This window comes from Pseudomonas sp. PDM24, assembly GCF_019218905.1.
In the GTDB taxonomy this organism is placed as follows: domain Bacteria; phylum Pseudomonadota; class Gammaproteobacteria; order Pseudomonadales; family Pseudomonadaceae; genus Aquipseudomonas.
In genome coordinates, this window is record NZ_JAHUWR010000011.1 from 113,318 (window position 1) to 169,917 (window position 56,600).

A 56,600-nucleotide genomic window follows, 5' to 3' on the forward strand; every position below is an offset into this window, starting at 1 on the left:
ACAATACTCTACGGAATCGCCTCGCTTTTCACGGTATACGGATGCGCGTCCATCGAGAAAACCTGTAACGTTACTGTACCGAAATTACTTGTTTTTCTTGGGGCCGCCTCTTATTCCATCTATCTGTTTCACCCGCTGCTATCGCCCGCGGCGCCGGAAATCCTGAAGCGTATTGGCCTAATCATTCCCTCGATCTCAGTAATCTTCAGCACTCTGATCGCCATTGTGGCCGGCAGCATTTTCTATGTTTTGATAGAGACGCCCGCGACCTCGCGGCTAAACGCCCTGATTAAAAGACGCCTCGCAAAACTTACAGCCGACACTGCGCCCGCCATAAAAACACCCGCCTAAATTCCTCCCCGCACGGCTTGCGATCCAAGCCGTGCGGGCGCTTCATGCTATGACCCTCAGGCATACACACCGATACCACCCAGCGCAATAATGGTGAATATGAATGCCCCAGTGGTCGCAACCACGGGAGTTACCGTTAGGTAATCGTTGGCAATGCTAAAGGTGAAAGATGGATGGTTAGTTGCTCTCCCGGCAGGTGAAAAATTAAAGTTATAATGAGAGTGTTGGTAGGGAGTGTTCTTGCCCTTGGTTGCTCTTTCTTGGCGGCTGCACCGTTGTCGCAACTAGATGCTGTTACGCAATGTGATATTGAAAATGTTAAGGCTTGCCGGGTATTGTTTGTCAGTGACAGTATTATTTTGCATGGCTTCAATGAAACTACAAAGAAAAATTTAGGATGGAGTCATACAAGTGGTATGGCTGCATCCTCTAGGCAATATGATTATGTAAGTATTTTAAGCCGAGAAATTAGTGACGCCCGCGAGCAGCCGACGGTGGTTTGTTTTCACACTGCAGGAGGAAGTGGCACAGTTGACCAGCGACTCCGAGCATTGGACTCTGTAATTAATACGCGCCCAAATCTTGTGGTTATTCAGCTAGGTGAGCACGAAGATATTAGAAGCGGAATTGGTAATTTAGAAGAAAATTACAGAAAGTTAATTACTGCTCTCCGTCGACTCGATAGTCGTCCGAGTATCATTGCCGTGGGCCCATGGTCCTTGTCTCGTCAGAATGGCCTTGGGCGTTACAGTGGCTGGTCCGGGGAGGTCGATAGAGTTATGGCGTCGGTCTCCTCTGAAGAGCATGTGCCTTACTCTTCAGTAGCCGATATCGCGGCTCTTCCACTAGCCCATGGTGCCGGTTCATCTGATGGGGTGCGCTGGCATCCGAATGATTACGGGCATGGCTTATATGTTAAACGTTTATTTTTGTTGTATCAGCAGGCAGCACTCCTCAGTGCGTGATTAATTTGGCGTTTGAGGATGTTGATAGTCGCGTCATTGTCAATCTGGTTTGTGTGACGAAGGGGGGGCGATATGCTTCTCGCGAAAAGTCGTGACATGTGCGCCACGTAGTCACGCTTGATCGTCTTCGTCTTCTTACCCAGCATCCGTTGCAGTTCACGGATCTGCTTGAGCGCATCGTACCGCCCGGAAGCCACCACCGCTCACTGACACGACAAGCTGCCGTCCTGATACAGCTTGCACCCCAGGAACAGCTGGTTGGCATTGGTGTCATTGCGCCGAGCCACCACCGAAACACTTTGCTCTGGTTCAAGACTCTCGCGAACCAGGGCAATTTTTTTGCTTCGAGTTCCAGCGGCGTTGCCGCTCCCGGCCTAAAAGCTCCCCACTAGTCATAAACATAACCGTTTGCCTATCCCTTATCGTAAGGGAAGCGGTGTTCTGTCTTTCATGGAGCTCGTTCAGATACTTTCAGATGGTCATACAGTCGAACCTGTAGTTCTGAATTGGATGTTGATACTGGAGCTCTAAAAGTTATCGCGTTTTAATAGAAGATCCTACAGACACCGTGAACGACACGAACCCCGTAGGAGCCGGCTTGCCGGCGAAGGCGTTTTCACGGTAGGCGCGCCATAAACCCGGAGCAACAATCATGGAATACGACGATAAACTGATTGAAGAAGCCGTGCTTGCCCTGTTGGCAGCCTTCAGTTTCGATAACGGCAATACTTGGAAAGGGTTCGACTTCGAGACGATGAACCGATTGCATGAACAGGGTTTCATCAGCGATCCGGTGAACAAGAACAAATCGATTTGGTTGACAGCTGAAGGGCTGGAGCGAGGTCGGCAGATCGCCGACCGGTTGTTTGGGATAAGAACTCAAGTGGAGCATATATCCGACTCGGATGCCTGACTTCATACCCCGGCCATACGGTAGGTGGGGTTTATGGATCGCTTAAACACTGGGTAGCGCTGAAAAATCTCCTGTATCACTGGCCTCAAAATTCACGACTGCTTCGTCCGAACGCAGCCTTTGGCAGCGGCAAAAAAAAGAAATGAAATGAGATGGAGGGGGCTCTGGGCAGTCAGAGGTCTGACTGCCCAGGCTGCAGCGTTGTTAGCCGCAAGGTGAAGATAATAGGCGGGGGGGAGTCGCGGGGATTAATAGATGTCCTTGGAAAACAGCGTAAAAGGGGTCTTGATCAGGATCTTGATATCGAGCCACAACGACCAGTTGTTGATGTAGTTGAGGTCGATCTCCACACGCTTTTGCATCTTGTCGAGGGTCTCGGTTTCGCCACGGCAGCCGCTGATCTGGGCGAGCCCGGTGATGCCCGGTTTGATTCGATGGCGGGCCATGTAAGCCTGAATCTTGCCGGTGTAGTAGTCGTTATGCGCGATCGCATGGGGCCGCGGCCCGACCAGCGCCATATGGCCTTGCAGCACGTTGAAGAACTGCGGCAGTTCATCGATGGAGGTGCGTCGAATGAAGCGGCCGACCGCAGTAATGCGCGGGTCTTCACGGCCGGCCTGGCGGACCTGGTGGTCGTCGTGCAGGCGCATGGAGCGGAACTTCCAGACTTTGATGATCTTGCCGTTCCAGCCGTGCCGTTCCTGTTTGAAGATGATCGGGCCCGGGGAAGAAATCTTCACGGCGGCGGCGATCACCAAAAGCAGCGGGCTGAAGCCGATCAGCGCGAGGGCGGCGAGGCTTCTGTCCAGCAAGGTCTTGCTCAGCGCGGCTGTCGGGTAACTGGTCAGCGGGCTTTCATTGAGGTGGATGGCAGGCAGGCCGTCCAGTTCGCTGATGGAGTGATTGAGCAGCGTCATGCTGCCCAGGTCGGGAACCCAGACCACATCGACATTGGCGTCGAGCAGGTCGATGTACAGCGCCTCGACCTGTTTGGCTTCGCTCAAGGGCAGCGCGATGTACAGCCGCCGGACGTCGTGCACCTGGATCAGCTCACGCAGTTCCTGCAATGGGCCCAAAACCCGGTGGGCATTGACCTGGGTAGACAGCTCGTTTGGATTTGAGCTGATCAGGCCTACCAGCGGTGGGTACTCGGTTTTGGTCAGTTTGTCTGCCAGATTCACCGCCAGTTGATCGGTGCCGATAATCAGGGTGTTGTACTGGCTGTGCAATTGCCGCTGGTAGTGCTTGGAAAAACTGTGCAATGGCAGGTACAGCAAGGCCTGAATGCAATAACCGGCCGCGGCCCAGACCACGATGATTTCCCGGGAGAACAATTCGCTGGTCTTGCTGAAAAAACCAATACTGGTCAGTCCGGCCAGCAGCAGCAGCCATCCCAGTAGCAGGCGCGCCAAGCCGCTGAGGTAACTATGCTGCTTGTGATAGACCAGCAGCAGGGAGTAGGAAGGGACCGAACCGAGGAACGTGAGTACTGCAAGCACACGATAATGGGCGTCGATTTCTCCTGTCTGGTACAACGCCAGACCAAATAACAATGTATTGACCGAAGTGATGGCAATTATCCATTGCCCCCAGAAGGTCAGTCCTTTGGTTATGTTATTTCGATTAATACGATTATGTACCATCGCGGTGTCCCTCGGGCCTGCGCCACGTTGTGTATCAGTCGACGGTTAATAAATGGCAGCCACGCACAAAGGCTGAGCGAGCGCGTCAGTCAGGAAATGTTTTTATTATTAGAAGGGAATAACGGGGCTTATGGCTGGCCATCCAGGCTTTGTTTTAAAGTCAGCTGATACGGTTGTCTCAGTGTCAGGTTTTTATACTAGTACCTAAATCTTCGTGGGTGTCTGACGAATTATAACGGCCACACTTTTAGAGGCCTTGTTATAAAAGGTCGTGCTGTTTTGTTAGGAGGATATCGCTCAATCATCTATATAATTGCGGCATTCGAAAAACGTTTGCCGGCTAGGCGAGGGGAAAGCGGAGCGTGCGCCATAGGAGAGTTTATGGCGATAGTCAGGATATGCGGTGCGAAGAGGCAGGTGGTGGGTGTGGGAGGTGTATCAAGTGGGGCGGAGAATCGCGTTTATTGTTATTGTTTTTTGCGATCTTTCGCTCAGTAGGCGACTCTTATCCTCTGTGCCAGGCAGTAACCACGGTTTCTAACCGAGCGGATCAGCCGTTCTCCATTGGCTGCCGTCTTGAACTTTTTCTGCAATCGGCTCAGGCACATTTCAAGGCCGCTATATTGTTCCGGGTCTTTGTCGATGCGTAGAATAAGATCGTTTTTGCTGAGTACACGTCGATCGCTGAGTACCAGTTGGGTGAGCATTAACGATTCGGTACCGGTCAATGGAATAGTGATGTCTTCTTTGGCCAGTGTTCGATCGTCAGCGTTAAACCACCAGATATCAGGATTGCCCTGGGACTCTTTAACCCGACTGACTGCCGAGATGAACTCTTCGTCAGCCACCGGCTTCTTGAGAAAGCCATCAACACCGAAGTGCGAAAAGTGATGGAGTTCTGAAGATTCAGAGTTGGGTGTTATGAGGATGATTTCCGCATCTTTTTGATTTTTACGGATGAAACTGACATCGCTTAGCGATATGTCCGCCTGGTCGAGCAGGATGTGCGTGAATCGACTCTTTCGGATGCGTTCGCTGCTGAGTTTACCTGACTCGATTTCAAAAGATAAATACAGGCGTTGCGCGAGAAGCGATTCGATTGCTTGTCGGGCCAGTTGATCCCGGGTGAAAATCAGAAAGCTGTTATTCGGCGTGTTCACAATAAGGTTCCTTCCTAGTCTGGTGAAGTTTTCAAAACTTAAATGAGCTCAGTCGGCGAGTAGTACCTCCCCTGAAAAAAGTCGAAGGGCATGCTGCGAGCCAGTGTGTGTAGCGCTTTGTGCTCCACCCTGTCCGCCACGAATTTGATCTTGCTGTCATGGATCATGCCGCTCAGACAGTCATAAGACCGGTTGAAAAAATCCTGGCTGTTTTCGACCATGATGTCGAAATTGGATTTGGTCAGGTCCACTTTTATGTAATCGAAGAGGGCCAGGCTGATCAGTTTTTCGGTGCTGTCGTCGCTTAAATCATAGCCATCGAAAGCGATCTCGATACCATTGTCTTTCAATAAGTGAATATGATTGATAATAGTTCTTTTTTCTTTCAGGTTGAACGACAGGAACGAACTGCTGTTAATGCTGGGGATTAGCTGTTGCTCATGTTTTTTGAGTATCGCTTGAGCATCGTTCATTTCCTTGATCAGCGCTTTATCCAATAAAGCAGATTGATTCATGGTCACGAACAGTTTGTTTGGCGCCGGTACGGAATGGGAAGGTGTCGCCTCAATCTGTGAGAGGGCATTCAATTGGATCCGTGTCAGGACTTCGTAATAAGTCGCCAGTGGATGATCGGAATGCAGTTGTTGATACCCCTTGTTCAGAGGTGTCTCCTGTTTGGTCGCCTTGGCATAGATTTCGCTGCCGAACAGTTCATCGTTTCGTTTCAGAATCGATTGCCTGAAGAATACCAATGCGAAGTTTTCGTGCGCTATAGCTTGCCTGCCGGGCTCCATTTCCTAGTCCTTTAAGAGTGAAAATTTGTTTGATTGACTGAGACGACCCCTCGAAGCAGTCGATAACCATAACCACGTACACTGTGAATGATGTTAATGCCAAAGTGTTTTTTGATTTTATTTCGAAGCCGGCTTATGGATTTCTCCAGGACGCGTGAGTCGTAGAGTTTTATATTCAAACCCATGGATTCGGCCATGCAATCATGGTGCAGGATATTGCCTTCTGCATTGATAAGCGCATCCAGGGCTTTCATTTCCTGATAGGCTAGATCCAGTTTGTATTCATCGTTGTATAAGTGCAGGCATGTTTGGTCCAGAGTCAACTTTATACTCGGCTGCCATTCAGGGGTTTCGAGCAGTTCTGAGAGTAACCTGGCTTTTTCATCCTGATCGTTAGGTACATTGATGCAGTGATTGGCTCCGGCCAAGTAACATTCAATTTTAGCGTGCGGAGAGCGATAGTTGATTGCAACGATAATGGCCAGTTCTGTCGGATTCGTACGTAACTTCTTGATCAGTGCCAGGCTATCATTAAATATGGAGGGGGTTTCAATATCGATCAGTACGGTATCGAGTGTTTGCGTTTCGATATCCATGCTTGCCGGGTTTGGATAATCTAATGTATAAACATGTGTGAGATTAGGTACAAATAGTTGGCGAAGTTTCTCTGTCGAGCGCCAAGTGCGCCCAATAGCGAGAATACCTCTCTGGCTATTTTCGATTTTGCTCTCAGTACTCATCGTGCAAATTACTCATATGTGCTGGCGTTGCAATCTTAATACACAAAATACTGACGTTATCTGACTTTTTATAACATTTCCCGTCTGGAACACACGTACTCCATGCCCTGTAGTTTTAGCTGATTCAATGACATAGGCAAATGCCGAGGCTTAAGCCCATTGGTGTTTGTGATCGGACTTAGTTGGTGGCCCCTTTCAGTCGGACCAGGCTTTTTAGGTTGACTTTTCTATGAGCAGCAATACAGATGCGATGGCTAATTGCCCACCTGGCTGCAGAACGAAGCACAACTGCGGAGTCTTGCGTATGAACGGTGCGGATGTCCGCATTTTTGAAAATTGGAGTTGATTTATAAGGATATTCCACGGTGTTCTAGGGTCATGTAGGTGCACGTTGGGATGGCGATTAGTACAGCGATCGCCTCTTTTTAGGGCGAATGACCATATTAATTGAGGCTTTTCGCATTATATTAGTAATATTTATGTCCGAAAGGATAATTGTCAGCGGGTAGTTATTCTGTTTGGCTATTGAAAAAATCCAAAAGCTGATATTAAAGCGCCATTAAATTTTAGTACTAACCGTCCTTTTTGCAATTAACCATCCACGCAACGCCAAACCGATCGACCAGCATTGCGAAACGGACCGCCCAGAACGTCGCCTCCCGCGGCAGCAAAAAACCGTTCTGCCTCCACCACACTGTCGACATTTCGTAAAAGCGGCCTCGCAGTCGCCGTTGAAGATCAGGCGGTTATTGAGAGGGGGACGTTCAGGTTCGTGCTCGAATGCCGGTGGGCATTGACTCCAGATAGCAAAGCGCTAAAACCTGGCGAGCGGTGGTATTTTTCAGGTGTTTTTCTATGGGCCAAGCGAGGCTTATCGCCTTGTGATGGCTTGTTTCACGTACTGTAGAACCGCCGCGCTTCTCTGACATCTGCCAGCGAGTCCCTCGTCCTATGCCCGTCCTGAACCGCTTCGCCTCTTTGCTCGATCAGGCGAGACGTGCCTTGTTGCTGGTCTGGGGAACGTCCCGCGGGCTGTTTCTGGGATTGGTGCTGGCAACTCTGGTTGCCGGTGTGCTGCCGGCGCTGGCGGCCTGGTTGGGGCAGCGGATTGTTGATGCCGTAGTCACCGCCATGCAATTGCACGCCCAACAGGGCAGTGCGCCATTATGGCCGGTTGTGCGGTATGTGCTGTTTGAAGCAGGCGTGCTTGCGTTGCTGTCCGGGACACAGCGTGCATTGTCGGTTCAGCAATCGCTGTTGCGGGTGCAGCTGGGGCAGAAGGTTAACACGATGATTCTGGAGAAGGCCCAGACCTTATCACTGGTCCAGTTCGAGAATTCCGAGTTCTACGACAAGCTGGTACGGGTGCGACGCGAGGCATCGACCCGGCCGCTGGCGCTGGTAATGAAGTCGCTGGGGCTGATCCAGAACCTGATCGTGTTGATCAGTTTCGGTGTGTTACTGGTGCATTTTTCGCCGTGGGCGCTGGTGCTGCTGGTGGTTGGGGCGTTGCCGGTGTTCTTTGCCGAAGCGCATTTCTCCGGGGATGCCTTTCGCCTGTTCACGCGCCGGGCGCCGGAGAGCCGGCAGCAGAATTACATCGAGACGCTGCTCTCCCATGAGGGTTACATCAAAGAGGTGAAACTGTTCGGTTTCGCGCCGCTGCTGTTGCAGCGTTATCGGGACACGTTTGCGCGTCTCTACGCCGAAGACCGGCGCCTGACATTGCGTCGTGATGGCTGGGGTTTTGTGCTGGGGCTGCTCGGCACCGCTGCGTTTTATCTGGCCTACGCCTGGGTCGTGGTCGATACCGTTCACGGCAATATCACCCTTGGGCAAATGACCATGTACCTGGTGCTGTTCAAGCAGGGGCAGGCCGCCGTGAGCAGCAGTTTGAGCGCGATCAGTGGTCTTTACGAGGATGGCCTTTACCTGTCGAGCCTCTACGAGTATTTGGCCGAACCGGTTATTGCCGATAGCGGAAGCCTTACCGTGGGCGCGGTGCCCGGCGACGGTTTGCGTTTCGAGAACGTCGGTTTCCGTTATCCGGGAGCGAGCCGCGCCGCTTTGCAGGGTATCGATCTACACCTGATGCCTGGCCACAGCGTCGCCCTGGTGGGGGAAAACGGCTCGGGCAAAACCACACTGATCAAGTTGCTGACTCGGCTGTATCGCCCCGATCAGGGTCGTATTTTGCTGGATGGCAGCGATTTGCAGTCCTGGGACGAAGAAGCGCTGAGACGACGCATCGGCGTGATCTTCCAGGACTACATTCGCTACCAGTTCTCCGTGGGCGAGAATATCGGCGTGGGCGATACCTTGGCGTTCAACGATGAAACGCGCTGGCAGCAAGCGGCCACCGAGGGCATGGCCGCGCCCTTCATCGAGCGTCTGGATCGCGGTTATGCCACGCAATTGGGGCGGTGGTTTGCCGGTGGGCAGGAGTTGTCCGGTGGACAATGGCAAAAAATCGCTTTGTCTCGCGCCTACATGCGCCGCGACGCCGATATCCTGATTCTGGATGAGCCAACCTCGGCCCTGGACCCGGCGGCGGAAGCGGCGGTGTTCGAGCATTTCAGTCAACACACCGAAGGCCGCATGACGTTGCTGATTTCTCATCGGTTCTCCAGCGTGCGCAATGCCGATCACATCATCGTGCTGGACCAGGGCTCGATCCTTGAGCGAGGCGATCACGACAGCCTGGTCGAGGCGGGCGGGCGGTATGCGCAGTTGTTCAGCGTGCAGGCTCGCGGTTACCGGTAGCGCCTTAATCCCCTGTGGGAGCGGGCTTGCTCGCGAAGGCGGTGTGTCATTCAACATTGATGCTGGCTGACCCGACGCCTTGGCGAGCAAGCCCGCTCCCACAGGGATTGCGTTTAACTGACCAGCATTAGCCCGCAGGCTTTTTTGCGCATTGAAACACCGGCTTCACGGCATTTGCGGCATCTCCTGCGGCCGCAAATCAAACACCAACACCTCGGCATCCACGCCGTTGCTCAAGCTCAGCACCTGTTCTTCCCGAACCCGCACACCATCGCCTTCCTGCAACGGCATGCCGTTCAACTCGACACTGCCGCGCGCCACATGCACATAGGCGTAACGATCGGCGGCCAGTTCCAGGGTGGCGCTTTCCTTGCCGTCGATCAGGCCGGCATATACCCGCGCATCCTGGCGAACTTTCAGCGAACCGTTGGCGCCATCCGGGGAGATGATCAGTTGCAAGCGCCCGCGTTTTTTCTGCGTGCTGAAGTGCTCTTGCTGGTAACGCGGTTTGGCGCCGCTAACCTCTGGCACGATCCAGATTTGCAGGAAGTGCACCGGTTTGCTCGTCGAATGGTTGAACTCGCTGTGAGCCACGCCGCTGCCAGCGCTCATCAATTGCACATCACCGGGACGGATCACCGAACCGGTGCCTAAGGTGTCCTTGTGTTCCAGGGCACCTTCGAGCACATAGGAAAAAATCTCCATGTCGCGGTGAGGGTGCTGGCCAAAGCCTTTGCCAGCCGCCACACGGTCGTCGTTGATCACCAGCAAGTCTGAAAAACCCTGCTCCCGAGGGTTGCGGTAGTTGGCGAAGGAGAAGGTATGGAACGACTTCAACCAACCGTGATTGGCCGCGCCGCGATCCGAAGCTTTACGAAGGGTCAGCATGATGAAATCTCCTGTCAGGACGTGAATTCGTCCGAGTGAGGAGAAGGTTAATGTTTACCGTTTGGTGCAATAAGTAGATGAAAATTGAAATACTGTCTCTTTCAGGTTGACAGTTTTTGGTGCTGGTTCGCGTATCCTTGTTGTTACATTTGGCCATAATGCTCAGCACTGCTGACGCTATTTTCCTTCTTCTCTGATATCAGTGATGTCCAATCCATGAAAACCGTGGCAATGGTGCTGTTCCCCGACTTTCTTCTGCTCGACATGGCCGGTCCCATGGAGGTGTTTTCCATCGCCAATCGTTATCTGGATTCGGCGGACCGTTACGAGCTGTCGACCATCGGCACCGAGCCGGGCGCGCTGCGAGCCTCAAACGGCGTTAACGTTCAGGCCGATTTGCATATCGATCAGGCGAACGAGCGCTATGACTTGTTGCTGGTGCCGGGCGGGCCGGGAGCCTACAACGAAAAACATCCGTCATTGCTCGCCTGGCTTCAGGGCGCTGTCACCCGGGCGAACCGTTATGGGTCGATCTGCACTGGCGCATTCGTGCTCGGGCATGCCGGGCTGCTGGACGGCTATCGCGTGACCACTCACTGGCATTACACCGAACGTCTGATCAAAGGCTTCCCCAAGGCCACCGTCGAGACCGATCAGATTTACGTACAAGACCGCAATCTCATCACCTCTGGCGGCGTCACCGCTGGCATCGACCTGGCGCTCGCGGTGGTTGCCGAAGACCATGGCAAGAAGGTCGCCCAGGACGTCGCCAAGGTGTTGTTGGTGGTAATGAAACGCCAGGGCGGGCAGGCGCAGTTCAGCCCGTTGATGGCGGCAGTGGCACCCCATGAAACGCCGATCACCCGGGTGCAGAACCATGTGCTCGAACACCTTGATGAAGCGTTCAGCATCGAACGCATGGCCAGCCTGGTGAACTTGAGTGCGCGGCACTTTGCCCGGGTTTTCGCCCGGGAAGTGAACATGACGCCCATGGAGTTTCTGCAAAGTGCGCGCATCGATTGTGCCAGGAACCTGCTGGAAACCAGCGACCTGCCGCTCAAGACCGTGGCCTATAAAAGTGGCTTCGGCAGCGTGCGGCATATGCGCTTTCTGTTCAGTGAAAAGCTCGGCCTGACCCCCACTCAGTACCGCGAACAGTTCAGTTAGGGGGCGTTGTCCGTCACGCGCACCGTGATGGCCGTGATGCTCCTCCCGTGGCCGTTGTACCGTCACCCATGCCTGCCAAGATACCTATGAACTCTTTGCCATGGAGATGCGGGAGCCTGGATGGACGGGGGCGATGGATTTTGCAGTGCCTTGAGCCGGCCCAGGTTTTCAGCGCATGAACGTGCATGAACAGCCTCAGCAATATAAACAGCGATGCGGTGCTGCGCTTCGGGCCCTACGCGTTCCACCTGCATCAGCGACTGATCCTGGACGGTGATCGAGCGCTGCGCATGGGCGGGCGGGCCCTGGATATTTTGCAGGTGCTGCTCGAGCGCGCCGGTTCAGTGGTGAGTAAGGATGCCCTGATCGCGCATGTCTGGCCGACCTCGGTGGTCGAGGAAATCAACCTGCGTGTGCATATCGCCGCCCTGCGTCGGGCACTTGGCGATGGCCAGAACGGCCAGCGTTACATCGTCAATATTCCCCAGCGCGGCTACAGCTTCATCGCCCCGGTACAACGCGACGGGACAGGCTCGCCGGTGCCGGTCGAGACGGAACACAAGCCTCAGCACAACCTGCCTGCGCGGCTCACACCGGTGACCGGTCGCGACTCGATCGTCGGCAGTGTGGCCCGGCAGTTGCCGGTTCGACGTCTCATGACTTTGATTGGTCCCGCCGGCATTGGCAAAACTACCGTGGCGCTGCGCGTGGCCGAGTTGCTGTTGCAGCACTATCAGGACGGTGTCTGGAGGGTTGATCTGGCGACCATCGATGACCCGGGGCAACTCGTCGAGCATCTGTCGCGCACGCTGGAACTGGACGTCGGCGGGGCGGCGCTGGAGCAGCGGCATGCCTTGGTGGTGCTCGACAATTGCGATCACCTGCTCGAATGCTGTCGGGCAGTGGTAGACAATCTGTTGGCCTCGGCGCCACGGCTGTCGATCCTGGCCACCAGCCGCGAACCCCTGCGAGCGGCGGGAGAAACGCTGCTGCATATACCGGCCCTGGCGGTGCCGCCGGCCTCAGCGATATACAACGTGGCCGAGGCCATGGGTTATTCGGCGGTGCAGCTGTTGGTCAGCCGCGCCCGAGCCCGTCAGCAAGGGTTTGCCCTGCGCCAACAGGACCTCAAGGCAGTGCGCGAAATCTGTCGGCGCCTGGATGGCCTGCCCTTGGCCATTGAACTGGCGGCGGCGCAGATCGATGCGTTGGCGTTGGTGGGGTTGCAAGCGCAACTGGGTAACTGTTTTCAACTGCTGACACAGGGGCGGCGCACTGCCGTGCCACGGCATCAGAGCCTGAAAGCCGCACTGGACTGGAGCTATGAACAGCTAAGCCCGTTGGAGCAAACCGTGCTGCAGCGGCTGGCAGTGTTCAAAATGGCGTTCACCCTGGACGCGGCAATTGGCGTGATCAGTTGCGCGGTGCTGTTGCCTGCCAGTCTGGTTAAAGGGGTGGAAAGCCTGGCGCGCAAATCGCTGCTGTCGGTGGAGCAGAGCAGCGGCGTGACCCGTTACCGTTTCCTCAACACCACCCGCGCCTATGCCCTGGAAAAACTCGACGACAGTGGCTACTTGCGCGCCTGTGAACTGCGTTATGAGGGCTACATCAGCCGGGCACGCTGGACATCAGCCGGGCAGGTGTCGCTGCAGCTCGTCGAGTAGCCGACGGACTTTCGTCAAGTCCGGTGTGGCAAAGCCTTCGGTGAAGCGCTGGTAAATCGGCGCCAACAGCTCATAGGCTTGCTGAAAGTGACCCTGACGCTGCCATAGTTGGGCCAATGAGGTGGCGCTACGCAGTTCCCAGGCCAGCGCTCCCTGGGTTTTTGCCACGGCTAAAGCTTTGAACAGCACCGCCTCAGCCGCACTGACCCCGGTCGGGCAATCCTCGGTCAGCAACGCGTCGGCCCGGGCTCGCAGAATTTCCGCGGTGCTCCAACCCGCCGTGCCGTTTTCGGCCCGTTCCAGCAGCGCATCATCGATGAAGCGGCTGTCCAGCGTGACCATGATTTCCTTGATCAACCCGCTGTTTGCTTGCGGCGAGGAGGGCGCATCGGCCCCCTCGATCACCTGCGCGTAATGTTTGGCCCACGTGTAGAACAGCAGCACCGAGTGTTTCTTCGCCTGTTCAAGCAGCAGGTTCAGGAGCTCGCGGGCGACCGGGGTGTCGCCGTTGTAGTGAGCGATCAGGCAACCGGCCAGCGCCAGGGTGTAGCAGATGGACGTGCCATGATTGATCTGCATCGCGATGTCGAGCGCCTGTCGTGCGGTGTGCCAGGCTTTTTCCGGGTGCCCTTGTAACCAGAGAATGCGTGCCAGAATCGTCAGGGCTGCGACGCTTTGATCGTAATGCACACCAAAACAGTAGGTGAAGCGGTTGAGGTGCCCGCTCTGGGCCAGGCATTGAATAACCTGTTCGACATTCTCCCGCGCCAGAGCCTGATCCCCCGCAAAGTGCAGCGCCAGAACCCGCAAGCGTTGGGTGCTTAGGGCCAACACCGCATCACCGTGCAGCCCCAACTGCTCAAATTGTCGGCTCTGCTCCAGGGCCTGTTGGTAGTGGCCGCAACTAAGATCAACCGCCAAGTGCCCGGAAATCGCCTTGAGCTGACCGGCCACATCGTTGCAGTGTTCGGCCAGGTATTTGGCGCTGACAAACGCTTCGACGGCTTCGTCGCTGCTGCCCAGGGTGTGGTAGCAGGAACTGCCGAGGGCAAGCTTGAGGGTCATGGTCACACGCGGGCAGGGCTGACGCGTCGCTTCGAGCAACGCCAAAGCTTTGCGCACATACACGCCGTGCTCTTTGAGCAGCGACAGTTCCTGCCAGAGCGGCGTCGAGGTTGCAGCGAGGCGGATCGCCAAGGCCTGCGGTCCTTGAGCGTTCAAGCCCCAATCGAGTGCAGAACGGATGTCTTCCAGGTTGCGGGCGTAACGCTCGGTCCAGCGCTCGCTCGAGATCTGCTCCCAGTCGTTCTGGGCTTGCTGCATCAAGGTCAGGCAGCGTTCGGCGTGGCGCTCGCGGGTGTCCGGCAATTCCTGGGCCTGGGCGAGTTTTTCCAGTGCATAGCCACGTGTGGTGTCGAGCAGCCGGTAGAACACTTCTTCGTCGCCGACTTCCACGTTCAATAATGACTTGGCGACCAGTTGGGTGATTGAACCGAATACCACATCGGGCTCGAGGTGTTCGCCGACGATCACGGCGGCCGCCGACTCCAGGGTGAAGGCGCCCCGAAAAATACCCAGTCGACGCAGGCAGATTTGCTCGCAGGCATTGAGCAGTTCGAAGCTCCAGTCCAGCGTCGCGCGCAGCGTCTGATGGCGGCCCAAGGTCGTTTGGCAGCCTTGGGTGAGCAGGCGAAAGTTGCCTTGCAGCTGCAACAGCAACCCACTCAAACCCAGGCTGCCCACTTGCGCTGCCGCCAGTTCGATGGCCAGCGGTATGCCGTCCAGACGCCGGCAGATTTCAATGGCCAGCGGCAGTTCGGCTTCGCTCAGTTCGAAACTGTCGTGGCTGGCCATCGCCCGTTCGACAAACAATTGCAGCGCCGAAAACGTCAGCGCCTGAGCGCGGTCGAGCACGGCGATGGGCGGTGGGCAGTCCAGCGATTCCAGGCGCTGCACGAACTCGCCTTCGGCCCGCAGGCTCTCGCGGCTGGTGGCCAGAATGTGCACTTGGGGCGCCGCGCGCAGGATGCTTTCACTGAGCAACGCAATGGCATCGATCAAGTGTTCGCAATTGTCGATGACCAGCAGCATCTGCCGTTCGCGCAGGAACGTGGCGAGACCGCTCATGGGTTCGGCGTCGTGCAAGGATAAATCCAGCAGCGTTGCCAAGTGCGTGGTGATCATCAAAGGGTCGTTGATCGGTGCCAGGTCCAGCAGGCGAATGCCGTCTCGGTAGTGGCTGATCAATTGCTCGGCGACGCGCAGCGCCACCGTGGTCTTGCCGATTCCGCCGGGGCCCACGAGGGTGATGAAACGCTGCCGCGTCAATTGCGTTATCACGCTGTCGACCAGAGCCTGACGACCAATCATGCGGGTCCGACGGATTGGCAGGTTATGCCGGCTCCCATTTTCGGCGCTTTTCGGGCTTTGCTCGATGTGCTCCACAGAGAACGGCGCGACAAAACTGTAGCCGCGCTGAGCAACGGTGATGATGTAGCGCTGGCCGGCCTGACCATCACCGAGGGCCTTGCGCAGCGCAGCCATGTGCACCCGCAGGTTGATGTCTTCCACCACGCTTTTGGGCCAGACCCGGGCGATCAGTTGCTGCTTGCTCACCACCTGCCCGGCGTGTTCCAGCAGGATCAACAGAATGTCCATGGCCCGCCGACTTAGACGCAAGGGCTGGTCGGCCTCCATCACCAGGCGTTGTCCGGGGTAAATCCGGTAAGGGCCGAAATGGATGGCCTGTTCGGGAGAAAGGGTCAACGGGTCACTCCTGCTTGCATCCGTCTATCGCACGGTATCGGGGCATATTCCTCAGGTTTTTTCGGCAGTGCAATGCTCTGTCGTGCACCTCGTAGGTGTGTGTATCGGCTGCTGGATTCCCGTCAGCGCTTGTCGATCCCGTATTTATTGGGTGCGGTGTTGGCCGGGTGCGTGGGCGCCCCGTTGAAAATTAACAACGTTTAACTCGTCGTGTGTCCGGTCTACGCTCAAAAATCCATCCCTTCAAGTTCAACCGAAGGCACCGGCCTTCTTGCAACAAAAAGCGTGCCGCAAAAAGGATGAACCCTTCTGGAGGAGCCGGAATGAGCAACGTGGTGGTTGTCTATCACAGTGGCTACGGGCACACCCGGGTCATGGCCGAGGCCGTGGGCCAAGGTGTGGAACGGCACCTGGGCAGCACCTGTCGGCTGATTCCGGTCGAAGAAGTGGACGATCACTGGGAACGCTTACACCGCGCCGATGCAATCATCTTTGGCGCCCCGACCTACATGGGCAGTGCTTCGGCAGCCTTCAAGGGCTTCATGGACGCTACCGCCTCGTTCTACCTGGCCCAGCCCTGGCGCGACAAACTTGCCGCCGGCTTCACCAACTCAGGCTGCCTGTGCGGCGACAAGCTCAACACCTTGCAGCAGATGGCAGTGTTCGCCGCCCAGCACTCGATGATCTGGGTCGGCCTCGACCTGCTGCCGGCGCGCAGCAGCATTGGCCTGTTCGATGGGCAGTTGAATCGGCTCGGCAGTTCGCTGGGAGCCATGGCCCAATCGAACGTCGAACAGTCCCCCGACCTTGCACCGCCGCCCGAAGACCGCCGCACTGCCGCGCATTTGGGCGAACGGGTGGCACGCCTGGCTGAACGAATGGTCCGCACCTCTTATTAACCGCCACAAAAACCATGCATGAGGAGACATCACCATGAGCACCTTTACCACCCGAGACGGCACCGAGATTTACTACAAGGACTGGGGCACCGGTCAGCCAATCGTCTTCAGCCACGGTTGGCCATTGAACGCTGACAGCTGGGAGTCGCAGATGATCTTCCTGGCTTCGAAAGGTTACCGGGTCATTGCCCACGATCGCCGTGGTCACGGGCGTTCGAGCCAGCCGTGGTTCGGCAATGAGATGGACACTTACGCCGATGACCTGGCGCAGCTGATCGAGCATCTGAACCTGCAAAACGCCGTGCTGTTCGGCTTCTCCACCGGCGGTGGCGAAGTGGCGCGCTACATTGGTCGCCACGGCACTGGACGCGTGGCCAAGGCCGGGCTGATTTCCTCGGTGCCGCCGTTGATGCTCAAGACCGAAGCCAACCCTGGCGGCTTGCCGCTGGAAGTGTTCGACGGTATTCGTCAGGCGTCCCTGGCCGACCGTTCGCAGCTGTACAAGGATCTGGCCAGCGGTCCGTTCTTTGGTTTCAATCGCCCGGGTGCCAAGCCGTCCCAAGGCATGATCGACTGGTTCTGGCTGCAGGGTATGATGTCCGGCCACAAGAACGCGTATGACTGCATCAAGGCGTTCTCCGAAACCGACTTTACCGAAGACCTGAAGAAGTTCGACGTACCGACCCTGGTGGTGCATGGCGACGACGACCAGGTCGTGCCGATCGACGCCGCCGGTATCGCTGCGGCAAAACTGGTCAAGGGCTCCATCTTGAAGGTCTATCCGGGAGCACCCCACGGCCTGACCGATACCCACAAGGATCAACTCAACGAAGATCTGCTGGCGTTCATCAAGGGCTGATCAAGATCAAAAGATCGCAGGCTGCGCCAGCGCCTACAGGGTTAAGTGAACTCCTGTAGGAGCTGCCGAAGGCTGCGATCTTTTGCTGTTGAGAGAGGGAAGAGAACGCACCGTTCGACAGCGCCAGGCAAACGGTGTGATGCCTTCGCTGCGGGTGAAGATATGGGAAAAATGCGCCTGATCGCAGAAGCCACATTCCAGGCTGATTTGCGTCAGGGTCAGGTCGGTGTTCTGGATCAGCTGCTTGGCCCGGGCGATGCGTTGCTGTCGGATCCAGTCCTGCGGTGAAACACCGATGCTGCACTTGAATGCACGGGAAAAATGACTGCGTGACAGGGCGCACGCCCGTGCCAGTTCAGTCACTTCCAGGGGTTCATCGAGATGGTCGAGGATCAGCTGCTTGGCCAGATGTTCACGCCAGGGGCTGAGCCCGCCTGCGGGTTTTTTTCGTGTTTGGGTGGCTGACGCGCTGACCGCGTTCTGCTGGAAGTGAGCCATGACAAATGTCCGTGTCGGTGGGAGCGCGCTGGTGCACTGCACGGTGGGTCAGCACGTTCCCTTTTCTGAAAAAAAACAGGTCTGCGCAGAGGGCTTCATTCTTGGTCGTGGGGGCTTTGGCTTGCGAGTTAAACGTTGTTAATTCCTCGATCCGGGCGGGCCGTCTCGAGTAAAGTCAGATGCTCGTCAACCTTCGTGCCTGGCCGAAAACACCATGGGATTGTGCATATGAACCGTAATGATCTGCGCCGCGTCGACATGAACCTGCTGGTGATTTTCGAAGCCCTGATGTTCGAAAAAAACCTGACCCGGGTCGCCGAAAAACTCTTCATGGGCCAACCCGCGGTGAGCGCTGCGCTGGGGCGGTTGCGTGATTTGTTCGACGATCCGTTGTTGCTGCGCAACGGTCGCGGGATGGAGCCGACCGCGCGGGCGCTGGCGATTCTCAAGGAACTGCAACCGGCGATGGACACCATCTCGGGGGCGGTCAGCCGCGCCAAGGAATTCGACCCAACGACCAGCTGCGACGTGTTTCGCATCGGGCTGTCGGACGATGCCGAGTTCGGACTCTTTCCTCCGTTGCTGCGCAAACTGCAAGAAGAAGCGCCGGGGATTGTGGTCGTGGTGCGCCGCGCCAATTATCTGCTGATGCCGGCGTTGCTCGCGTCTGGCGAGATTTCGGTGGGGGTGAGTTACACCACCGACCTGCCGGCCAATGCCAAGCGCAAACGCCTGCGCGACATTCCCTGCAAAGTGCTGCGCGGTGACGATCGTCCAGGGCCGCTGACCCTCGACGAATATTGCGCACGGCCGCACGCGATGGTGTCGTTCTCCGGTGACCTGAGCGGCAACATCGATATGGATCTGGCCAAGGTCGGCCGCTCTCGCCGCGTGGTGCTGGGCGTGCCGCAATTCAGTGGCTTGCGGGCGTTGTTGGCCGGTACCGAGATGATTGCCACGGTGCCGGATTACGCTGCGTGTGCGCTGGTCGAGGGATGTACCTTGCGCGCCGAAGATCCGCCGTTTCCTATCGACGCCGCGCAGTTGTCGATGGCGTGGAGCGGGGTGCATGACAACGATCCTGCCGAAAAATGGCTGCGCTCGCGGATCAGTCAGTTCATGTCCGAGCCCCTGAACATACCAACCCCGTAGGCGCTGCCGAAGGCTGCGATCTTTTGAGACGACCCATCTTGCATACCCACACCGTCCAACTGTGGGAGCGGGCTTGCTCGCGAAGGCGGTGGGCCAGTCGACATCACCGTTGAATGACACACCGCCTTCGCGAGCAAGCCCGCTCCCACAGGGGAATGTGTGTTGATTCGAGGGCTGTGTTTAATGGTGTTTAGCGTTACTTCCTGAAAGCTACAGATCCTTGCGCCGTTGCCTACGACTGCGCCAGAATCCGCCGGCTTGTGTGCCTAATGGCCGGGCTCTATTGTTTCCCGGTCGCTGACGAATCAGCGATCGGGTTTAGCGACCCGAACCTTTGTAGGCGCAACAGCGCTCCAAACTCTCTTGCAGATTGTTCATGTCTGCGATTGATGTCATGGCGGCTGTGCGCGGGAGATCTTCGGGTCTGCCGGGCGCCTACACCCGGTTCGCTAACCTGCGTGCAGCCGCCACCCTTACCTGTTTAGCGACAGGTCTTGGTGGCTCCATTTCTTGTAGGAGATTCACCATGTTCAAAGCCACACCTAACCCGCCAGAAACCGACGACGTTTCCCCCTACGATCCCCTCGATCCCAAAAAACTCAATGAAGCCGCCGAGCGTGCTCTTGATCACTACCTCAAACCGTCCGCCGCCAAGACTTCGCGCAAACCGAGCACGATTTACACCGTCGCTCCGGGCATCGACATCGAAGAGCTACTGGCCAATGCCTGCGAATCCTTTGCCTCGGCCAAGGTGATCGCCAGTGACTGTGCCGGGTTTCTGGAGGGGTCGCAGCGCAATACGATACTGGGCGTCGCGCAGCTCGTCATGCTGGGTGAACTGGCTGTGAGTCGGGCGCTGGATAGTCTGGAATTGAAGGCAGCCCCGGCCGTCTGACCGGATTGAATACGAAACGGCCTTCGGGCCGTTTTTTGTGCTTGAGCAGTAAGTGAACACGCACAAAACCCTGTGGGAGCGGGCGTTCAGCGTGTTGAGCAAAGAGAGCACGTACATTCAATTTTTCCCTACCCCGTCGCTGCACTATTCAGGGCAATGATTGATCAAGGGTAGGGGCCATGAACGCTTCGCAATGGAATGAACGGGCTCAAGATTTCGGGCTGCTGTTTTTGCGGGTCAGTGGTGGTCTGTTTCTGCTGTGGGTTCACGGCTTGCCCAAGCTGCTGGACTTCAGTGCGCAGCTGCAACTGATCGAAGACCCTTTCCACCTCGGTACCCACCTCACCCTGAGCCTGGCGATCTTCGCTGAAGTGCTGTGCCCGTTGTTGATTGTCGCCGGTGTGCTGGCGCGGCTGGCGTGCTTGCCTATTCTCTTTGTGCTGCTGGTGGCGATGCTGATCGTGCATCCGCAATGGAGTGTGGCCGAAGGGCAGTTCGGCTGGCTGCTGCTGATCCTCTTCACCAGCCTCTTCATCGCCGGGCCCGGACGGCTGGCGCTCAATGTTCGTCTCGCTGGAGCCCTCCGTTATGCCTGATTCCAATCGATTCGAAGAAGTCGTGACGCTGATCGTCAAACATAGGGTCAAGGCCGGTTTTGAAGCGGCCTATGAAGCCTGGCTGCGCAACATCGTCAGCGTGGCCGGGCAACGCGAAGGACACTTGGGCGTGGATGTGATTCGCGGCAAGAGCGGTGGCCTCGACCTGTTCACCTGCGTGCTGCGGTTTTGCTCCACTGACGCGATGCAGCGCTGGCTCGACTCGCCGCAACGCCAGGCGCTGGTCGACGAAGCTGCGCCGATGCTGGCCGACGGCGACCAGACCGAGGTCAACCCGGTCAATGAGTTCTGGTTCTCACCACTGGCTGAGGCCGGTTCGCCACCGCCGCGCTGGAAGCAGGCCGTAGTGACGTTACTGGTGATTTTGCCGCACACCTTGCTGGTGCCGCTGATCTGGGGGCCGCTGTTGCAGCTCAATGCCTTCCTGTCCAACTACGTGGTCGCCACTTTCCTGATCACCCTGACCATTGTGCTGTCGGTGGTGTACGTCTTTATGCCGTTGGCCACGCGCCTGTTCGCGCCGTGGCTGGAAGCCGGCCAGTCCCATTCCACACAGCCTTAAGGAAACGCGATGAACGCCGATCTGATTCTGTTCAATGGCCAGTTCCATACCGTTGACCGTGAGAAGCCCCTCGCCAGCGCCGTGGCGATCAGCGACGGCCGCTTCGTTGCGGTTGGTACCGATGCCGACGCCATGGCCCTGCGCGGTTCGGCCACGCAAGTCATCGACCTCAAGGGCCGTTGCGTCATCCCCGGCCTCAACGACTCGCACTTGCACCTGATCCGTGGGGGCCTGAACTACAACCTCGAACTGCGCTGGGAAGGTGTGCCATCCCTGGCCGATGCCTTGCGCATGCTCAAGGATCAGGCCGACCGCACGCCGACGCCGCAGTGGGTTCGGGTAGTAGGTGGCTGGAACGAATTTCAGTTTGCCGAAAAACGCATGCCGACCCTGGAAGAACTCAACCAGGCCGCACCCGATACGCCGGTGTTCGTGCTGCATTTGTACGACCGCGCCTTGCTCAACCGCGCCGCGTTGCGTGTTGCCGGTTACACACGCAACACGCCGAACCCGCCGGGCGGCGAGATTGTGCGCGATGCCAACGGTGAGCCGACCGGCATGCTGGTGGCGCGGCCGAACGCGATGATTCTTTACTCGACCCTGGCCAAAGGGCCGAAGTTACCGCTGGAATATCAGGTCAACTCGACCCGCCAGTTCATGCGCGAACTCAATCGCCTCGGCCTGACCAGTGCCATCGACGCGGGCGGTGGTTTCCAGAATTACCCAGACGACTACGCGGTGATCGAGCAGTTGGCCAAGGACCAGCAACTGACCGTGCGCATCGCCTACAACCTGTTCACCCAGAAGCCCAAGGAAGAACTGACCGATTTCAAGAACTGGACCGGCAGCGTCAAGTTGCATCAGGGCGACGACTTCCTGCGGCACAACGGCGCCGGGGAAATGCTGGTGTTCTCGGCGGCGGATTTCGAAGACTTCCTCGAGCCGCGTCCGGACTTGCCGCAAACCATGGAAGACGAGCTGGAACCGGTGGTTCGCCACCTCGTCGAGCAGCGCTGGCCGTTCCGTTTGCATGCGACTTACAACGAATCCATCAGCCGCATGCTTGATGTGTTCGAGAAGGTCAACCGCGACATTCCCTTCAATGGTTTGCCATGGTTCTTCGACCACGCTGAAACCATCACCCCGCAGAACATCGAGCGGGTGAGGGCGCTGGGCGGTGGTATCGCGATCCAGGATCGCATGGCATTCCAGGGTGAATATTTCGCCGAGCGCTATGGCGCCAAGGCCGCCGAAAACACGCCACCGATCAAGCGCATGCTGGCCGAGGGTGTACCGGTCGGCGCCGGTACCGATGCGACTCGAGTGTCCAGCTACAACCCTTGGACCTCGTTGTACTGGATGGTCAGCGGTCGCACCGTCGGTGGGCTGGCGCTGCACAGCGAAGGCCTGCCCCGGCAGACCGCGCTGGAACTGTTCACCCACGGCAGTGCCTGGTTTTCCTCCGAACAAGGCAAAAAAGGCCAGATCAAGGTCGGGCAACTGGCCGACGTGGCGGCATTGAGCGCGGACTTTTTCAGTGTCGAGGAAGAAGCCATCAAGTGGATCGAATCGGTGTTGACCGTGGTTGGCGGCAAGGTGGTGTACGCCGCCGGCGAATTCGAAAAGCTTGGACCACCTAGCGTGCCGGTGCTGCCGGACTGGTCGCCGGTGGTCAAGGTGCCGGGTCACTGGCGTCCGGCTTCACCGATGCAGGCACAGGTTCACCAGTGCAGCGGGCCGTGCGCGGTGCATTCCCACAGCCATGAGCGGGCGCGTTTGTCGAACGCGCCGGTCAGCGATTTCCAGGGGTTCTGGGGCGCGTTTGGCTGCTCGTGCTTTGCCTTCTAGTGATTAAACAATGCGCCGGCCTGGTGTGTCGGCGCCCCTGAGGTAAGTCCATCCCCCGAGGAGTTTCACATGAGCAACGTTCCTTACAAACGTCTGAACAAAGATGATGCAGTGGTATTGCTGGTTGATCACCAGACTGGCCTGATCTCGTTGGTGCAGGATTTCTCGCCTAACGAGTTCAAGAACAACGTGCTGGCCCTGGGCGACATCGCCAAGTTCTTTAACCTGCCGACCGTCCTCACCACCAGTTTCGACAGCGGCCCGAATGGCCCGATCGTGCCGGAACTCAAAGAGCAGTTCCCGGACGCTCCGTTCATTGCACGCCCGGGCCAGATCAACGCCTGGGACAACGAAGATTTCGTTAGAGCCGTGAAGGCCACCGGCCGCAAGCAGCTGATCATTGCCGGTGTTGTAACTGACGTGTGTGTGGCGTTCCCGACGTTGTCGGCACTGGCTGAAGGTTTTGAAGTGTTTGTGGTAACCGACGCTTCCGGCACCTTCAACACTACGGTGCAACAAGCGGCGTGGGCTCGCATGTCGGCTGCCGGTGCGCAACTGTTGAACTGGTTCTCCGTGGCTTGCGAGTTGCAGGGCGACTGGCGCAACGACATGGAAGGCCTGGCCAACCTGTTGTCCCAGCGCATCCCGAACTACCGCAACCTGATCAACAGCTACACGACGTTCACCGCGAAGTAAGAGGTATGGCTGCCGGTCTCGGCCGGCTGCTTGAAAAGATCGCAGGCTTCGCCAGCTCCTACGATTGGGTACGCCCGCCTGTACTCAATTCCCGTAGGAGCTGGCGAAGCCTGCGATCTTTTGATCTTTAGATTTGGGGAGTCAGAAGCAAAAAAAACGGCTATAAAGCGTTTGGCTGTCAACCAGGGCGCGACAATGAATCCGTTCGAAGATATGCGTATGTTTTGCCAGGTCATGGACTCTGGCAGCTTCACTGCGGCGGCCGATCAATTAGGGTTGTCCAAGCAGTTTGTCAGCCGCCGCCTGATGCAACTGGAAGAGCGCCTCGGCGTGCGCCTGCTCAACCGTTCGACCCGGCGGTTGGACGTCACGCCGCTGGGGCAGAGTTATTACGAATCAGCCCTGCGCCTGCTCAGCGAAGTCGAGCAAGTGGAGCAGGGCATCGCCGGCCAGACCACCGAGCCTCGCGGCACCATTCGCCTGAGCGCACCGTTGTCGTTTGCCGTGGCGCATCTGGGCTGTCTGTTACCGGAGTTTTTGCAGCGTTATCGCGAGGTCACCGTGGAAGTCGACCTGAGTGATCGACCAGTGGACTTACTCGGTGAGGGCTACGATTTGGCATTGCGCATTGGCGTGCTGGAAGACTCGACACTGATCGCCCGACGTCTCGCCTCCATCGAGCGGCTGTACTGTGCCAGCCCGGTGTATCTGGCCGAGCGGGGTACGCCGCTTAAACCCGAGGATTTACACACCCATGATTGCCTGCCTTACGGCCACGGTCGTCAGGTGCAATGGCGTTTCGAGGGGCAGGGCAAGCCGCTGAACGTCAGCGTCACTGGGCGGATGCGGGTCAACAATGGTGAGTTGCTCAAGGACGCGGCCATCGCCGGTATGGGCATCACGTACCTGCCGACCTTCATCGTCGGTTCGGCCCTGGAGGACGGCCGACTTGTGCCGGTGCTGGATGATTTGCGCCCCAAGCCGCTGACCTTGTCGGCCGTCTACCCGCAGCATCGCCAGAGGTCACGACCGGTGCAGGCGCTGATCGAGTTCTTGCGTGAGCGGTTGAATCAAGGCGAAGAGGTTTCGCCCCACCGGTGATTACAAGATCACAACAAAGCTCGAATGGTAGTTTTTCTGATGCTGATCCAGACTCGTGCCGGCCAATCAAAGGCCTGAATTCTGGAGTGTGCAATGGAAATGCCGACAAAAGAAAAAGCCATCGCCAGCAATCGCGATGCGTGGAATGACTCCGCCCAACACCACAAAGACACCCCGGAGTGGCGGGCCTGTTTGAGTGCCGTGAGCCATGGCGATTTTTCCTGCCTGGATGACACCCTCACCGGGTTGCTTCAACAGGTCGGCGTCGACGGCAAGGATGTGGTGCAGCTCGGCTGCAACAACGGACGCGAAAGTCTTTCGCTGTTTGCCCTGGGGGCCCGTCGTGTCGTCGGCATTGACCAGTCGGAGGCCTTTCTCGATCAGGCCCGGGAGCTGGCATCCCGTTCGCCCCATGAGCCCGAATTCATCGAGGCGGACATCCATCACCTGCCGACTGATCTTCACCAGTGCTTCGATGTGGCGCTGATTACCATCGGCGTATTGAACTGGATGCCGGACATCGCTGAATTCTTGCGCCATGCCGCGCAAACCCTCAAGCCCGGCGGTGCTCTGGTGGTGTACGAAACCCACCCGTTCCTGGAAATGTTCGACCCCGAGTCAGCCGATCCCTATCGCCCGGACAGTTCGTATTTTCGCAGTGAACCTTTCGTCCAGAACCAGCCGATCGTTTACGAGGGCAAAGTCGAACAGCCCGCCTCAGCGTCTTACTGGTTCGTCCACACCCTGGGTGCCATCTTCACCGGTGCCGTTGAGGCGGGGTTGCAGATCAGCCACTTCAAGGAATACCCGCATTCCAACCGCGAAGAACTCTACGATCGGTATCAGCAGCAAAAGGCGCAGTTGCCGTTGTGTTACACGTTGGTGGCGGTGAAGCGCTGAGTGTCGGATCTGAGAAATGAGTTGCATTGACTGACGCTATCGCGGGCAAGCCCGCTCCCACAGGGAGATGCGGTCAAATGTGGGAGCGGGCTTGCTCGCGAAAGCGGTTTGCCAGACAACATTAATATCGACTGACACGCCCTCTTCGCGAGCAAGCCCGCTCCCACATTGGTCTGAGTCGGACGCAAAACCAATCACGCCTGCGCCGCAGTCACTGTCTGCTGTTCCGGTTTGCGCAGCGCAGTCAGCCGCGAGCCGCTGTAGTAGGTTTCGCGGAAGAAGCGAAAGCGGCCGAACAGGTCGTAGACGTGGGTGATTCGCCCCTGTTCCTGGTAGTCCATGCGCAGGTGCATTTTCATGGCCTGGATGTTGCGGACATCGCAGACGTCCATGACCTTGTCGCAACCTTGGTCCCGCATCGCACCCCAGATATTGTACTGGGCGTCCACCGACAGGCTGGAGCCGAAGTAGAGAGGGATCATTTCACCGCCGAACTGGAAAAACTCACCCGGTTTGACCCGGAACCAGCAGCCATAATAATGCTGGTCAAAGTAGTCACTGAGGCTGCCCCAGATGAATCCGATGGCATCACCTGCCTCGTCCACATACATGTGCCCGGTGTGACCTTCGGAGGCGATCTGGGCCATGGCCTTGACGCGGTTACCGTAATACTTGGTGAAAGCGATGGCGTTCTCCCGGGTAATCGTCACCCGCTTCAAACCCGTATAGGGCCGTAGTTTGTGCGGCGCCACCGGGGTGACCAGATCGCGCCCCAGCCACAACAGCTCTCGGTGGAAGTACACATAGCGCTTCCAGAGCGTCTGGAGCGTGTGGAGCAGGCCTTTTTGTTTGATTCGTTCGCGAAGCTTGGCGATGGCGCTCATGAAGTCCTCCGTGGCTGAAGCCAGGGTTGGGTGGGGAACGTTTTTTTCAATGGCGATTAATCAAGGTTGCAACGTTCGTAGGTCAATCGAGTACTGCGGTTCCTCTTCGAACGTCCTTGGCACTGCGGCATAGGACACTCTCGGAATGCCCGGAAGACGCAGCTCCAGCATGTGAGCCAGAGACTCTCCGGGGTCTAAATAGATATCGCCAAAATCGGCGCCGATATGGGTCGGGTGGACGACGATCTCCAGCAGTCCGTCGATCGGCATCGCCACGTTGCGCAGGTCTACCGGGGTGCATACGTACTGGGCGGTCGCTCCGGCGAGGCGGTTCAATCGATGATTGAGCAATGTCTTGAACACCCGCTTGCGCACACTCAGGTTATTTCCCAGATGGCGCGCCAGTCGCACGGGCACCCCTTGGTAGGCGGCAAAGCGCGCGACGATTTCGCCGATGGGCCAGATGTTGTGCACGTGCTGATGGGAATCGATGTGGCTGGGGCGCAGGCCGTTGTCCAGGCAACGTTGCCATTGGGCCTGGAGTTCCTCCAGCACCGCTTCGCGATCCAGGCGGTTGAGCCAGAGGCTGTGGCGGGGCAGGTCGAGATCGAACATGCCCTGGCTGTCGCAGAACGTCGAACGCGCGAGAATCGACGGGCTCAACGGTCGGCCATAGGTGAGGTTGAAGTGCAAGCCGATTCGTCCCTGGAGCAACGGCTGCCGGGCCAGGACGCAGGCTTCCTCGAACGCCGGCATATTGGCCATGGCGGTGGCGGAGCTGATGACCCCGGCCTGAAAGGCACCGAGGATTACTGCGTTTTCGCTCAGGCTGAGGCCGAAATCGTCAGCGTTGACTATGACTTGGCGAGGCATGTTTGCCCTCCCTGTTTTTTTCGGTGGGCGCAGGGCCTTTGTCGACACGAGTGGGTGTCGGAGGGGATGCAGGAGCAACTGATGCACGCCAGGCCCGCCATTTTTTCAACCACGGTTTGAATTGATGCCAGAGTCGCATGGTCAGCCCCAAGGCGAGGCCGCTGGGGCGCCAGGAGTAGAAGCTCCAGCGCCAGTGCTCAAGTTGCCCGGTCATGCGCTCCTGGAGTTGATGACTGGAGTTCTTCAGGCTGACCCGCGAAGCGTCGATCCAGTGCCAGTTGTCGTCCAGGCCCCAGCGAATCCACTCTTCGAGCAACACACGACCGCTGCCCAGATCGGCGTATTTGGGCAGGAACGCCAGGTTGTAGTCGTACAGCCGGCCCTGTTCCAGCAACCCGAGCCGGTAGCTGATGCAGCGCCCGTCCACCTCCAGCAGCACCACCCGCAGCAGTCCCTGTTTGGCGAGGGCGGTGAAGGCCAGGTTGATCCATTGTCGGCTACGGTTGCTGGTGAAAATCCCCACGCCTTCGACGCCTTTCCAGCTCTGCGCTTCGACTTCGCTGAGGGCCTGCAATAAAGGCCCGATGGTGGCTGCGTCAGGGCTAATGCGTCGGACCTGAGCGCCATAGGCCAGGATGCGTTTACGCGCCCGGCGCAGTTTGTAGCGCGGGTCGCCGGAGACTTCCTGGCGGTCGATATCGCTGATCAAATGCACCGGCACCCGGCAACTGATGCGACGTTCGCCGGTGGAGCTGTGGGCCATCCATGCGGTCAGCGTGCTTTCTTCGCCGATGGGTTCGGACAATTCGTTGAGTTGCAGCATCGCATGGGGCAAGTGACGGCGGATGATCACCAGCGCCTTGCGCATGCTGTCGGCATCGAGGCAGGTGAGCAGGGCCAGGCGATCGGTGAGGGGATAACCAAGGTGACGCAAGACCCGAAATGGCAGCCTTCCAAAGCGCTCCACGGACGCCACCAGCGGCAGGCACAAGGCCAATTCATCACCTTGCCAGCCCAGTAGAACGTGCAAGCGCTCCCCGGCGGTCAGTGCCTGTTCCGATGCGCACAGCCAGGCGAGGGTGTTGAACGGCGTATGGTCCGTCACGCGCCTGCGCAACCCCTCATAAGCAGCTGCCGGAAAGTCCGGGGCGCACAGCGAGGTGCGCCATTCGAATCGAGCCATCATATTTTCACGCCACTGACTCAGGAACAGGTGAACGGGACGGTTTGCGTAGCGCATCCAGGCGTGAGTCGCTGTAACGGGTTTCACGCAAGAAACGCCAGCGACCGAATAATCGATAGACGTGCTGGATGCGTCCTTGCTCTTGATAGCCCATGCGAATGTGCAGTTTCAGCGCCGGTATATTGTGGGCGTCGCAGACATCCACGACCGTGTGGCAGCCTTGGGCCTGCATGGCTTTCCAGAGTCGCAGTTGCAGGTCCACCGAGAGCGTGGTGCCCCAATACGCGGGAGCCAGTTCGCCGCCGAATTCGAAGAATTCGCCTTTTTTTACCGGGAACCTGCAGCCATAGAAATGGCGGTCGTGGTACTCCCGGGTGCTGCCCCAGATGAAGGCCACCGCGTCGCCTTTGCCATCCAGATACATGTGCCCGGTGTAACCCTCGGTGGCCAGTTCTTCCATGATGTTGACCCGGTCGCCAAAGTGACGGGCAAAGGCTGCGGTGTTGTGCACCGTGATGGTCTTCACTTGCAGCGGTGGGTAAGGCTTGAGCTGGTGGGGCGGTACCGGGCTGACCAAGTCACGCTTCATCCACAGAAGCTCCCAGTGAACGAACATGTAGCGCCTCCAAAGGAGCCGGACCGTTGCACGCAGGCCTTTTCGTTTGATGTGTTGGCGAAGTTTTTCCAAGGCATTCATATCATTGCCTCCAGACAGAGACCGGTCGCCGCTGGCGTGGTGAAACGCGCGGTCGAGAGCGGCACGGTCGTGGTGATGCAAGTTGGCGGCGTTCATGAGGCGCTCCAGCTCAAGGCGAACAGGGTTTCGCCCGGCAGGTCGAAGCTGACGCGACCGTCGTGACAGGTGAACTGAGCGCTACGACTGCGGTTGTCGGCACCGAAGTACACCAGCGCTCCCTTGGCCAGCGGGCACGTCGCGCCGCCCAGATCGACACGCTGCAAGCGCTCCCCTTTATTGACCCCTAACAGGCTGCGCTGGCGCTCGGTGGCCATGGCCAACACATCGACTTCGAAAGCGTCGTTGTCCAGGCGCATGACGTTTTTCAGCCAGTGCTGCTGGATGAATTGCTGGGCCAGGCCCACCGGCTTGAGTTCGAAACGATCGCCGCCCAGCACCCGCACCATGCCTTTGGGGTAGGTCGGTTCGTCGGCGGCCTGGAACCAGTTGAGCATGTCCAGCAACCCATCCTGCGCCGAGTTGATGACCACCGAAGTCCACCACAGCGAAGCAAAGTGGGTTTCCTGATCATAGGGGCTCAGGCTTGAACCGCTGGACAGGTTGGTCTGATCCAGCAGCAAGGCTTTGCGTGGCCGGCCTTTGGCATCGAGGCCCACCAGCTCGGCGGCACGGCGCACGCTGTCGCGGTAGACCCGAGTGGCCAGCAGATCGCGAATCATCCATTCGTGCCAGGCGAGGGCGTCGATCTGCTCACCGGATTCGGCCAGCAGACGCCGCGCCCAATCGATCCCGCGCTTGTCGACGGCGTTGTCGGCGAACGGGCCGTTGACGAAGCGTGAAGTGGCGGGCATGGCGATGCGCACACCGGCCTTGGCATTGGCCGGATCGCTGCGTACCTGCCGGGCCATGCTGTTGAAAATCGACTGGTAGTCGGCATAGCTCGGGTAGTTGAGGTTCGGCTCGTCGGCGAACGCGATGTAGTGCGTACCGGTGCCGCCGAGGGCGCGAGTGGCGGCGAGCCAGGCATCGAGGCCGGCGTTGCTTTGGGTGTCGGCGCGCAAATCCGCCTGACGCTGGCTGCCGGCCAACAGCGTGAGGTCCTGGGTGATGCCGAAGCGGTTCTGATAGAGCTGGCGGAACGCATCTTCGTGGTGCGGATTTTGCGCAGTGACGTCAACAAAACTGTAATAGGTGCCCGCCTGAGGCTTGAGGGCGTCGAGCGCTGCGAAACTGGATTGAGGGGGCAGCACGTAGGGCAAATAAATGCCCAGGTTCGGGGTGGGGCCGAGCATTTCTTTATGCAGGGTCAAGCGGGTCTGGCCATCGTCCTCGCGCAGCGGTTTGAGCTGCTGCGGTTTCTGGGCAAACAGATTCGCCGTGCCATCGAGCCAGAACGCGACCTTGCCGCTGCCTTGCAGGCGCAGGCGCCAGACCTGTTCGTCCTGAGTGACGGGCAATGCCACCTGATCGAACTGCCAATAGGCGCGATAGGGTTTCAGCGTCAGGGACAACTGTTTGTTGTCGCCCACGCGCTGGGCCTGCAGGGCGTTGATCCCACCGTGAAACTTGCCGGCCAGTACGGCGTGTTCCCCGGGTGCGACTTTGAAATACAGCTCATCGCCGCCGCGGGTTTCGGCGCTGAAATGCACCTTGGCGGGGGCGAACAACGCCACGGTGTGTTCATCGTGTTCGATCGTGTAGCGGCGGAAACTGTAGCCCGGAATTTCCAGTCGATAACTGGCGGCACTCGGTGCCAGCGGCCAGCTCTGCTTGCCTCGGGTTTCACTGGCGGCGATCAGGCGCTCGCCCTTGAGGTTGCCATTGCCGTCGAGCAGGTACAGGCGTTCTTCGTTGGCATCGGCCTGCCACGCCGGAGCCCAGCGAACAGTCAGCGTGTCGGGGCGATCCGTTTGCAGGTACAGGCTGCCGTCGCGAATATCAGCCCAGCGCATGGGCGCCGCCTGGGCGCTCAAACCGAGGCCCAGGCTCAACAGCAGCATGAGGCGTTTCATGCCGATTTCCGTTGCAGCATCTGAAGCATCGGAGCCACATCGCTGGGCAGGATGATCAGGGTTTGCCAGACCGGTACGCCACTCAACCGGCAATACATCACCAGCAGCGCGAGGGTTACCGCCAGGTAGGCGATGGACGATGCCGTCGCAGCGCCGACGATGCCGTAAATCGGGATCAACAACAGGTTCAGGGCCAGGTTCAGCAACGCGCCGAGGCCCATCAACAGCGAAATCGTGCCGGGGCGATTTTTGCCCAGCAAGTCCAGGCGCAAGATGCTCGCATAGCAAAGGCCAAGCAGCCCGGGCAGCAGCGCCAGCAATGCCGGGTAAGCCGGCTGATAGGCAACACCAAACAGCGTGACGATCAGCCATTCACCGATCACCGCCATGGTCAGGCAGGCGCCGAGCATCACCGTGGCGGTTAGGCGCAGGGCCAACGGCGTCAGGCGATCCATGCCTTCGTCCTGTTGCAGCAGGCGTTTCATCAGCGGCGTGGTCACCGCCTCCGGGACGATCAGCAGCAACTCGGCGGCGGCGCTGGCCATGGCGTAATGCCCCAACGCCGTGCTGCCGAGCAGGGCGCCGATGAACAGGTAATCGGAGCGCAGAATCACTTGCTGGAATAACAGGTCCGGATGGCTGCGAGCGCTGTAGCGCAGCAGTTCATTCTGGCTGGCACGGTCCCACTGCAACTTCAAGGGCTGAGCGCGCTTGAGCCAGAACCACCCGGCCAGCACCACCAGGCTGAGGCCGGCCAGCCAACTGATCAGCGCCGCTTCCAGGGCTGCGTCTTTCCACATCCAGAACAAGGCCAGAAACAGCAGCAGTGGCGCCAGGGATTCCACCAGCCGCAAAGCATTGAACGCCACTACACCGCCCGACGCATTGTGCAAGGTCAGCAGACCGCTCTTGAGGACGGTCAGCGGCACCGCCAGCAGCAACAGCCAGGCGAGCAATCCCAGTTGCGTGGTGATGTCGAGTTCACCACCGAACTCGCGCACCAGCGCCACCACCAGCAACGTCAGCAAACCCGCCAGCAGGCAACCGAACACCAGCACCTGGCTCAGCAACAATCCCATGGGCCGTTGCTTGGCCGCCTGATACCCCACCGCCGAATTCAGCCCGCCGCTGGTGGCGGCGCTGATCAAATCGGGCAGGGTACTGAGCAACGCAAACAGACCGCGCTCGCTGGGCCCCAGAATCCGCGCCAGCAATACGTTGCGCAGCAGCCGCAGGCCGATCATCGCCAGTTTGGTGCCCATGCTCAGGGCCAGGTGTTTGAGGTAATGACTACGACTCATGGCCTGGCTCCGCGGTAGATGCGCCAGGACAGCAACTCCGGATTGCGCGCCGTGCGATGGCTGATGCCGATTCGCGGCAAGGCCAATGGATCGCTGATACCCCGATAAATCCCGAGGTCGGTGCCCAGGGCAAACGGGAAGTCATGATCCGCCACGTGTTCGCGCACCCGCGCATCATGGTTGCCATTGGGGTAGCAGTAGACCGGCAGCGGCCGGTTGCAACCGTTGAGCAGGGCATTGCGGCTGCGGCTCAGTTCTTCATCCAGACGTTGGTCGTCCAGGTCGGTGAGAATCGCGTGGCTGGCGCCGTGCGGACCGAAGCGGATCAACCCGCTGGCTTCCAGCGCGCGTACCTGATGCCAGTCCAGGGCCTGGGGCAACGACTCTTCAGGGCATTGATCGCTGAGCCGATTCAGTTCGCCCAACGGCAGGTTTTTCAGGCTGTGCAGAAAGTGCAAAAGCGCCAGGCTACGGCGCTGCACATCCAGATCATCGAGCAGCACCGGTAACGGTCGTCTGATCTGTTGCAAGCATTCAATCAAATGCGTCCGGGCTTTTTCACCGTGGCTGTGCCACAGGGTTTCTCCCAGGCTTTCCCACCAGAAGCGTTGTCGGCTGCCGATGAAATCGGTGGAGAGAAAAATGCTCGCCGGCACCTGATACTTTTTCAGCAACGGGAAGGCATTCAGCGCGTTGTCGCGCCAGCCGTCGTCGAAGGTCAGCGCGATTTTTGGTCGTCCGGTCCTGATGGCGCCCGGTTGCAAGATCTCCATCAGAGGCACGCAGTCGAAGTTCTTTTTCAACCAGGCGAGCAGATGTTCGAATGCCTTCGGCCCGACGCACAGTTCATTGCGATGGGGCAGGTCGGCGGCGCGGTCATTGGCCAGCACCCGATGCAGCATCAGGATCACCCCGGCACCGTGCAGTTGATGACGGCCTACGGGCGAGTTGAGATAAAGCCAGCCACTGGTGCGTTTTAATAATTGTTTGATCGCCATGGCACGGTCCTTTCAACGATTTTGCTCGGGGTTCCATTGCGCGTACCGCTGGCCGCGCAAGAACTGCCAAAGACCGATACTCATCCCGGCCAGGGTCACCAGAACAAACGCGGCGAGGCGAAAGGGTTTGGGCAAACGGTGTTGCACATCCAGCAGGCCGACGATAGCCATCGCGTAACCGAGCAGTTGCGCGATCAGGCTCAGGCGATAGAAGCCATGAACATTCCACAACCAGACATTGCTCAGCAGCAACGGCACCAACAGGATCGGTGCCAGGCGTCGAATCAGCTTGTGGCTGATCAGTGCAATCGCATACAGGCCATACCGCCAAGGGTTCAGCAGCTCCCGGCGCTGGGCCAGGCTTTGCAGACCGCCGACGGTGACGCGCTGGCGGCGGCGCCATTGCTTGGCGATTTCGTCGACGCCCTGGTCGCTCACTTGTGCTTGGGGCACATAGACGATGCGTTTGAACGCCACCGGTGCGCAGGTGCTGATAAAGAAGTCATCGTTGACCTCCGCCGGCACGTGCTGGAACAACTCGCGGCGCAGGGCGAGCAGGGCGCCGTCGGCGGAGACCATGCAGCCGGTGCGATTTTCCACCTTGCGCAACCAGCCTTCGTAATGCCGATAAAGGCTGTCGCCCAGGCTCAGGCCCTTGCCCGGCACCGGGATCAGCATGTGCCCGGCACAGGCCCCGACCTGTGGATCGGCCAGGGGCGCGAGCAACTGGCCGAGGGTGTCGGTCGACCATTGGTTGTCGGCATCGGTGAACACCAGAATCTCGCCCGTGCTCAGGGCCACGCCGGCATTCAAGGTGGCTGCCTTGCCCTGACGAGGCAGGTCAAGCACGCTGATGCGCGGGTCAATGACCTTGTGGGCGCAGGCCACGGTGTCGTCGGTGGAGCCGTCGCTGGCCAGAATGATCTGTAGCGAGCGCGCCTGATAATCCTGGGCGAGCAGGATGCGCAATTTCTCTTCGATATGCCGGGCTTCGTTGTGCGCGGCGATGATGATGCTCACGTTCATCGGTGGGGCTGGCGCATGACGCCGTGCGCGGAACAACGGCGCGATCAGCGTCAGCAGCAGTGGATAGCCCAGCCAGGCATACACCGGCAATAACAGGCACAGCCAGAAAATGAATTCAGCCACGGGCCGGCCTCCTGGCATTCCAATGACACAGGCTCAAAATGAGCGCGGCACCGGCCAGGTGCAGGCGCACCCAGTGAAGGCCCCACAGTTGCAGCATCAGGCCTATGTCATGGTGTTTCAGGCTTTGGCGCAGGCTCAGCACCAGCGCTGGCAGGCTGGTGATGAATACGATGAACAACGCCGCTTTGGGAAAACCATTGAGCAGGGCCGACAGAGCGATGAAATCCAGTGCCCAGACGCCCATCGAAAAGGCCGGGAATCGCAGCAAGCGCAGGCTCATCCCTTGGGTGCGCAGCAGTTGCAAGTGACTGCCCTGGCGCCACAACTCCTTGCCCATCCATTCACGCCAACTGCCTTCGAAACCCCAATGCAGGGCGACGCTTTGATTGACCGCGAGCAATCGCGCGCCGGCTTCACTCAGGCGCAAGGTGAACGCCTTGTCTTCGCCGGTGCGCAGGGTTTCGTCGAAGCCGCCGACCTTGTCGAACCAGGTGCGGCGCATCAGCAGGTTGGCGCTGGGCAGCCATTGCACCGGGTGCAAGGTGTGAGTGGTCGGGCGGGCCATGCGGCGTTGCCAGGCCGTGGCAAACCATGGCGCCTGGACAGGGGTGTGCAAGTCCAGGGCGAGGACATCGGCCTGGCCGCCGGACTCGAGTTCGAAAAGTTGCGTCAACCAATCCTCGGGCATCTCGATATCGGCATCGATGAAGCCCAGCCATTCACCTGTCGCCACCGCCGCCCCGCGATTGCGCAAGGCGCCGATCAGCAAGCCGGGCAGCACCAGCACCTGCGCACCGAACTGGCAAGCGATGGGTGGTCCCTGATCGTCGGAGCCGTTATCGACCACAATCAACTCGCATTCCAGCCTGGCAGCCTCGACGGCCTTTTTCGCAGCAAGCAATGTACGGCCGATGTGTCGGGCCTCGTTGTACATCGGGATGACGAGGCTGATGCGGCTCATGCGCTGGTCTCCGTCGGCGGACGTTCTTCAGCCTTGAGGCGCAACACGAACGTCAGCGCGAGCATGATCCACAGGTATTTGTGATTCGGTGCGCTGAGGAACATCAAAAACAGCAGCAACGACAGATAGCTCATGCTCAGGTGCGTGATCAGGTCGGCCTGTTCCCAATTTCGTTGCAGCATCCAGGCGTGACGGGCGCGGACCAGGTTGTACATCCCCAGGCCCAGCATGCCGACGAACAACAGGCCGGCGGGAATCCCCACTTCGCTGAAGATTTCCAGGTAAGTATTGTGCGCGCGGCGATACAGGTCGCCGGGCTTGCGGTTGGCGGAAAACACCTTGGCGTAACCGGTGGTGGCGTAGTGCAGCGGGAAGGTGCCGGGGCCGGAGCCGAGTAACGGGTGCTCTTGGATGATCTGGCTGCCGACCAGGATATACGACGCGCGGCGGCCGAGGGATTCGTCCTGGCTCTTGGCACCGGCTTTCAAGATGCTCAAGGACTGGATACGCGCGATGTAACCGGCCGGCATCGAGTAAATGGCCAGCGGGATCACGATCGCAAGGCCAAGCATGGCAAAACCCAAGTGGCGCGGACGGATGCGCGGCAGCTGCGCACGGTAGTGCCAGGCGCCGATCATCAAGCTGAGAAAAAGCACCACCAGCCCGGAACGGGAATCGGTCTTGGTCATGCCGCCCAGCAGCAAAATGCAGCAGGCACCCCAGAACAAACGGTGCAACAGGTTCGGGCCGCGGATCACCAGCAGCAGCGCCAATGGCACGGCGAAGGCAATCAGCAGGGCAAACGAGTTCGGGTCTTCCAGCAGCCCGGAGGCGCGGCCCTGGTCCTGATACTTGGTGGAGAACATGGCCAGCGCGCTGGTCGCGCTGACGCTGAGGGTCACCAGCCGGGCGAACATATCGAGGTTCAACTCACGGCCGATCAGCAAGGTGATCACAAACAGAACCAGGCCGACGCTCAGATCCCGCAGATGACTCTGGGACATGTCCAGGTTATCGGTATTGATCATGCTCAACAGGTACAACACCATGAACCAGATCAGGAAGCGCCAGATGTTGCTGCGCAGGCGCTCGGACGGAATCTGGTGGATAGCCAGTTGCAACATCACGATCAGCGCCAGTGACGCACCGATGAATTTGGTGCCCGATAGCGCGCTGCCCTTGAAGAAACCTTCGAACGGCACCAGCGCCGCGATGGCCAACAAACCCCAGGCAGGTTTTCGGTACAGCACCGCGATAGCCACCAGGCCCAGTACTGCGCCTGGCGCCAGATAGGGATAAGGGCTGGCCAGCAAACCAAGGCAGACCAGGGCGAGCAGACTGACGATCGAGAGCGGAAAGATCACGCGCGTGCCTCCCGTGCAGTACGGATATAAAGCTGCGACCAGCGTTCGGCCAAGGCCTTCAGGTCGTAACGGTCCAATTGCGTACGTCTTGCGTTGTCGATCAATTCGCGAGCCAGGGCCGGCTCACTCAGCAGCGTGTCGATCTGCCGGGCGAGGGCGGCGCTGTCGGTGGGTGTCGCCAGCAGGCCGTTGTGCCGGTCCTCCAGCACATCGGGAATCCCGCCGACGCTGAACGCCACCACAGGCACTCCGGCCTGCATGGCCTCCAGCAAAATCATCGGCGTGCCCTCGGTACGCGAACTGATCACCAGCGCATCGAGTTGCTGCCACCACCGGTTCATGTCGGTTTGATAACCCGGCAAGGTGATGCGTTTGTGCAAGCCGGCAGCGGCAATCCGCGCCAGCAAGGTTTTCTGTTCCGGGCCGTCGCCGAGCATCACGGCGTCCAGTTGCGGGTGTTGCTGACAGAGCGGAATCAGGGCATCGAGAAACAGGTCCGGGCCTTTCTCATTGCTCAGCCGACCGACGTAACCCGCCAGCCAGCGCGGGTGTGTGGCAGTGTGAGGTAGCAGGCCGCAGGCCTTTGGCAGACCATTGGGAATCACTTGCAGTTTCTCCGTCCGGACACAGGCCTTGCGGTGCAGCACGGCGATGCTTTCGGCCACGCAAACCACGCGGTGTACCGACGCCGTGCGACACAATTGCAAACTCAGCCAGCCATAAACGCGTTGCTTGCGACTGCGCGGAGTGAAACCGTGTTGAGTAATCACCAACGGCAAGTCCAACAACGTGGCGGCCGCCCAGCCAAATAACAGACCCTTGAAATTGTGCGTGTTGATCAGCGGCTGTTCAGCTCGCCGCTGACGTAAATGACGCAGCAATCCCCTCAAACCCGTGAAGCTACGACAGTCGACCCCAGCCCCGCGAAATCGCGCGATCAGCGCTGGCGGCGCATCGAGAAACAGCACTTGGTGCTGCCCCGGCGTCGCCAGGCAATGGTCCAGCAGCATCCGCTCAGCCCCATAGAAGCCGCCGCTGCTGATCAAATGCATGATCGGCAGAGCGCTGGCGCTGAGCGGCCCGTTCAATGGCGCACCCAATGCACGAAGCTATCCACGGTCCAGTTTTTGTGCGGGTTGGTCGGCATAACGTCTTGCTCGTTGATCACCAACAGCACCGGCAAGCCCAGTTCATGGGTGATTTGCGCTGGGTGTTTGAAGCGGTGATCGAAGAACTCACGCACGTAGACGAAGGCAATCGCCAGCAGCAGACCGGTCAGCATCCCGAACGGAATGATCAGCAGCGGTTTGGGGAACGCTGCATCGGTCGGTTCATACGGCGGGCTGAGTACCCGGGCGTTGGACATATCGTTGTCCAGCAAACCGGCGGAGCTGCTTTCGGCAAAGCGTTGGGCATAGGTGGAGAACGCTGCGTGCAGGGCATTGATCTCGGTGTCCATTTGCGCCAGTTTGCTTTGAGCCACTTGCAACTGATGGATGCGCTCCTTGAAGTCGGCGATGCGTGCGGTTTTCTGCTTGATCACCGAGGTGACAATCGCCAGGTCGTTGGTGCGCTCCTGAATCCGGTTGCTGACGATTTTCAGGAACTGCTGACGGGTGCGGGAAATCTGCTCGCGGGTCAACAGCATGGGTTCACTGCCCGGCTGGAAGACGGCCAGGTCGTTCATGTAGCGGCTGACCTGAGTGGTCAGTTGCTCACCGAGCTGCCTGATCTCCCGGTCTTCGAAGGCAATGTTGTCCACCGTGGTGGTGAAGGTGAAGGGGAAGGTGTAATCGCTGAGCCGGGACGTATTGGTGGCAGACGTCAGGGCGGTTTTCAGGTAGTCGAGCCAGCGCTGGCTTTGCAACAGGCGATCCTGATACAGGTTCAGGGCCTGTTCCTCGGTGTTGATGGCATTGAGGCGGAAGGTGATTTCTTCCTTCGGATCGGATGAAGCCACGCCTTCGAGCAACGCCAGCCGCGTGCCTTCCAGGCCATCGAGACGCACCTGATACTGCTTCTTCTTGGTTTCGTAGAAGCTCTGCGGCAGGTCGATCGATTGCAGTTCCTGACGGCTGGCCAGGTAGTTTTGCAGCAGCGCCGCGACAAACCGGGTGCCCTGGGCGGGATCGCCAAAGCTGTAGACAATGGAGATCACGTTGGAACCCGGCAGGGTTTCGATTTTCAGGTTATCGACGGCCTCTTGGGTGTAGGTATCCAGGGCGGTGTCCCGAACCGGATCGGTCTCAAGCCCGAATGCATCGCGCACCGGATTGACCACGTATTCACGCAAGGGGGTGGTCACAAAACGCTTGATCGGTTCGGTCACCAGTTTGCTGAAGATCCCGGGGTTGGGCGCGTACTCGCCTTTGGCCCGCAGGTCGCTGATGGTCTGACGGATCAGGGCCGGGGAACGCAGGATATTGCTCTCGGTTTCCATGTCCGCCAGTGACGGTGGAATGAACGAGGCATCACCTTGGGTCAGGGACGTGGTGGCGTCTCCCTGGGAGAGTTTTTTGGATTGCACGATCACCTGCGCGGTGATGTCGAAGCTCTGTTTGAGCATCAGCGGCAAGATCAGGGCGATCACTGCAAAGATCAGGAAGACGCGTTTCACCAACTGCTTGTTGGCGAAGAAAATCCTGAAGAACTCATGCAGGTAGTTTTCCTTTGGGTTCATGGTCGGTCACCTGAGCGTTAGTTGTCGCTGCCTTTGTTATCGACGCGGTAGCCAAAGGTGAAGCCCACCCCCTGGAACAACACCACGTCCGCCAGTTGCCGTGCGAGCTCACCGGCGCTGGCCAGTTTGGTCTTGGGCACGTAGAGCATGTCGTCCGGTTGCAGGTAAGCAATCTGTGACGCGTCACCGGACAAGGCTTTTTCCACGTCGTAGTGCACCGCCTGCACATGGTTGCCGGTGCGGCGCATGATCACTACCGAATCGAGCCGCGCCTTGACGTTAGTGCCACGGGCCAGGGTCAAGGCTTCGAGCACCGAGACCGGTCGGCGAATCGGGTAGGAGCCCGGTTGCGCGACTTCACCCAGCACATAGATTTCGTTGCCCGAGGTGGATTTGAGCATGACGTCGACTGTCATCCGCCCCGGCAATTGCGCGTAGCGTTGATTGAGGAACGTTTCCAGTTGGTTGACCGTCATGCCTTGCAGCGGCACGGAGCCGATTTCCGGGAAACTCGCATAGCCGTCGTTGCCCACAACGATCTCCCGGCTCATACCGGTAGCGGGGTGGTTCAGGGCGCTCTTGAGGTTCTGCTCGTTGCTCAGCGGGCTGGTGACCAGCACGGACAGCTGGTTGCGGTTGGGCTGGAACAGGGCTTTACGGTTATAGACACGCTGGATTTCCTCCCGGGCTTCGACCGACGTCAGCCCGCCGATTTTCACCGCGGTGTTGGCTCCTGGCAGTTCGATGGTGCCATCGGGCAGCACCAGTTGCGTGCCGTTGAGCTGGCTGGCCGCGGTGAAGTTCAGGGCGACCTGGTCACCGGGTTGAATCCGATAAGCCTGCGAGCCGCTGGTGCTGATGTGAAAGATCACATCCAGCACGTCCTTGGGCCGCAGGGTCTGTTCGACCTTGGGCATGTCGGTGGCCTGGGCATTGGCCGGCTCGGCCGTGAGGATCTGCACCGGCATCTGCTGGGTTTCACTGGTGCTGGAGCAACCTGCAAGCGGTAGCAACAGCAGGAGAAGCATTTTGGCGTTCATGGCGTCATCCTTTTCTGCGGTTGCTTACAGGTTTTTGTAGAGCCATTTGGGCATGTAGTACTTGCGCCGGTTGAAGACGCTGCCCACCAGTTTTGCGCCAGCCTGAGTCAGGCGCTGGGCTGCGGCCTGGGACACTTCCCAGCGCGTGTCTTCGGCGCGCACCACCATGATCACGCCGTCCGCCAAGGTGCTGATGACCAGGGTGTCGGCGGCCGAATACACCGCGTCGCCGTCGATCACCACGAAGCGATAGCGATCGCCCAGTTGGTTGAGCAACGGGGCCAGCTGTTCGGTCGTCAGGTGCTCGGCGCCGCGGATGTGCCGCCCGTTCGGCAGGATGTGGAAGGGCAGGCTGGAGACGTTCACCAGGCAGTCCTGCAGCAGCGGCGGTGAGTCGTTGAACAGCAGGTCTCGAAAGCCGCGTTCTTTGGTCAGCCCCAGCTGTTGCGTGAGATTGCCCTCCGACTGGCTGGCGTCGACCAGCAGCACTTGGCCGCTGCTCATTGACGCCAGTTGGCTGGCCAGCGCCAGGGCGCTGGTGGTGGTGCCGGCGCCTGGATTGGCAGCGGTCAGGAAGAGGATCCGCAGATCCAGGTCGAGCACGGTCGAGGTCAGGTTGGACTCGCTCGGGCTGGCGATGGTCAGGCTTTTGTTCGATGAACCGTCCATTTAACTCGCTCCGTGGCCGCTGAATACTTTGAAGGGGGTTTTCAACAGGATCTTCAGATCAAGCAAGAGGCTCTGCTCGGCGATATAGCTGAGGTCCAACTCAACGCGCTGGTCGAAGTCGATATTGCTGCGCCCGGATATCTGCCACAGGCCGGTCATGCCGGGGTAGATGCTCAGGCGTGCAAGGTGGCTGTCTTTGTAGCGATAAGCGTTGAACGAGGTCGGTCGGGGACCAACCAAACGCATGTCGCCGCTGACCACATTGATCAGGTTGGGCAACTCATCAAGGCTGCTGCGCCGCAGGAAGCTACCGATAGGGGTAATCCGCGGGTCGTTGTCGATCTTGAAATCGATGGCATCGGCGCCGTGCTTGTTCAGATGCCGCAAGGATTCCTTGAGCTCTTCGGCGTTGGTCACCATGGTGCGGAACTTGTACATGCCGAACAGGCGGCCGCGGTAACCGGTGCGCTTCTGCACGAACATCACCGGCCCCGGGCTGCTGAACTTGATCACCAGCGCCAGGCCCAGCAGCACAGGGGACAGCAGCAGCAGAATCACCAGCGCGCCAAGGCATGCAACCACTCGGTTGGTTCGCGACAGCGTCCAGGGCCGACCACCGTCACGGCCGGTCATCCAGCCGCGGCCCTGCATGTGGATCGCCGTGTCCAGGCGCATTCGGTGTTCGGGGTCCAGGCGTTTGTCACGCAGCATGTGATTGAGCAACACGCCTTTTTCATGTCCAGTCATAGAGTCCTCCGCTGAAGCCCTTTCGCGAGTGGCGAGTGGGCGTTGCGCAGTGGGTAGTAGTCACGGAACCAGGCGATGAATCGTCCGAGTCCTTCATCCAGCTCGATCCGTGGCTGGAAACCGGTGGCCTGGGCCAGATCGCTGGCATCGGCGCAGGTGTTGAGCACGTCGCCCGGCTGCAGGGGCAGCAACTCGACGAGGGCTTTTTGTCCGAGGTGTTTTTCCAGCAGCGCCAGGTAGTCCTTGAGCTCCACTGGCTGTTGTCCGCCAATGTTGTAAATGCGCCATGGCGCCATGCTGCTGGCCGGGTCAGGTTGTTCGCGGTTCCACTCCGGTGCTGGTTGGGGGGCGCGCTCGATCAGACGGGCGATGCTCTCGATGATGTCGTCGATGTAGGTGAAATCACGCTGGTGCTGGCCGTAGTTGAACAGCTTCAGCGGCTGGCCTTCGGCAATCGCCCGGGCGAACTGGATCGGCGACATGTCTGGCCGGCCCCAAGGCCCGTACACCGTGAAAAAACGCAAACCGGTGCAGGGAATGCCGAACAGATGGCTGTAGCTGTGAGCCATCAGTTCGTTGGCTTTTTTGGTGGCGGCGTACAGCGACAACGGGTGGTCGACGCCGTCCTTGACCGAGTAAGGCGTGTGCTGGTTGGCGCCGTACACCGAACTGGACGAGGCATAGATCAAGTGCTTGACCGGGTGGTGGCGGCAGCTTTCGAGGATGTTCAGGAACCCGCTCAGATTGCTGTCGACGTAGGCCCGGGGATTTTCCAGGGAGTAACGCACCCCGGCCTGGGCCGCGAGGTGAATCACCACCTCCGGTTGTTCAGCGACAAACAGTGCGTCGAGGGCCGTGGCGTCGGCCACATCGACTTTCGCCAGCGGGAAATCGCCGACTTGCTTGCGCACCCAATCCACGCGGTCGTGTTTGAGTTGCGGGTCGTAGAAGTCGTTGAAATTATCCAGGCCGCATACCTCATGCCCGTCGCGCAACAGCCGCAACAGGCAATGGGCGCCAATGAAACCGGCCGCTCCGGTGACGAGTATTTTCATGGCCGTGGCGCCTCGGGAACGATGTGCCGAAGCCCGATACCGCTGTAGTGCAAACCGGCCGCCGCCACGTGCTCCGGGTTGTAAAGATTGCGCCCGTCGACAATCACCCGCGCGCGCAATTTGCTCGCCAGCAGATCGAAGTCGACCACGCGGAAGTTCTTCCACTCGGTGCAGATCACCAGCGCGTCGGCATCTTCCAGGGTGTCGTCGCGGGTGGCGCACAGGTGCAGGTCATTGCGGTAGCCGTAAATGCGCCGGCACTCGGACATGGCTTCCGGGTCGTAAGCCTGCACGCTCGCACCTTCGGCCCACAGCGCCTCCATCAGATAACGGCTGGGGGCTTCGCGCATGTCATCGGTATTGGGCTTGAAGGCCAGGCCCCAAATCGCGATGGACTTGCCGACCAGGCCATCGGGAAACAGCGCCTGCAGTTTGCTGAAGAGGATGTGCCGTTGGCTGTCATTCACATCGGTGACGCTACGCAGCAGACGCAATGACATGCCGTTGTGTTCGGCGGTGTGCAGCAGGGCGCGCAGGTCTTTAGGAAAGCATGAGCCGCCGAAACCGCAGCCGGGGTAAATGAAGTGGTAACCGATGCGCGGGTCCGAGCCGATGCCTTTGCGCACCGCTTCAATGTCGGCTCCCAGCAACTCGGTGAGGTTGGCCAGTTCGTTCATGAAACTGATGCGGGTGGCGAGCATTGCGTTAGCGGCGTACTTGGTCAGCTCGGCGCTGCGGTTGTCCATGAACATGAGCTTTTCGCGGTTGCGGCAGAACGGTGCATAGAGTTCGCTCAACTGGTTGCGCGCTTCATCGTCATTGGTGCCGACAATGATCCGGTCCGGGCGCATGCAATCGGCCAAGGCGCTGCCTTCCTTGAGAAACTCCGGGTTGGACACCACCCGCACGTTCAATGCTTGTTTGCCACGGCGTTGCAGTTCTTCGTTGGCAGCGCTCGCCACTTGGTCCGCGGTGCCCACCGGCACGGTGGACTTGATGATCAGGGTGCGATCGGACTCCATGAAACTGGCGATCTGCCGAGCGACATTCAGCACATGGCTGAGGTCGGCGGAACCGTCTTCATCGGCGGGAGTGCCCACCGCGATGAAAATCAGCTCCGCGTGTTCGACCGCGTCACTGGCCTGGGTGGAGAAAAGCAGGCGACCGGCCTTGATGTTGTCTTCCAGTGTGCTGGACAGTCCCGGTTCGCTGATCGGGGGCACGGCTTGTTGCAGTTGCTTGATCTTGTTGAGGTCAATGTCGACGCACAGCACGCGATGTCCGACATCGGCCAATGCCGCAGCTTGTATCAGACCGACGTAACCCGTACCAAATACGCTCACGTCCATATTGGCGTGCCTCGTAAAACGGTGGATGTAACTGAAATGAGACTGTCAAAAGGGGTATAGCCCAGCCGTGGGAAAGCGAGTCAGCAAAATGACGGGTAACGCGACCGGGAAAACCCCGGTTTCACGGGCTTTTTGCCATCAAGTGCTTGCCGCTGCTGGATTTGCCGCGGTTTTGAGGGGTTTGTGAGGGTTTTAAGAAAACGATAAACGGTCGTAGGGCTTGAAACACAAGGGTTACAGACGCTTGAGTGTGTCAGATTCGAGGCAACGTTTTTTTGACGCTTTGGGGAAAAAACCGGCATTTCTTGCGCTTCGAGGGCTCGGTGCTAGTGTCAGAAAATGGCCGACAATCCATTGGCCACGGAGGTGCTGTAATCACCATGATCCGTTACCTCAAGGAACTGTTGCTGGTTCTGTATTTACTCAAGAATTACGACGACTATCTCGATCGTCTTGACGCGCTGGGCATCGGTTTTCCGATGCTGCTGTATGGCGCAATGTTCGTCTTGCTGACAGTGGCGTTGTTCATGACCGCGTACATCCGTCAGACGCTGATCCGTCATCTGTTCGCGTTGGTGATGTCTGGCTCGGCGGTGTTCTTCGACGTCTATACGCAAGTGACTGCCGGTTACATGACCTACAGCAGTTTTGTGTCGCTGGTGTATTCCGGTGGGTTCATTCAAGAGGCCGCGTACCAGTACCGCGATGCAATCATCAGCGCGATGGTCAGTGGTTTGTTGCTGCTGTTCGGTATCGGGCTCAAGCCGCGGCGACGGGCGCCATTACCGGGGGCACTGTTGGTGGCGGCGCCAGTGTTCGGGGTACTGATGCTCAGCACCGTGCTGTTCGTGCGGGCCGGCGAGGGGGCCCGTGGCTTGCCGATCATGTACACACCGTTGGCCTATCTGAATCTGTTCACCTATGAAGCGCTGCACAACACCGTCGGCCCGCGTGAGCCAGTGAGCCTGCCGCGCGTCGATCAGCCGGTGGGGCACGACATTGTGCTGATCATCGACGAGAGCATTTCCGGCAACTACCTGGACATCAACACGCCGTTCGGTGTGCACAGCAACCTCAAGGAACCGCGCCCGGGCGTGGACATCTTCAATTATGGCTACGCGGCGTCCATCGCCAATTGCAGCGCCGACACCAATGTCACGCTGCGCTACGGTGGCACCCGCGCCGACTACATGCGGATCAACAGCACATTGCCGTCGATCTGGCAGTACGCCAAAAAAGCCGGGCTGCGCACCGTTTACATCGACTCCCAGCGCACCGGCGGCAACTTGCAGAACCTGATGAATGCTGCCGAGCAAAAGGACATCGACGAGTTCGTGCAATTCGACCGCACCAGCGTGCGTGAGCGCGACATGGCAGCGGCGGCCAAGCTGATCGAGCTGCTCAACGACGGTAAGCCGGAGCTGGTAGTGATCAACAAGGTCGGTGCGCATTTTCCGGTGCACGACAAGTACCCGGACGCCTTTATGGCTTACCGCCCGACATTGCCCCGTGGGCAGTTTGTCGAAGTGGCGGACACGGGCACACGCGATGGTTTCAACGGTCAGCCGGATGATTGGTTGCTGTACCGCAACGCCTATAAAAATACCGTGCTGTGGAATGTCGGCGAGTTTTTCGCGCGGGTGTTTGCTCAGGCGGATTTGAGCCATGCGCTACTGATCTACACCTCGGATCACGGGCAGGATCTGCATGAGCGCGGTAACCCCGGGCTCAATACTCACTGCGGTGGTGATCCAGTGGAGGAGGAGGGGTTGGTGCCGTTGGTGGTGATTTCGGGCAGCGGTTTGCAGACCCTGGACTGGCAGGCGCAATTGCCGGCCAACAAGGATCGCTCCAGTCACTACAACATCTTCCCGACGTTACTGCAGGTGATGGGTTATGACCTGGCGGGGATTGAGGCGGTGTATGGCAAACCGCTAAGTGTGCCGACGGGGGACGATTTCACCTTTAACTATCGGTTTAATGCGCGGTTGGGGGCCAAGCCGGAGTGGAAGCATATTGATCTGAACAGCATTGTGACGCCGGGGCGGGTGGTGCCGAGTGTGGCGGTGGGGCAGTGAGGTGGTTTGTTGGCTGAGCGGGCCTCTTCGCGAGCAAGCCCGCTCCCACATTTGATGGGTGTGAACACAGATTTTGTGTACACCGGCGATCCCTGTGGGAGCGGGCTTGCTCGCGAAGAACGATAACGCGGTCCCGCTGCCGTCCGCTATCCTAGGCCCACTGCCTTCACGAGTCTCCCCTCATGCTTTCGGTCCAGGGCGTCTTCAAAAGCTACGCCACCCCCCAAGGCCCGCTGCCGGTATTGCAAGGCGTCGACCTCACGTTGAAACCCGGCAGCAGCCTGGCGTTGATGGGGGAATCGGGCAGTGGCAAGAGCACCTTGCTGCACCTGATCGCCGGGCTGGACAAGGTCGATCGCGGCAGCATCCGCAGCGGCGAACATCGGCTGGAGCAGATGAACGAAAGCCAATTGGCGAACTGGCGGCGGACCGAAATCGGTCTGGTGTTCCAGCAGTTCAACCTGATCGGCAGTTTGCGCGTTGAAGACAATCTGGCGTTTCAGGCACGTCTGGCCGGGCGCCACGATCCACGTTGGCAGGCGCATCTGGTGCAACGTCTTGGGTTGGGAGATTTGCTGCGGCGTTATCCGGAGCAACTGTCTGGTGGGCAACAGCAGCGGGTCGCCTTAGGTCGCGCCCTGGCATCGCAACCCAAACTGCTGCTGGCCGACGAGCCCACCGGCAGCCTCGATGAAGCCACCAGCGATGAGGTGTTGAAGTTGTTGCTGGAGCTGCTCGACGACAGCCCGACGACTTTGTTGATGGTCACTCACAGCCCACGGGTCGCCGCGCGGCTGGCAGACAAAGTGGTGCTGCACGGTGGCCGTCTGGCTGGCGCGGACGAGCGCTGAAGTGCGGGTTTTTCGTGAGACGCTGCGGGCGCTGCTCAGCCATTGGCGACAGCACCCGGTGCAATTTTTCAGTGTGCTGACCGGGCTCTGGCTCGCCACCAGCCTGCTGACCGGCGTGCAAGCGCTGAACAGCCAGGCGCGAGAAAGCTACGCCCGGGCCAGTCAGCTGATCGGCGGCGAACCGCAAGCCAGTCTCACGGCACTCGGCGGTGGGGTGTTTTCCCAGCAAGTGTTTGTTGACCTGCGTCGTGCGGGTTGGCCGGTATCGCCGGTGTTGCAAGGCCGGGTGACGCTCAAGGGCCATGAAGACCAGCGCTTGCAGTTGATGGGCATTGAGCCGGTGTCACTGCCGGCTGGTTCCGCAGTGGCCGGGCGGTCGTTGCCGATCGAGCAGATCGTCGAGTTTTTCACCCCGCCGGGCAGCACCTGGATTTCACCGCAGACCTTGCAGGCGTTGGGCTTGCGCGAAGACGAAACCCCGATGGCCCAGAGTGGAGTCACCTTGCCGCCGCTGCGTGCCCAGACCGACATGGCGCCCGGCGTGTTGCTGGTGGACATCGGCTTCGCCCAACAGACTCTGCAATTGCCCGATCAATTGTCACGCCTGCTGCTGCCCAAGGATTTCAGCGCGACCCTGCCTGATGAGCTCAAGGGCCAACTCCAGTTCAAAAGCAGCGGCGAAGAAAACAACCTCGCGCGCCTGACCGAGAGCTTCCACCTGAATCTCGATGCCTTGGGTTTTCTGTCGTTCGTGGTCGGCCTGTTCATCGTTCACGCGGCGATCGGCCTAGCGCTGGAGCAACGCCGAAGCTTGCTCAGAACCCTGCGCGCCTGCGGGGTCAGTGCCCGCCTGTTGATTGCCTGCCTGGCCGTCGAGCTGGGTGCTCTGGCGCTGATCGGTGGTATCGCCGGCGTCGTCAGCGGCTACCTGCTGGCCGGCGTGCTGTTGCCGGATGTCGCCGCCAGCCTGCGCGGCTTGTACGGCGCCGAAGTGCCGGGGCAGTTGAACCTCAGTCCGCTGTGGTGGTTCAGCGGTATCGGCCTGAGCCTGTTCGGTGCCTTGCTGGCCGGTGCCAACAGTTTGCTGCGGGCGGCGCGTTTGCCGTTGCTGGCGCTGGCCAATCCGCAAGCCTGGCACCTGGCCCACGCGCGCTGGTTGCGGCGCCAGGGGTGGGTCGCGGCGATGGCGACGATGATCGCGTTATTGGCGTTGATCTTCGGCGACAGCCTGAGCAGTGGCTTCGTGTTGATGGGCGCGTTGTTGATTGGCGCTGCACTGGCCTTGCCGGTGGTGTTGAACAGTGTGCTCAACTGGGTGCTTGGGCGCAGTCGTTCGGTGCTCGGCCAATGGTTTCTCGCCGACTGCCGCCAGCAACTGCCGGCCCTGAGCCTTGCCTTGATGGCGCTGTTGTTGGCGCTGGCGGCAAACATCGGCGCCGGCAGCATGACCGCCGGTTTCCGTCAGACCTTCAGCAACTGGCTCGAACAACGGTTGACCGCCGAGCTGTACCTCAATCCGCAAAATCCCGCCCAGGCTCGAGAGCTGCACACCTGGCTCAAACAACAACCCCAAGTCACCGCAGTGCTACCGAACTGGCAGGTATCGATCCAGTTGCAGGGCTGGCCGGCGGACGTCTTTGGCGTGATCGACCACCCGACTTATCGTCAGCACTGGCCGCTGCTGGAAGCCTTGGGCGACAACCCTTGGGAGCGACTGGCCAAGGACGACGCGCTGATGCTCAGCGAACAACTGGCCCGGCGGTTGAAGGTACGGCTCGGTGATCACCTGACAATCCCGACGCCGAATGGCCCATGGTCGCCGCGAATCGTCGGGATCTACGCCGACTACGGCAATCCCAAGGGGCATCTGCTGGTCAACATCAATCATCTGCTGCGCGGCTGGCCGCAATTGACGCCCAACCGTTTCAACCTGCGCATCGACCCGGCATCGATCCCCGGATTCCTGACCGCGCTGCAAGCACGCTTCGCCCTGGACGACAGCCGTATCGTCGATCAGGCCCGGCTCAAGGGCTGGTCCACGCAAGTGTTCGAACGCACCTTCGCCGCCACCGCCGCGCTCAACAGCCTGACGCTTTGCGTCGCGGGCGTGGCGCTGTTCATCAGCCTGCTGACCCAAAGCCAAAGCCGCCTTGGGCAACTCGCGCCGCTGTGGGCGCTGGGCGTGACTCGGCGCCAATTGATGCTGCTGAACCTCGGGCAAACCTGGTTGCTGGCGGTGTTGACGCTGGTGCTGGCGTTGCCCTTGGGCATCGCGTTGGCGTGGTGCCTGGACACGGTGATCAACGTTCAGGCCTTCGGTTGGCGCTTGCCGTTGCGGGTGTTTCCGTTGCAACTGTTGCAGTTGATGGGCCTGGCGTTGCTTGCAACATTGCTCGCATCGGCATGGCCGTTGTACTCGCTGTATCGCACGCAACCGGCGGATCTGCTGAGGACGTTTGCTCATGAGGATTAAGGTTGGCGTGTGGTTATTGGCCGCGCTGTTGAACGGATGCGACAACACGCCTGCACCGGAAAAAGGCTTCGCCGGCCTCGGCCATCAGGCCGCCGCATTTACCCCGGTGATACCCGGCCGGGTATTCAGCTTCCCGGCGGATCACGGCCCCCACGATGGCTTTCGCATCGAATGGTGGTACGTCACCGCCAACCTCAAGGACGCTCAGGGCCGGGAATTCGGTGCGCAATGGACGCTGTTTCGCAGCGCCTTGAAAGCGTCCCCCGAGCAACCCGGCTGGGGCAATCAGACCATCTGGCTGGGCCACGCGGCCGTGACTTCCGCCACGGCCCATCATGCCGCCGAACGCTACGCCCGAGGCGGCGTCGGCCAGGCCGGCGTGAGCCTGGTGCCGTTCAAGGCATGGATCGACGATTGGCATTTCAGTAGTCAGGCTTCCGATGAAAACCCGCTGGCGGACCTGCAACTCAGCGCTCGCGACAAGGCTTTCAGCTACCAATTGCGACTGACCTCCACACGCCCACTGGTGCTTCAGGGCGACAAAGGCTTCAGCCAGAAATCCGAACAAGGCCAGGCTTCGTATTACTACAGCCAACCGTTTTTCCAGGCCAGCGGCACATTGGAAATCGATGGCAAAACCTACACGGTCAGCGGCCCGGCCTGGCTCGACCGCGAGTGGAGCAGCCAACCCCTGACCGCCAACCAGACCGGCTGGGACTGGTTCTCCCTGCACCTGGACAGCGGCGAACAGGTCATGCTCTACCGCATGCGGCAAAAGGACGGCGCGCCGTACCTCACCGGCACCTGGATCGACGCCCAAGGGCAGACGCAGTTATTGCACGCCGACGACATCAGCCTCACGCCTCAGGAGAAGACCAAAGTCGCTGGCCGCTCAATGCCTGTGAGCTGGTCGATAAAAATCCCCGCCAAACACCTCGAAATCACCATCAACGCCCTCAACCCCAAGGCCTGGATGGACTTGCGCATTCCCTATTGGGAAGGACCGGTGCGGCTGAGCGGCAGCCATGGCGGGCAGGGGTATCTGGAGATGACCGGGTATTAAGATCAAAAGAGGGTTATGCGTATGCCGCAATGTCGCGGGTGTACTCGGTCAGTGTGAGCTGCCGAAGGCTGCGATCTTTTGATCCTGCTCCTAATGCGTCCAATCCACAGGAACTCCCAGAGACCTCCATCTCTCTACCGTAATAATACCGGCAGGAGCCCGCCATGAGCGACGACCTCAAACCGCCCACCCTTGCCACCTGGCAGCGGCTGTTCGACGACAAAGCCTACTGGCAGCAATCCCCCGACGCGCATTACAGCGAATTGCTGCGCATCGCCGACGATCTGCTGGGGCAGGGCGCCATCGACCTCGCTCAATGGCAGATCCTCAAAACCAAGGCCGATCAATCCCACAAAGACTCGCCCGCCGTGAATGTCGCCCACGAAGTCGACGATCCCGAAACCTGAGGACATCCCCATGAATCGCAAACCGACCAGTCCCTCGGAAAACCCCGACGAACCCCGGCCACCAGGCGAAGTCGAGCGCGACAATGACGCCCTGCGACCCACCGACCCGACCCGGCGCAAGGAAAGCGGCAAGGGCACAGACAGCGGAGAATCCACCGCGCAAGAAACTGCGGAAACCCCCTGATCAGCGTCTATGCTCATCGGCACAGACGGCCCCGAACTTGGATAAAGAGCTGTCTGCTGCCATCCATTACAGGGAAAGTATCGCTTATGAAACTCAACGCACTGACAAAAGCCATCGCCCTCGCCACGCTCCTGTCCGCCGCCAGCCTCAGCGCCATTGCCGCAGACATCCCGCTGTCCGCCGTCGTGGAAGCCGATCAGGTCGTCACCAAAGTCCTGGCGGTCGACGCCGCCAAACATCAAGTCGTCCTTGAAGGCGCGGAAGGTCGGCAGGTCCATGTACAACTCAGCGACAAAGCCAAAAACCTCGGCAAACTGAAAGTCGGTGATCAGGTCAACGTCGAAGTCATCCGCTCGGTCGCAGCCTACCTCGACACCAACATCGACAAAGGCCTGCCAGGCTCCATCGAACACACCGGCGAAATCCGCGCCACCAAAGACAATCCCAACCCCGGCGGCGAAGCCTTCCGTCAGATACAGGTCCAACTGAAAATCACCCACATCGACCTGAAGAAAAACCAGGTGACCTTCCAAAACCCGGCCGGCCAATCCAAAACCGTCAACGTCGAAAGGCCTGAAGTCCAGGCGAAACTGAAAGATCTGAAAGTTGGGCAGAGCGTTGTGGTGACCTATACCGATGTGCTGAAAGTCACCAGCCACCACCCAAGCTGATCATTACTTGTACCCGTTGATTGTTTTTGTACAGAAAGTTGTATAAGAACAATCAGTTTTAATGGTCGAACTGGTGAGTTTTAAAAGTTTGTATCTGGTTTTTTAGCAAAAACTTACGAGATATTACGTGCATAAATTTCATGTTTATACCGAGGACATATCCGCCAAATTCTATTAAAATCTTTCCCGTTCGCCCGGTGTCAGGGCTCTTTACCGGTGCATGGATTGCCAGGCCATTACACTGGGCGAACACCTCCTCTGGAATGCAATGTTTAAAAGTTTCGGATATAAAAAATGGGCGATCTTGGAGTCGCCCATTTTTATTGGCTGGGTTAAAGCTGCGCCCACAACCGCCGCCCGATAACATCCAGCAAATCACAACCGCCCCGCAACGGGATTAACAACACCCGCGCAAACTCTCGCAACAGCGCAGCATCACCACCAAACGCCTCGCCCAGGGACAGCGTTTCCAACAGTTGAGTGACACTGTGAATGCGATACGCCGTCGTGTCATGCAACACGTCAATAGGCGCTTCAGTGTCGATCAGCAACGAAGGGATCGCGCAATCGATGCCGGTAATCGGCAGGTATCGAGTCATGGTTGAGCCTCCTCAGCGTTGGACGCCCCACCCGGTGGATCGAGATTGTCCAGCGCCCGGTTTACCAACAATTCACCCAGCACGGCCAATTACTGAATCGATAATGCCAGGCTGCGGTGCGAGCCTTCGAGCTCGCAGGCAAAGTCGGTCGTCAGCACGTTGAGCGAGGCGAGGGTTTCGCAGGCGTGGCCTAGCAGGGTTTCAGTGTCGATGTTGGGGAGCAGGGTGAAAACGTGGCTGATGGGGTCGGGATTTTTGGGGGGCGGAGGCGGGTACTGATGGTGCGTTGGGTTGCTTGGCTGAGTTGATTGGGGTCGAAGAAGTCGGGTGGAAATTTTTTCATCGTGAAGCTCCTGAAACAATGGAGCCGCAAAGCGGCATTTGCATGCCTTGATCGTGTTCAGTCTGTCAAAACCGGTCGCTGAGGTTGCAGCGGCTGGAGGAGGTTATCTGGGGAGGATGGGGTGTACAAGTTCATGGGGGTCGATGGGTTTTGTGGGAAGTGTCCGATGCTTCTATAAGGCGTATCGAGGGAACCGCAAGGTTGTGCGTTTAGCTATATTGGGAATCGTAGATACCTGTGCTTGCTTTTATCGGATTGTCATTTTTCAGTTTGTTTAAAGCATTGGAAATAGCCTTGTTTAGTTCTGTCCAGCTTTTTGCTTTTTCGCTAAAAACTGGGTGCTCCCAGTCATATTCTTTAATTAAAGAAATTCTAAATGTGCCTTTTTCAGAGAATTCAGGGTGCCAACCTATATCAATAAGTTGATTGTGGGGGAAGACGGCTTGGAATAGGTCCTCCTTTAACTCATCAACGATCATCGAAGTGTCGGCAAGCTGATTGATGTGGGATATATCATCAAATGATATTGTTCCGCCAAGCTCAATTATTTTTTTAGTGTCCATTCAATTTTTCTTCGTCTTTGCTCAAAGGTGGGGCAGAGTTGTACTCATGAGCGAGGAGAGAATAAATCTGTCCCCATCATGATTCTCTACTACCATAGATCTATTCTTGCACACTCGAATTCAATGATGTTCCCAATCTCTAATCCTCCTGGTAAAAAATCATCGATCACCATATGTATGTCGCCAACGGCAACCACTTGGTTAGTAGTGTCGATAATTTTGGCAACGATTTTTCGCTCAAATTTTGTGTCGCTTAAGTTCCATATTCCTACAGCCGACTGATCACTGATCATTGCGTTTTTTACAGAAAAAACGTGGAGTGGTTGAGTTAAATGCTCGCCCACTATTTCATTGCAAGGTTGAGAGAAGGCGATGCATGTGAAGTCACCATCACTAATTTCAACTTCCGCTTCTTCAGCTGACTTCGATATCCATTTAATGCCTTTTATTATCATGCTATATCCCTTCGGCAGTGGTTGCTGATATTTTTATCCCGTTTGTGCGGCAAGAAGGAGGCGGATTTATTTTCGTGAGTACGCGATGATTTTTACATCTTTGTAGCAGGAGCTGGAAAGCAATAGTTTTAGGAGTTTAATCGCTTGCTCTGTTCTGTCTTCTCCCAATGAAACAGCGCAACGCTGTTGCCAATACTCAGGCTTTTGTAGTACTTCTTGCTCTAGTCGTTCCCATTGCTGATTTTTGAAGTCTATAAGGACTGATTTTGCAACAAGCTCTGTACTGTACTCAGTCCAGTTTGATTCTTCTGAGTCACCGATCCATGAGTGAAGCTTTTCATAAGTCTCGTCTTTTTGGCAATTTTTTATGGGGTGGCTCCTGTTGGATAAGATGAAGTCACTGCGCCGCTTTCTTGGATCACTTGCCATTCATGTTGGGTTTTGTTTTAAAAAGCTTTGAATGATGTCTGGCACTTCAGTTTCGGTTGTTTTTATGGTGTCTAACATTTCAATTAAGGATTTTATTTTATCGCTATATTCTATTGGGGCGATAAGTTGTGCGGCTGAATGAGTATCGCTTTCTATGAAGCGGCCTATGAGGGTTTCTCGACTATTTGTTAAGATGTCAAAGATGTTTTGCGAAGTGATGCCTTTGTCTGCTTTACTAAGCTGTTCCCATATGAGGTTGAGGTTGGGGGTGCGCTTTTTGAAGATTAGAATTATATTTCGATGCTGTGTTAACTCGTTTGGTTCGAACTTGTTGTCTAGGCTATTGTTGGATTGAATATATGAATATATTTTTGATGTTTCATTTTTTTTTATTAAATCTTCGTCGGTTAAGGTTTTTTCAATTTCTTTGCGTAGACGTATCTCTTGAGTTTTATGTGGCTCCAAGGAGTAGCCAACTGTTCGCCATTTCATCACGATTGGCCATTCGGGTGCCAAAGAATTAGTGACTTTGCTCCAAGTGGCCCATACTTCCAAAATGGACGGGCCAAAAAATGAAAAAGTTATGATGCCGGGAGCAGTAGTGTAAATGGATTGCTCCCATAGTCTTATTCCTGGTTCACAAATATAAAATGTGCTCATGATTTTTCTTTTCTTGAAGTAGGTATGTGTGGGCCCTCATTCGCTTTTACATGACCAGGTTTTCATATGCATAGAAAATAAATCTGTCTACTTCCCTGTTTTTTTGGTTGCTAAATTATTCTGAGTCAATGAGTTTTTTATATTTTGCAAATGTAACGATAGCTTGCTCGTCGCCATCAATTAGACGTTCGTAAAAACTTGGGTCCTTCGACCATTCTTCGAATACTAGTGAAGTTGAGTTTCCTCTCTCCCCTGACGGGGTCGAGCCCAATCTCCAGTATTGTGAAATGTGTTCGTCTATTACCTCAAAAAATTCAGCAGCAAAGGGTTTTGGATACTCGTCGTCCACTTCAGTACAAAGATAGAACCATGGGCAGTTATCCCAGAACTCAATTCCGTAGACCGTGTATTCTCTGGCGATGTCTAGATCTATCTCGCCGTCGGATATAGAGATATAGTGCTTTAATCTAGTTAGAGTGTATGGGTTTAAGATGTCGTGTAGATTGTTTATTTTACAGACGACTTTCATTATGGGTAATCTCCAGGTGGGGCTATGGATCTGTTCTGTTGTTCGAAGAAATTTTTATAAGCTGATAAGGTCATTTTCCAATTTTCAAATAGCCTCTCTTCGGATCCTTCGACTCCTTCGACTCCTTCGGGGGCAGGCATGTATCTAACTAGAGAGGCAATTTCTTCTGGGTAGTCGAAGTCTGCGTACAGCTCTTCAACTATTTCAAGCGGATCTTCATAGTCTTCTTGATGCTCAAGTAAAAAAGAAAGCAATAAAAAAATCCAAGGTTTGGTGGTGTCTGTTACTGGTGAGTGGTCCTTATCTGCCAGTGATTGGAGTAAGTCACTTGCCAAATAATTTTCTTGAGGTTGCAATGAGGCGAGTTCAATGGCCTCTTGTGAAGATTTTTCTGTTAGGGTTTTATAAGCGTATTCCGATACTCCTTTTTCATCTATAAAGCCGTGCTCAAATCCATATAGAAGCTCTTTCCAATTTAACCATGGAGTTTTT

The 56,600-nt window shown here is 58.0% G+C and carries 53 protein-coding genes and 3 pseudogenes (2 of these 56 running past the window's edge); 23 read left to right on the forward strand and 33 right to left on the reverse strand.

Annotated features, from left to right (window positions below; all coding sequences use genetic code 11):
- Window positions 1–351, forward strand: partial view of an acyltransferase gene (locus tag KW837_RS27645; protein ID WP_256349051.1) — the end only. Its footprint begins 765 nt before the window's first position; 351 of the gene's 1,116 nt are visible here — the last part of the coding sequence; its start codon lies off the left edge, out of view; its stop codon occupies window positions 349–351.
- A 215-nt stretch (window positions 352–566) separates the two neighbouring features.
- Entirely contained in the window at window positions 567–1,316 is a 750-nt protein-coding gene (locus KW837_RS27650; protein WP_218399249.1) for an SGNH/GDSL hydrolase family protein, read from the forward strand.
- Window positions 1,317–1,444: 128 nt separating this feature from the next.
- Here the strand turns inward: KW837_RS27650 and KW837_RS28895 are convergent.
- Window positions 1,445–1,712: pseudogene (locus tag KW837_RS28895) on the reverse strand (transposase); the annotation flags it as partial.
- Window positions 1,713–1,968: 256 nt separating this feature from the next.
- Here KW837_RS28895 and KW837_RS27660 point away from each other — a divergent pair.
- Window positions 1,969–2,229, forward strand: coding sequence for a DUF6429 family protein (locus KW837_RS27660; protein WP_008074738.1), 261 nt, complete (start codon window positions 1,969–1,971; stop codon window positions 2,227–2,229).
- A 248-nt stretch (window positions 2,230–2,477) separates the two neighbouring features.
- Here the strand turns inward: KW837_RS27660 and KW837_RS27665 are convergent, their stop codons facing one another.
- From KW837_RS27665 to KW837_RS27685, 5 genes and pseudogenes are all read right to left on the reverse strand, one after another.
- Window positions 2,478–3,872 carry an undecaprenyl-phosphate glucose phosphotransferase gene (locus KW837_RS27665; RefSeq protein WP_123359312.1) on the reverse strand — a complete coding sequence of 465 codons (1,395 nt, stop codon included), beginning with the start codon at window positions 3,870–3,872 and terminating at the stop codon, window positions 2,478–2,480.
- 491 nt (window positions 3,873–4,363) lie between these two features.
- Window positions 4,364–5,032 (reverse strand): winged helix-turn-helix domain-containing protein, encoded by a 669-nt coding sequence (locus KW837_RS29195; RefSeq protein ID WP_218399250.1) that lies wholly within the window; start codon window positions 5,030–5,032, stop codon window positions 4,364–4,366.
- A 38-nt stretch (window positions 5,033–5,070) separates the two neighbouring features.
- Window positions 5,071–5,826: an EAL domain-containing protein gene (locus KW837_RS27675; RefSeq protein ID WP_218399251.1), complete on the reverse strand. Its 756-nt coding sequence runs from the start codon at window positions 5,824–5,826 to the stop codon at window positions 5,071–5,073.
- 11 nt (window positions 5,827–5,837) lie between these two features.
- Entirely contained in the window at window positions 5,838–6,566 is a 729-nt protein-coding gene (locus KW837_RS27680) for a winged helix-turn-helix domain-containing protein (protein ID WP_218399252.1), read from the reverse strand.
- Between the two features lie 572 nt (window positions 6,567–7,138).
- Window positions 7,139–7,271: pseudogene (locus KW837_RS27685) on the reverse strand (VOC family protein); the annotation flags it as partial.
- A 246-nt stretch (window positions 7,272–7,517) separates the two neighbouring features.
- Here KW837_RS27685 and KW837_RS27690 point away from each other — a divergent pair.
- On the forward strand, window positions 7,518–9,329 hold the full coding sequence (locus KW837_RS27690) for an ABC transporter ATP-binding protein (RefSeq protein ID WP_218399253.1): 1,812 nt from the start codon (window positions 7,518–7,520) through the stop codon (window positions 9,327–9,329).
- A gap of 165 nt (window positions 9,330–9,494) precedes the next feature.
- Here KW837_RS27690 and KW837_RS27695 read toward each other — a convergent pair whose 3' ends face one another.
- On the reverse strand, window positions 9,495–10,217 hold the full coding sequence (locus KW837_RS27695) for a pirin family protein (protein ID WP_218399254.1): 723 nt from the start codon (window positions 10,215–10,217) through the stop codon (window positions 9,495–9,497).
- A gap of 216 nt (window positions 10,218–10,433) precedes the next feature.
- On the opposite strand from KW837_RS27695, the gene KW837_RS27700 reads away from it, so the two are divergent.
- Window positions 10,434–11,384 carry a GlxA family transcriptional regulator gene (locus tag KW837_RS27700; protein ID WP_218399255.1) on the forward strand — a complete coding sequence of 317 codons (951 nt, stop codon included), beginning with the start codon at window positions 10,434–10,436 and terminating at the stop codon, window positions 11,382–11,384.
- 185 nt (window positions 11,385–11,569) lie between these two features.
- Entirely contained in the window at window positions 11,570–13,048 is a 1,479-nt protein-coding gene (locus tag KW837_RS27705; RefSeq protein ID WP_218399256.1) for a winged helix-turn-helix domain-containing protein, read from the forward strand.
- Here KW837_RS27705 and KW837_RS27710 read toward each other — a convergent pair.
- Window positions 13,013–15,814, reverse strand: a complete 2,802-nt coding sequence (locus KW837_RS27710) for a winged helix-turn-helix domain-containing protein (protein ID WP_218399257.1) — start codon at window positions 15,812–15,814, stop codon at window positions 13,013–13,015. The two genes, KW837_RS27705 and KW837_RS27710, sit on opposite strands and share 36 nt — an antisense overlap.
- Window positions 15,815–16,137: 323 nt before the next feature.
- On the opposite strand from KW837_RS27710, the gene KW837_RS27715 reads away from it, so the two are divergent.
- Both KW837_RS27715 and KW837_RS27720 read left to right on the forward strand, forming a co-directional pair.
- Window positions 16,138–16,713: a flavodoxin family protein gene (locus KW837_RS27715; RefSeq protein WP_123497653.1), complete on the forward strand. Its 576-nt coding sequence runs from the start codon at window positions 16,138–16,140 to the stop codon at window positions 16,711–16,713.
- 34 nt (window positions 16,714–16,747) lie between these two features.
- The gene (locus tag KW837_RS27720; protein WP_218399258.1) at window positions 16,748–17,572 is read left to right on the forward strand and encodes an alpha/beta fold hydrolase; all 825 of its coding nucleotides are present in this window, start codon (window positions 16,748–16,750) and stop codon (window positions 17,570–17,572) included.
- A 33-nt stretch (window positions 17,573–17,605) separates the two neighbouring features.
- Here KW837_RS27720 and KW837_RS27725 read toward each other — a convergent pair whose 3' ends face one another.
- Complete coding sequence (locus KW837_RS27725) at window positions 17,606–18,070, reverse strand: helix-turn-helix domain-containing protein (protein ID WP_218399259.1); 465 nt, start codon at window positions 18,068–18,070, stop codon at window positions 17,606–17,608.
- A gap of 228 nt (window positions 18,071–18,298) precedes the next feature.
- Here KW837_RS27725 and KW837_RS27730 point away from each other — a divergent pair, with 228 nt between their 5' ends.
- The 8 genes from KW837_RS27730 (at window position 18,299) to KW837_RS27765 (ending at window position 25,841) form a co-directional block, all read left to right on the forward strand.
- Entirely contained in the window at window positions 18,299–19,222 is a 924-nt protein-coding gene (locus tag KW837_RS27730) for a LysR family transcriptional regulator (RefSeq protein WP_192343415.1), read from the forward strand.
- 526 nt (window positions 19,223–19,748) lie between these two features.
- Window positions 19,749–20,117 (forward strand): DUF6124 family protein, encoded by a 369-nt coding sequence (locus KW837_RS27735; RefSeq protein ID WP_218399260.1) that lies wholly within the window; start codon window positions 19,749–19,751, stop codon window positions 20,115–20,117.
- A gap of 179 nt (window positions 20,118–20,296) precedes the next feature.
- Window positions 20,297–20,713 (forward strand): DoxX family protein, encoded by a 417-nt coding sequence (locus tag KW837_RS27740; protein WP_218399261.1) that lies wholly within the window; start codon window positions 20,297–20,299, stop codon window positions 20,711–20,713.
- The gene (locus tag KW837_RS27745; protein WP_123497641.1) at window positions 20,706–21,296 is read left to right on the forward strand and encodes an antibiotic biosynthesis monooxygenase; all 591 of its coding nucleotides are present in this window, start codon (window positions 20,706–20,708) and stop codon (window positions 21,294–21,296) included. Before KW837_RS27740 ends, KW837_RS27745 begins: the two co-directional genes overlap by 8 nt.
- A 9-nt stretch (window positions 21,297–21,305) precedes the next feature.
- Window positions 21,306–23,144, forward strand: coding sequence for an amidohydrolase (locus tag KW837_RS27750; protein WP_218399262.1), 1,839 nt, complete (start codon window positions 21,306–21,308; stop codon window positions 23,142–23,144).
- Window positions 23,145–23,213: 69 nt separating this feature from the next.
- Window positions 23,214–23,840 (forward strand): isochorismate family cysteine hydrolase YcaC, encoded by a 627-nt coding sequence (gene ycaC, locus KW837_RS27755; RefSeq protein ID WP_218399263.1) that lies wholly within the window; start codon window positions 23,214–23,216, stop codon window positions 23,838–23,840.
- A gap of 195 nt (window positions 23,841–24,035) precedes the next feature.
- Entirely contained in the window at window positions 24,036–24,941 is a 906-nt protein-coding gene (locus KW837_RS27760; protein ID WP_218399264.1) for a LysR family transcriptional regulator, read from the forward strand.
- A 93-nt stretch (window positions 24,942–25,034) separates the two neighbouring features.
- Complete coding sequence (locus KW837_RS27765) at window positions 25,035–25,841, forward strand: class I SAM-dependent methyltransferase (protein ID WP_192343421.1); 807 nt, start codon at window positions 25,035–25,037, stop codon at window positions 25,839–25,841.
- Between the two features lie 194 nt (window positions 25,842–26,035).
- On the opposite strand, the gene KW837_RS27770 is transcribed toward KW837_RS27765, so the two are convergent.
- From KW837_RS27770 to KW837_RS27850, 17 genes are all read right to left on the reverse strand, one after another.
- Entirely contained in the window at window positions 26,036–26,725 is a 690-nt protein-coding gene (locus KW837_RS27770) for a hypothetical protein (protein ID WP_007900765.1), read from the reverse strand.
- A gap of 60 nt (window positions 26,726–26,785) precedes the next feature.
- The gene (locus KW837_RS27775) at window positions 26,786–27,598 is read right to left on the reverse strand and encodes a ChbG/HpnK family deacetylase (RefSeq protein WP_218399265.1); all 813 of its coding nucleotides are present in this window, start codon (window positions 27,596–27,598) and stop codon (window positions 26,786–26,788) included.
- Window positions 27,570–28,784 carry a GNAT family N-acetyltransferase gene (locus tag KW837_RS27780; protein ID WP_218399266.1) on the reverse strand — a complete coding sequence of 405 codons (1,215 nt, stop codon included), beginning with the start codon at window positions 28,782–28,784 and terminating at the stop codon, window positions 27,570–27,572. Before KW837_RS27780 ends, KW837_RS27775 begins: the two co-directional genes overlap by 29 nt.
- Window positions 28,785–28,788: 4 nt before the next feature.
- A complete protein-coding gene (locus KW837_RS27785; protein WP_218399296.1) occupies window positions 28,789–29,478 on the reverse strand; it encodes a GNAT family N-acetyltransferase in 690 nt (229 codons plus the stop codon).
- Between the two features lie 92 nt (window positions 29,479–29,570).
- Window positions 29,571–31,490, reverse strand: coding sequence for a hypothetical protein (locus tag KW837_RS27790; RefSeq protein ID WP_218399267.1), 1,920 nt, complete (start codon window positions 31,488–31,490; stop codon window positions 29,571–29,573).
- Window positions 31,487–32,791 carry a lipopolysaccharide biosynthesis protein gene (locus KW837_RS27795; RefSeq protein ID WP_218399268.1) on the reverse strand — a complete coding sequence of 435 codons (1,305 nt, stop codon included), beginning with the start codon at window positions 32,789–32,791 and terminating at the stop codon, window positions 31,487–31,489. The genes KW837_RS27790 and KW837_RS27795 overlap by 4 nt, the downstream gene beginning before the upstream one ends.
- Window positions 32,788–33,789 carry a polysaccharide deacetylase family protein gene (locus KW837_RS27800; RefSeq protein ID WP_218399269.1) on the reverse strand — a complete coding sequence of 334 codons (1,002 nt, stop codon included), beginning with the start codon at window positions 33,787–33,789 and terminating at the stop codon, window positions 32,788–32,790. The genes KW837_RS27795 and KW837_RS27800 overlap by 4 nt, the downstream gene beginning before the upstream one ends.
- Before the next feature lie 12 nt (window positions 33,790–33,801).
- On the reverse strand, window positions 33,802–34,938 hold the full coding sequence (locus tag KW837_RS27805) for a glycosyltransferase (protein ID WP_218399270.1): 1,137 nt from the start codon (window positions 34,936–34,938) through the stop codon (window positions 33,802–33,804).
- On the reverse strand, window positions 34,931–35,899 hold the full coding sequence (locus KW837_RS27810; protein WP_218399271.1) for a glycosyltransferase family 2 protein: 969 nt from the start codon (window positions 35,897–35,899) through the stop codon (window positions 34,931–34,933). The genes KW837_RS27805 and KW837_RS27810 overlap by 8 nt, the downstream gene beginning before the upstream one ends.
- Entirely contained in the window at window positions 35,896–37,263 is a 1,368-nt protein-coding gene (locus tag KW837_RS27815) for an O-antigen ligase family protein (RefSeq protein ID WP_218399272.1), read from the reverse strand. Before KW837_RS27815 ends, KW837_RS27810 begins: the two co-directional genes overlap by 4 nt.
- On the reverse strand, window positions 37,260–38,315 hold the full coding sequence (locus tag KW837_RS27820; RefSeq protein ID WP_371317178.1) for a glycosyltransferase family 4 protein: 1,056 nt from the start codon (window positions 38,313–38,315) through the stop codon (window positions 37,260–37,262). The genes KW837_RS27815 and KW837_RS27820 overlap by 4 nt, the downstream gene beginning before the upstream one ends.
- Window positions 38,316–38,347: 32 nt before the next feature.
- The gene (locus KW837_RS27825) at window positions 38,348–39,943 is read right to left on the reverse strand and encodes a Wzz/FepE/Etk N-terminal domain-containing protein (protein WP_218399273.1); all 1,596 of its coding nucleotides are present in this window, start codon (window positions 39,941–39,943) and stop codon (window positions 38,348–38,350) included.
- Window positions 39,944–39,960: 17 nt separating this feature from the next.
- The gene (locus KW837_RS27830; RefSeq protein ID WP_218399274.1) at window positions 39,961–40,983 is read right to left on the reverse strand and encodes a polysaccharide biosynthesis/export family protein; all 1,023 of its coding nucleotides are present in this window, start codon (window positions 40,981–40,983) and stop codon (window positions 39,961–39,963) included.
- 24 nt (window positions 40,984–41,007) lie between these two features.
- Window positions 41,008–41,652, reverse strand: coding sequence for a CpsD/CapB family tyrosine-protein kinase (locus KW837_RS27835; RefSeq protein ID WP_218399275.1), 645 nt, complete (start codon window positions 41,650–41,652; stop codon window positions 41,008–41,010).
- Complete coding sequence (locus KW837_RS27840; protein WP_008073318.1) at window positions 41,653–42,399, reverse strand: sugar transferase; 747 nt, start codon at window positions 42,397–42,399, stop codon at window positions 41,653–41,655.
- Window positions 42,396–43,454, reverse strand: coding sequence for an NAD-dependent epimerase (locus KW837_RS27845; protein WP_218399276.1), 1,059 nt, complete (start codon window positions 43,452–43,454; stop codon window positions 42,396–42,398). Before KW837_RS27845 ends, KW837_RS27840 begins: the two co-directional genes overlap by 4 nt.
- The gene (locus KW837_RS27850) at window positions 43,451–44,803 is read right to left on the reverse strand and encodes a UDP-glucose/GDP-mannose dehydrogenase family protein (RefSeq protein WP_218399277.1); all 1,353 of its coding nucleotides are present in this window, start codon (window positions 44,801–44,803) and stop codon (window positions 43,451–43,453) included. The genes KW837_RS27845 and KW837_RS27850 overlap by 4 nt, the downstream gene beginning before the upstream one ends.
- 380 nt (window positions 44,804–45,183) lie before the next feature.
- On the opposite strand from KW837_RS27850, the gene KW837_RS27855 reads away from it, so the two are divergent.
- The 7 genes from KW837_RS27855 (at window position 45,184) to KW837_RS27885 (ending at window position 52,530) form a co-directional block, all read left to right on the forward strand.
- Window positions 45,184–46,881 (forward strand): sulfatase-like hydrolase/transferase, encoded by a 1,698-nt coding sequence (locus tag KW837_RS27855; RefSeq protein ID WP_218399278.1) that lies wholly within the window; start codon window positions 45,184–45,186, stop codon window positions 46,879–46,881.
- Between the two features lie 182 nt (window positions 46,882–47,063).
- Window positions 47,064–47,732, forward strand: a complete 669-nt coding sequence (locus tag KW837_RS27860; RefSeq protein ID WP_008013141.1) for an ABC transporter ATP-binding protein — start codon at window positions 47,064–47,066, stop codon at window positions 47,730–47,732.
- 1 nt (window position 47,733) lies between these two features.
- A complete protein-coding gene (locus KW837_RS27865; protein ID WP_218399298.1) occupies window positions 47,734–50,205 on the forward strand; it encodes an ABC transporter permease in 2,472 nt (823 codons plus the stop codon).
- Window positions 50,195–51,268, forward strand: a complete 1,074-nt coding sequence (locus KW837_RS27870; protein ID WP_218399279.1) for a lipocalin-like domain-containing protein — start codon at window positions 50,195–50,197, stop codon at window positions 51,266–51,268. Before KW837_RS27865 ends, KW837_RS27870 begins: the two co-directional genes overlap by 11 nt.
- A gap of 164 nt (window positions 51,269–51,432) precedes the next feature.
- The gene (locus KW837_RS27875; protein ID WP_218399280.1) at window positions 51,433–51,675 is read left to right on the forward strand and encodes a hypothetical protein; all 243 of its coding nucleotides are present in this window, start codon (window positions 51,433–51,435) and stop codon (window positions 51,673–51,675) included.
- Between the two features lie 10 nt (window positions 51,676–51,685).
- Window positions 51,686–51,859, forward strand: coding sequence for a hypothetical protein (locus tag KW837_RS27880; RefSeq protein ID WP_008073311.1), 174 nt, complete (start codon window positions 51,686–51,688; stop codon window positions 51,857–51,859).
- 86 nt (window positions 51,860–51,945) lie between these two features.
- Complete coding sequence (locus KW837_RS27885; RefSeq protein WP_218399281.1) at window positions 51,946–52,530, forward strand: hypothetical protein; 585 nt, start codon at window positions 51,946–51,948, stop codon at window positions 52,528–52,530.
- A 332-nt stretch (window positions 52,531–52,862) separates the two neighbouring features.
- On the opposite strand, the gene KW837_RS27890 is transcribed toward KW837_RS27885, so the two are convergent.
- From KW837_RS27890 to KW837_RS27915, 7 genes and pseudogenes are all read right to left on the reverse strand, one after another.
- Window positions 52,863–53,129, reverse strand: coding sequence for a hypothetical protein (locus tag KW837_RS27890; protein WP_218399282.1), 267 nt, complete (start codon window positions 53,127–53,129; stop codon window positions 52,863–52,865).
- Window positions 53,126–53,472, reverse strand: a pseudogene (locus tag KW837_RS28905) (DUF6124 family protein). Before KW837_RS28905 ends, KW837_RS27890 begins: the two are co-directional and overlap by 4 nt.
- Before the next feature lie 209 nt (window positions 53,473–53,681).
- The gene (locus tag KW837_RS27895; RefSeq protein ID WP_218399283.1) at window positions 53,682–54,035 is read right to left on the reverse strand and encodes a hypothetical protein; all 354 of its coding nucleotides are present in this window, start codon (window positions 54,033–54,035) and stop codon (window positions 53,682–53,684) included.
- A gap of 89 nt (window positions 54,036–54,124) precedes the next feature.
- Entirely contained in the window at window positions 54,125–54,490 is a 366-nt protein-coding gene (locus KW837_RS27900) for a hypothetical protein (RefSeq protein ID WP_218399284.1), read from the reverse strand.
- Between the two features lie 429 nt (window positions 54,491–54,919).
- Window positions 54,920–55,579, reverse strand: coding sequence for a hypothetical protein (locus KW837_RS27905; protein WP_218399285.1), 660 nt, complete (start codon window positions 55,577–55,579; stop codon window positions 54,920–54,922).
- Between the two features lie 115 nt (window positions 55,580–55,694).
- The gene (locus KW837_RS27910) at window positions 55,695–56,108 is read right to left on the reverse strand and encodes a hypothetical protein (protein WP_218399286.1); all 414 of its coding nucleotides are present in this window, start codon (window positions 56,106–56,108) and stop codon (window positions 55,695–55,697) included.
- Window positions 56,108–56,600: the 3' portion of a DUF2247 family protein gene (locus KW837_RS27915; RefSeq protein ID WP_218399287.1), read on the reverse strand. The gene runs 38 nt beyond the window's last position; the window shows 493 of its 531 coding nt (coding positions 39–531); its start codon lies beyond the right edge, outside the window; its stop codon occupies window positions 56,108–56,110. The genes KW837_RS27910 and KW837_RS27915 overlap by 1 nt, the downstream gene beginning before the upstream one ends.

What these genes read in the sequence shown, in the direction of transcription:
- KW837_RS27905 (WP_218399285.1), bottom strand. Translation starts at nt 55,579, where the DNA reads ATGAGCACATTTTATATTTGTGAACCAGGAATAAGACTATGGGAGCAA.
- KW837_RS27840 (WP_008073318.1), bottom strand. Translation starts at nt 42,399, where the DNA reads ATGACTGGACATGAAAAAGGCGTGTTGCTCAATCACATGCTGCGTGAC.
- KW837_RS27750 (WP_218399262.1), top strand. Translation starts at nt 21,306, where the DNA reads ATGAACGCCGATCTGATTCTGTTCAATGGCCAGTTCCATACCGTTGAC.
- KW837_RS27725 (WP_218399259.1), bottom strand. Translation starts at nt 18,070, where the DNA reads ATGGCTCACTTCCAGCAGAACGCGGTCAGCGCGTCAGCCACCCAAACA.
- KW837_RS27870 (WP_218399279.1), top strand. Translation starts at nt 50,195, where the DNA reads ATGAGGATTAAGGTTGGCGTGTGGTTATTGGCCGCGCTGTTGAACGGA.
- KW837_RS27735 (WP_218399260.1), top strand. Translation starts at nt 19,749, where the DNA reads ATGTTCAAAGCCACACCTAACCCGCCAGAAACCGACGACGTTTCCCCC.
- KW837_RS27745 (WP_123497641.1), top strand. Translation starts at nt 20,706, where the DNA reads ATGCCTGATTCCAATCGATTCGAAGAAGTCGTGACGCTGATCGTCAAA.
- KW837_RS27795 (WP_218399268.1), bottom strand. Translation starts at nt 32,791, where the DNA reads ATGAGTCGTAGTCATTACCTCAAACACCTGGCCCTGAGCATGGGCACC.
- KW837_RS27780 (WP_218399266.1), bottom strand. Translation starts at nt 28,784, where the DNA reads ATGATGGCTCGATTCGAATGGCGCACCTCGCTGTGCGCCCCGGACTTT.
- KW837_RS27650 (WP_218399249.1), top strand. Translation starts at nt 567, where the DNA reads ATGAGAGTGTTGGTAGGGAGTGTTCTTGCCCTTGGTTGCTCTTTCTTG.
- KW837_RS27875 (WP_218399280.1), top strand. Translation starts at nt 51,433, where the DNA reads ATGAGCGACGACCTCAAACCGCCCACCCTTGCCACCTGGCAGCGGCTG.
- KW837_RS27890 (WP_218399282.1), bottom strand. Translation starts at nt 53,129, where the DNA reads ATGACTCGATACCTGCCGATTACCGGCATCGATTGCGCGATCCCTTCG.
- KW837_RS27660 (WP_008074738.1), top strand. Translation starts at nt 1,969, where the DNA reads ATGGAATACGACGATAAACTGATTGAAGAAGCCGTGCTTGCCCTGTTG.
- KW837_RS27800 (WP_218399269.1), bottom strand. Translation starts at nt 33,789, where the DNA reads ATGGCGATCAAACAATTATTAAAACGCACCAGTGGCTGGCTTTATCTC.
- KW837_RS27690 (WP_218399253.1), top strand. Translation starts at nt 7,518, where the DNA reads ATGCCCGTCCTGAACCGCTTCGCCTCTTTGCTCGATCAGGCGAGACGT.
- KW837_RS27695 (WP_218399254.1), bottom strand. Translation starts at nt 10,217, where the DNA reads ATGCTGACCCTTCGTAAAGCTTCGGATCGCGGCGCGGCCAATCACGGT.
- KW837_RS27680 (WP_218399252.1), bottom strand. Translation starts at nt 6,566, where the DNA reads ATGAGTACTGAGAGCAAAATCGAAAATAGCCAGAGAGGTATTCTCGCT.
- KW837_RS27835 (WP_218399275.1), bottom strand. Translation starts at nt 41,652, where the DNA reads ATGGACGGTTCATCGAACAAAAGCCTGACCATCGCCAGCCCGAGCGAG.
- KW837_RS27700 (WP_218399255.1), top strand. Translation starts at nt 10,434, where the DNA reads ATGAAAACCGTGGCAATGGTGCTGTTCCCCGACTTTCTTCTGCTCGAC.
- KW837_RS27910 (WP_218399286.1), bottom strand. Translation starts at nt 56,108, where the DNA reads ATGAAAGTCGTCTGTAAAATAAACAATCTACACGACATCTTAAACCCA.
- KW837_RS27730 (WP_192343415.1), top strand. Translation starts at nt 18,299, where the DNA reads ATGAACCGTAATGATCTGCGCCGCGTCGACATGAACCTGCTGGTGATT.
- KW837_RS27790 (WP_218399267.1), bottom strand. Translation starts at nt 31,490, where the DNA reads ATGAAACGCCTCATGCTGCTGTTGAGCCTGGGCCTCGGTTTGAGCGCC.
- KW837_RS27775 (WP_218399265.1), bottom strand. Translation starts at nt 27,598, where the DNA reads ATGCCTCGCCAAGTCATAGTCAACGCTGACGATTTCGGCCTCAGCCTG.
- KW837_RS27770 (WP_007900765.1), bottom strand. Translation starts at nt 26,725, where the DNA reads ATGAGCGCCATCGCCAAGCTTCGCGAACGAATCAAACAAAAAGGCCTG.
- KW837_RS27820 (WP_371317178.1), bottom strand. Translation starts at nt 38,315, where the DNA reads ATGCATTTGATCAGCAGCGGCGGCTTCTATGGGGCTGAGCGGATGCTG.
- KW837_RS27665 (WP_123359312.1), bottom strand. Translation starts at nt 3,872, where the DNA reads ATGGTACATAATCGTATTAATCGAAATAACATAACCAAAGGACTGACC.
- KW837_RS27740 (WP_218399261.1), top strand. Translation starts at nt 20,297, where the DNA reads ATGAACGCTTCGCAATGGAATGAACGGGCTCAAGATTTCGGGCTGCTG.
- KW837_RS27845 (WP_218399276.1), bottom strand. Translation starts at nt 43,454, where the DNA reads ATGAAAATACTCGTCACCGGAGCGGCCGGTTTCATTGGCGCCCATTGC.
- KW837_RS27900 (WP_218399284.1), bottom strand. Translation starts at nt 54,490, where the DNA reads ATGATAATAAAAGGCATTAAATGGATATCGAAGTCAGCTGAAGAAGCG.
- KW837_RS27720 (WP_218399258.1), top strand. Translation starts at nt 16,748, where the DNA reads ATGAGCACCTTTACCACCCGAGACGGCACCGAGATTTACTACAAGGAC.
- KW837_RS27785 (WP_218399296.1), bottom strand. Translation starts at nt 29,478, where the DNA reads ATGAATGCCTTGGAAAAACTTCGCCAACACATCAAACGAAAAGGCCTG.
- KW837_RS27760 (WP_218399264.1), top strand. Translation starts at nt 24,036, where the DNA reads ATGAATCCGTTCGAAGATATGCGTATGTTTTGCCAGGTCATGGACTCT.
- KW837_RS27810 (WP_218399271.1), bottom strand. Translation starts at nt 35,899, where the DNA reads ATGAGCCGCATCAGCCTCGTCATCCCGATGTACAACGAGGCCCGACAC.
- ycaC (WP_218399263.1), top strand. Translation starts at nt 23,214, where the DNA reads ATGAGCAACGTTCCTTACAAACGTCTGAACAAAGATGATGCAGTGGTA.
- KW837_RS27705 (WP_218399256.1), top strand. Translation starts at nt 11,570, where the DNA reads ATGAACAGCCTCAGCAATATAAACAGCGATGCGGTGCTGCGCTTCGGG.
- KW837_RS27830 (WP_218399274.1), bottom strand. Translation starts at nt 40,983, where the DNA reads ATGAACGCCAAAATGCTTCTCCTGCTGTTGCTACCGCTTGCAGGTTGC.
- KW837_RS27880 (WP_008073311.1), top strand. Translation starts at nt 51,686, where the DNA reads ATGAATCGCAAACCGACCAGTCCCTCGGAAAACCCCGACGAACCCCGG.
- KW837_RS27860 (WP_008013141.1), top strand. Translation starts at nt 47,064, where the DNA reads ATGCTTTCGGTCCAGGGCGTCTTCAAAAGCTACGCCACCCCCCAAGGC.
- KW837_RS27850 (WP_218399277.1), bottom strand. Translation starts at nt 44,803, where the DNA reads ATGGACGTGAGCGTATTTGGTACGGGTTACGTCGGTCTGATACAAGCT.
- KW837_RS27825 (WP_218399273.1), bottom strand. Translation starts at nt 39,943, where the DNA reads ATGAACCCAAAGGAAAACTACCTGCATGAGTTCTTCAGGATTTTCTTC.
- KW837_RS27855 (WP_218399278.1), top strand. Translation starts at nt 45,184, where the DNA reads ATGATCCGTTACCTCAAGGAACTGTTGCTGGTTCTGTATTTACTCAAG.
- KW837_RS27895 (WP_218399283.1), bottom strand. Translation starts at nt 54,035, where the DNA reads ATGGACACTAAAAAAATAATTGAGCTTGGCGGAACAATATCATTTGAT.
- KW837_RS27675 (WP_218399251.1), bottom strand. Translation starts at nt 5,826, where the DNA reads ATGGAGCCCGGCAGGCAAGCTATAGCGCACGAAAACTTCGCATTGGTA.
- KW837_RS27765 (WP_192343421.1), top strand. Translation starts at nt 25,035, where the DNA reads ATGGAAATGCCGACAAAAGAAAAAGCCATCGCCAGCAATCGCGATGCG.
- KW837_RS27885 (WP_218399281.1), top strand. Translation starts at nt 51,946, where the DNA reads ATGAAACTCAACGCACTGACAAAAGCCATCGCCCTCGCCACGCTCCTG.
- KW837_RS27715 (WP_123497653.1), top strand. Translation starts at nt 16,138, where the DNA reads ATGAGCAACGTGGTGGTTGTCTATCACAGTGGCTACGGGCACACCCGG.